Source organism: Pseudomonas sp. C6002 (assembly GCF_013385805.1).
GTDB lineage: Bacteria > Pseudomonadota > Gammaproteobacteria > Pseudomonadales > Pseudomonadaceae > Aquipseudomonas.
Genome location: NZ_JACAPH010000010.1, coordinates 1 through 43,623 on the forward strand (window position 1 = coordinate 1; position 43,623 = coordinate 43,623).

Sequence of the window (43,623 nt, forward strand, 5' to 3'; positions counted from 1 at the left end):
CACACCGAGCCTAGGCGAGGTGCCGAGTGGTGGGGCAAGAGCGTTTTGGTTACTTTTGCGCTTTTCAAAAGTGACCCGCTGTAAGAGCGGAACCCATAGTCGCCGTTACAAAAATAACGGATATGCCCCCGATTCATCGCGCCCACCCCGGCCTGCGCTTCTGCACAAACGCCTGAGTCCCCTCAACCCCTTCCTCACCACAAACCGCCTCGGCAAACCACTCGGCAGCCTGGTCCAACAACGGCCCCAAAACCTGCTCACCACTGGCCAGCAGCAACGCCTTGGTCCGCGCATTAGCCCCCGGAGCACATCGCAAAACCTGCCCCAACACCTCATCCAGCCGCTCCGCCAACGCCTGCGGATCGTGCTCCACAAAATGCACCAACCCCAACCGCAGCGCCTCAACCCCATCAAACCGCGCCGCCGTCAAAGCCAGCCGCCGCGCCTGGGTCAGCCCGATACGCTTCACCACGAACGGGGCAATCTGCGCCGGCAACAACCCAAGGCCGGTCTCCGGCAACCCAAACTGCGCCTGATGATCCGCAATCGCCACATCACTGACACACACCAACCCAAACCCGCCGCCCAACACGGCACCCTCAAGCACCACAATCACCACCTGCGGCAGCGCCTCCACTTCCTGCAACAGCGTGCCGAACGCCCGGTTCAACGCCTGCAAGCCTCCCGCGGCTCCCGCGCGAGCCATGTCCTTCACATCGCCACCGGCCGAAAAATGCCCACCCGCGCCGCTGATAACCAACGCCCGCACGCTCTTGTCCCCAGCCACATCGGCCAGTACCGCACGCAGTTCGTTGACCATTTCCAGGCTCATGGCATTGCGGCTGTCCGGCCGATTGAGGGTCACATGCAGCACCCCGTTATGCGGTTCCAGCAACAACGTGTTCACGACTTCTTCCCCGGCAGGGTGCCCATCAATTTGCAGATGATCCCCAGCATGATCTCGTCCGCCCCACCACCAATCGACACCAGCCGCACATCGCGATAAGCCCGGGCCACCGGGTTGTCCCACATGAACCCCATGCCGCCCCAATATTGCAGGCAACTGTCGCTGACTTCCCGGCCCAGGCGGCCGGCCTTGAGCTTGGCCATGGAGGCCAGGCGCGTCACGTCCTGGCCCTTGATGTACTGCTCGGTGGCCTGGTACACCAGCGCCCGCAGGCATTCGATTTCGGTGGACAGTTCGGCCAGGCGGAAGTGGATCACCTGGTTGTCGATCAGCGCCTTGCCGAAGGTCTTGCGTTCCTTGCAGTAATCGATGGTGCTGTCGATGCAGTACTCCAGGCCCTTGACCATATTGGCCGCGCCGAACAGCCGCTCTTCCTGGAACTGCAGCATCTGCATCATGAATCCCGCACCTTCATGGCCGATGCGGTTGCGCTGGGGGATGCGCACGTCGTCGAAAAACACCTGGGCGGTTTCCGAGCTGTGCATGCCGAGCTTTTCCAGGGGCGGGCTGACGCTGATGCCGGGGGTGTTCATCGGCACCATGATCAGCGACTTGTTGATGTGCGGCTTGTCGTCCGAGGTGTTGGCCAGCAGGCAGATGAAGTCGGCGCTCGGTGAGTTGGTGATCCACATCTTGCTGCCGTTGATCACGTAGTCAGTGCCGTCCTTGCGGGCATGGGTTTTCAGCCCGGCCACGTCGGAGCCGGCGCCGGTTTCCGAAACGCCGATGCAGCCCACCTGTTCGCCGCTGATGGCCGGGCGCAGGAATTCTTCGCGCAATTCATCGGAGCCGAAGCGGGCGAGGGCCGGGGTGCACATGTCGGTCTGCACGCCGATGGACATCGGGATGCCGCCGCAGCGAATGCTGCCGAACTCTTCGGCGGCGACGATCGAGTAGCTGTAGTCGAGGCCCATGCCACCGAATTTTTCCGGCTTGGAAATACCCAGCAAACCGAGGTCGCCAGCCTTGCGGAAGATCTCGTGGATCGGAAAGCGTCCGGCCTTTTCCCACTCATCCACATGCGGGTTGATCTCGCGCTCGACAAAGCCACGGACGGTGCGACGCAGTGCTTCGTGTTCCTGGGTGAAGATCATTTTTATTGTTCTCCCTATGGGGACGCGGGGCGTCCCGGGCTGCATTCCCACGCGGTGCGTGGGAACAATCATCAAAACCGCGCTGCACCAAAGCTGTTGGGCTGTAGTTGCCGCACCTCGGCCTCGTGGCAGATGTCCAGCAGAAACCCGAGCAAGGTCCGTGTATCCCGTGGGTCAATCAGCCCGTCGTCCCACAGGTTCGCGCTGCCATAAAGGGCGGTGGACTGGCTGTCGAGTTTCTGTGCGGTGACCTGTTCGAGCATGTCGAGCACCTTGGGGTCGGGCACCAGGCCGTCTTTCAGTTGCTTGGCTTCGGTGACGATCCGCAGCACCTTGCCCGCCTGGGCGCCGCCCATCACGGCGGTGCGACTGTTGGGCCAGGCGAAGATAAAACGCGGGTCGAGCCCACGGCCGCACATCGCATAGTTGCCGGCACCATAGGAGCCGCCGACGACGATGGTCAGTTTCGGCACCCGGGCATTGGCCACCGCCTGGATCATCTTCGCGCCGTGCTTGATCACGCCTTGCTGTTCCGACTCGGTGCCCACCATGAAGCCGGTGGTGTTGTGGAAGAACAGCAGCGGTGTCTGGCTCTGGTCGCACAGCTGGATAAATTGCGCGGCCTTGCTCGCACCCTTCGGGGTGATCGGCCCGTTGTTGCCGATAAAGCCACAGGCCCGGCCCTGGATATGCAAGTGGCCGCAGACGGTGTGCGGGTCGAACTCGCCCTTGAACTCCAGGAAGTTGGAAGCATCCGCCAACCGCGCGAGGATTTCGCGCACGTCGTAGGGCTTTTTCGGATCGTCGGGGATCAGCCCCAACAGCTCGTCAATCGGGTACAGCGGCTCGCTGTAAGCGCGCTTTGGCACAGGTGGCAAGCGGTCATCCCACGGCAACAGGCTGACAATCTCACGCACGATGCGCACACCGTCAGCGTCGTTTTCCGCCAGGTATTCAGCGGTGCCGGCGGTTTGCGCATGCATCTCGGCGCCGCCCAGTTCTTCATCGGTGGCGACTTCGCCGGTGGCGGCCTTGAGCAGCGGCGGGCCGGCCAGGAACAGCTTGGCCTTGCCACGCACCACCACCACGTAATCCGAAAGACCCGGCTGATAAGCGCCGCCCGCCGTGGCCGAGCCATGCACCACGGTGATCTGCGGCAGGCCCATGGCCGACATCCGCGCCTGGTTGGCGAAGCTGCGGGCGCCTTCGACGAAAATCTCGGCGGCGTAGTTGAGGTTGGCGCCGCCGCTTTCTGCCAGCGTCACCACCGGCAGTTTGTTTTCCATGGCGATCTGTTGCAGGCGCAGGGATTTTTTCAGGCCCGAGGGGGAAATGGTCCCGCCCTTGATCGCGCTGTTGTTGGCCACCACCAGCATGCGCACGCCGCTGACGTAGCCGATGCCGGCGATCAACCCGCCGCCAGCGGCGCTGCCGTCCTTGTCATCGTGCAGTTTGTAGCCGGCCAGGCTCGCCAGTTCGAGGAACGGCGCGCCGGGGTCGAGCAATAGATTCAGGCGTTCCCGTGGCAGCAGTTGCCCGCGCTTGTCGAACCTGGCCTTGGCTTCGGCGGCCTTGCCCAGCAGGTTTTGCTCCAGCTGGCGCAATTGATTGACGCCCGTGAGCATCGCTTCGCGGTTCTGCGCGAATTGCGGGCTGTGGGCGTCGAGTTGCGAGTCGATCACCGGCATGGCTTATTTCTCCTCCTTGAGCACGTCCGGCAAGTAAGCCCGGTGGAAACCATTAAAGGACACGCTCGGCGGTTGCGCCTTGTGCAGCGGCCAGGCGCGGCTGCCCAGGCTGGCGGCGCCGTCGATGCGCAAGGTGCTGCCGCTGACGAACGCGGCGGCGGGGCTGAGCAAGAACACAATCGCCGCGCTGACTTCCGATTCGGTGCCGATGCGCTTGAGCGGTACATGCTCGCGCAAGGTCGGGATCACCGCCTTGAATGCGCCTTCGTAGGTGTCCATGCCGCTGGAGGCAATCCAGCCCGGCGCCACGGCGTTGACCCGCACCCCCGCGTAACCCCATTCAAAGGCGGCGGTCTTGGTGAAGTTGTCCATGCCCGAACGTGCCGCACCGGAGTGCCCCATGCCGGGCATGCCGCCCCACATGTCGGCGAGCATGTTGACGATGGATCCGCCGTGCTTGCTCATGCTCTGGTTGAACACTTCCCGGGCCATCAGGAAACCGCCCACCAAGTTGGTGCGCAACACGGTTTCAAAGCCCTTCTGGTTGATCGACGCGAGCGGCGAGGGGTACTGGCCGCCGGCGTTGTTCACCAGGCCATGAATCGGGCCGTGCTCCTGCAGGACCTGGCCGACCAGCGCCTTGACCGCTTCTTCATCACGAATATCGCAGGCCTGCCAGCTGGCGCGACCGCCGTCCTCACTGACCTCCGCCGCCACCGTTTGCAGTTTTTCCGGCTTGCGCCCCACCAGGATCACATGGGCGCCGAGGGCTGCCAGCTCGTGGGCGGTGCAACGGCCAATGCCACTGCCGCCGCCGGTAACGATGATGGTCTGCCCCTGGAACAGGTCGGCTTTGAAGATCGAGTCGAAGGCCACGGCGCGGGTCCTTTAAGTGAATTGATCGGCAATGTGCTGCGGCACGGCAATCGGGATTTCCAGCAGTTGCTGGGCGAAGGCCTTGCCTTGGGGATCGATGCGCAGGCTGGCAATCCCGCCGCCACCCAGGGCGTTTTCCAGCAGGAAGTTCAGGCTGTGGCTGCCGGGCAAATACCAGCGCTCGACGCGGCCGTGGATCGGGTCGAGCACGTGGCTCATCCAGTCGACGATCACTTCGGGCGTCAGCGCCTCGGCGATCCACGGCAGGTACTCGGGCTCGCGGGCGATCACCCCGATGTTGCTGTGGTTGCCCTTGTCGCCGGAGCGGGCCACGGCCAGCTTGACCAGCGGCACGTTGGCGTCGGCGCGGCCTTGGGGTTTGGGCGGGTCGATCAATGCGATCGAGGTGTTCAGCGGTTTGGTGACGGGCAATTCGCAGGCATGCCGTTCGCCAAGGAAGTCGACCTGCAATTGGCAGGCGCTTTTATCGATCAGGAATGAAAACAACCGAATCAGCGGGTACACCGTGGGTCGCCCGCCGACGATCCCGGTGAGCCCCGGCGCCATGCCGGTGGCCGCCTGGGCAATCTCCCGGGCGAACAGCACCAGCGCCTGTTTGCTGGGGTGACGCACCGCCAGTTTCACCACCACTTCGCGGCAGTCCTGGCGTTGGGCATGGGGGCCGTAGGTGGTTTCGCTGCCCAGCAGTTCGATGTTGATGTCGGTGTAGGGCGCCCAGCCGCGCTGGCTGAACAGCTCTGAGGTCTTGTTGATGATCGCCTGGCTGACCCGTTCGGCCTTGGCCACCGCGTCGATCCCGGCGATCAGGCAACTGGCGGTGCAGCGAAAACCATCCGGGTAGGTGGCGCTGACCTTGTACTGGTCGGTGGGCGGCAGGCCTTTGGCGCCGTGCAGGTGCACGCGGTTTTTGCCTTGTTGCCGGAGCTTGACCTGGCTGAAGTCGCAGATCACGTCGGGCAACAGGTAGGCGCGCGGGTCGCCGATTTCATACAGCAGTTGCTCGGCGACGCTCAGTTCGCTGATCAGTCCGCCGGTGCCCTCGACCTTGCTGACGGTGAACTGGCCGTCGGCACTGACCTCCACAATCGGGAAACCGATGTGTTCGTAGTCCGGCACCTCCCGCCAATCGGTGAAGTTGCCGCCGGTGCACTGCGCGCCGCATTCGATGATATGCCCGGCCAATGCCGCCTGGGCCAGGCGGTCGTAGTCCTGCCAGGACCAGTCGAACTCATGCACCAGCGCCGCGCTGACCACCGCGCTGTCTACCACACGGCCGGTTATCACGATATCGGCACCCAGCTCCAGCGCCTGCACGATACCGGGCGCGCCGAGGTAGGCGTTGGTGGATACGCACATCGGCGGCAAGGGCGCGCCGCTGAACATGTCGGTGACGCCTTGCAGTTGCTTGAACTGCGGTTGCAGGTCATCCCCCAGCAGTACGGCGATCTTCAACGGGATTCGGGCCTGGTCGCAGGCCGCCTGCAACGCGGCGGCGCAGGCCTGGGGGTTGATCCCGCCGGCGTTGCTGATCACGCGGATGCCCTGGCGCTGGATATCCGCCAGCAGCGGCGTCAGCACCTCGACGAAATCCGTGGCATAGCCGGCCTGGGGATCTTTCATTCGCGCTCCGGCGAGGATCGACAGGGTGACTTCCGCCAGGTAGTCGAACACCAGGTAATCCAGCGTGCCGCCGTGCACCAACTGCGCAGCGGCGGTGCAGGTGTCGCCCCAGAAGGCGCTGGCGCAGCCGATGCGTACCGTCTTGTTCATGGGGCGTCCTTCCTCTGGTTTGCTGGCACCCACACTACCAAGCAAGCGCTTGGTTTGTAAACTCTGGTCATAACTTTGCCCCAAGCGCTTGCTTGGTTGGCTGCCACGGCCTAAATTGCCGCCCAAGACGTAACCAGAAGTTAAGGAGAGCAGCATGGATGAGCAAAAAGCCCTGCGGGTGATGCGCGCCATGGTCGACGCCGGCCAATTGACCGACCCCGACAGTGCCCGTGGCAAGCTGCTGCAAACCGCGGCCCACCTGTTTCGCAACAAGGGTTTTGAGCGCACCACCGTGCGTGACCTGGCCGGCGCGGTCGGGATCCAGTCCGGCAGCATCTTTCATCACTTCAAGAGCAAGGACGAAATCCTGCGGGCGGTGATGGAGGAAACCATCCACTACAACACCGCCCTGATGCGCGCTTCCCTGGCCGAGGCGAGCAACGTGCGCGAGCGGGTGCTAGCGCTGATTCGTTGCGAATTGCAGTCGATCATGGGCGGCAGTGGCGAGGCCATGGCGGTGCTGGTGTATGAATGGCGTTCCCTGTCGGCCGAGGGCCAGGCCCAGGTGCTGGCCTTGCGCGATATCTACGAAGAGATCTGGTTGCAGGTGCTGGGGGAGGCGAAAAACGCCGGTTACATCAAGGGCGATGTGTTTATCACGCGGCGTTTCCTGACGGGCGCCTTGTCCTGGACCACCACCTGGTTTCGCGCCCAGGGCAGCATGACCCTGGAGCAACTGGCCGACGAAGCCTTGCTGATGGTGTTGAAAGCTGACTAGCCCTTTCGCGCAAGCTATTAATTGTGTGGCAGAAAGTTGTCTCGATAGACAAAAACGCCTAGCTTAGCGGGATCAAAGTTTTCGACGGTGTGTGCCTTGATGTTTTCGCCTTGGCGATTGGCTGCAGGACTCTCAATATGGGCACTTGGCGCACTGTGGCTGATGCCTGCCTCGGCCGCCCAACTGGTGAGGGTCGGTGCTGCGCATTTCCCGCCATACACCGTGCGCCCGGAGCAGGGTGCCGACACCGGGTTGCTGCCGCAACTGGTGGAAGCCTTGAACGCCCTGCAAACCGACTACCAGTTTGTGCTGGTACCCACCTCGATTCCCCGGCGTTTTCGCGACTTCCAGCAAGGTCGGGTGGACATGGCGATCTTCGAAAACCCCAAGTGGGGCTGGCAGGATATTGCCCACACCGATGTCGACATGGGCCTGGAGGATGCGGAAATCTTCGTGGCCCAGCAGGAGCCCGGTCGCGACCAATCGTATTTCGCCGACCTGACCGGCAAGCGCCTGGCGGTGTTCAGCGGCTATCACTACGCGTTCGCCAATTTCAACCCCGACCCCAAGTACATGGCGGAGCACTTCAACGCCACCTTGACCTATTCCCACGACAGCAACCTGCTGATGGTCGCCCGGGGCCGGGCCGACATTGCCCTGGTGACGCGTTCCTACCTCAGCGATTTCCTGGTGCGCAATGCCGATACGGCGGGGCAGTTCCTGGTGTCCGAGCGGATCGACCAGGTGTACCACCACTATGCGTTGCTGCGGCCCAAGGCGCCGATCACGGGGCCGGCGTTCGCCGGGCTGCTCAAGCAGCTGAGGGACAACGGCCAGTTGCTGAAGATCTTCGAGCCTTACCGCATCGATGTAATGCCGGTACCGTGATCGTCTAAATTTTTGCCCTCGGCTCACGTCACTTGTTGAACTGTCGACGATTCGTGAGCCCATCCCATGTCCAATCTGAATGACCTGTCAGTGCTGCCCTTGCCGGCGGGACCCGCCCTGAATGCTGATGAAACTGATAGCCGCCTGAGCCTCACCCTTGAGGGCCAGCCGCTGATTCGCCTGCGCCTTGAGCGGGGTGATGAGGTGCAGGTGCATTTGCAGGAGCCCGCCAGTGTGCCGGCTGCCCGTGCCTTGTGGGCGGCGTGTTATTGGCTGTTTGCCAGGGAGCCCGGGCGTCAGCGACTGGTCTGGTGTCTTGAGCATGCGCCGGAAGATGCCTTGCGCAGTGGGTTGCTGGTGGCGACCGGGGTTGCCGGGCAGTTTCATTGCGAGCGCACGTTGTTCTGGCAGTTGCCGCAACCGTGGCTGGGGCAATCTCTCACGGGGACTTATCCGCAGCAGATGATCATCAGCGGTGGCAAGCGTCATCCTGCCCGTGCGCCGAAGCCGCGGGGCGAGGTGTATCGGCGGTTTGATGCGCGGCTGGGGGCGTGGATTTCACTGCGTACGGTGGAGATTGATGTTGATCTGGCGCGCTTCAATCGTTGGCAGAACAGTGCGCGGGTGGCGAATTTCTGGCAGGAAACCGGCAGCCTGGAACAGCATCGGGAGTATCTGGACAAGCTGGAAGCGGATCCCCATGCGTTGACGTTGATTGGCTGTTTCGATGATGAGCCGTTTGCTTATTTCGAGGCGTATTGGGCGAAGGAGGATCGGATTGCGCCGTTTTATGATGCGGCGGATTACGATCGCGGGATTCATATGCTGGTGGGCGAAGAGCACCACCGTGGTCCGCACAAGGTAGCGAGCTGGTTGTCGGCGCTGGTGCATTACTTGTTTCTCGATGATCCGCGTACGCAGCGTGTGGTGGCTGAGCCTCGGGCGGATAACGGGAAGATGATTGGGCATATGCAGAATCAGTGTTTCCACTGTGAGAAGGAGTTTGATTTTCCTCATAAGCGGGCGGCGTTGATGATTCTGGGGCGGGAGCGGTTTTTTGAGCGGTGTGGGTTGGTTTGACTGAGCAAAAAATCTGAGTGCACGAAGATCAAATGTGGGAGCGGGCTTGCTCGCGAAAGCGCAGTGTCAGTCAATGCATGTGTGACTGATCCACCGCTTTCGCGAGCAAGCCCGCTCCCACAGGGGATGTGTGGCGCGTCAGGCCCGCCGCGCAAACGTGTCGCTATGGGTCCCGGAAACCTTCCGGCAATGCACCAGCGCATCGCGAATCATAAAGTTCACCAACGTCGGTGAAACCCCCAGCTCCTTGGCAATATCCTTCTGCGGCACCCCGTGCAGCCGGTACATCTCAAACGCGTAACGCGTGCGCTGAGGCAACTCGGTCAAGGCGTCGGCAATGTTCTCCAGCGTCGAAAAGTTGATGTGCGAGGTCTCAGGTGAAGCGCCGTGAATAACCACATTCAAGCCTTCCTCTTCCGTGCCGGAATATTTCAGCTCCAGCGCCTGCTTGCGGTAGTGATCAATAGCCAGGTTGCGCACGATCTGGAACAGGTAACTGAGCTGCGCCTTGAACGATGACGTGATGGTGGGGGCCGATTGCAACCGGAAGTAGGCGTCTTGCACCACGTCTTCGGCGCGGGATCGGCAGCCGGTAATACGCGCTGCGATCTTGACCAGGATCAGTCGATTGTCGACGAAGGCCTGGAGTAGGGGTGAGTCGCACCTGCCTGTGGATACTTGTTCCGTCATGGAAATCACCTTGTTGCAAGAGAAGGTTGGGGGAGGGCGTCCTTGCTGAGGCCTCCTACACATCGGGCAACAAATTATGCTTAATGATAATGATTGTCAAATGAGAAGACGAACTAATCTTATGCCTTATCGAGAGGTGTGAACGGCGTCTCGTTGACTAATTATTTCCAGGTGCCATCCGTTCTCATGGGTGAAAGGCCAGTTAACAAACCGGCCAAGGATCAGCGCCTGGAGGAGGACAAAATGGGTTTTTATCGTGTGAGCGGGAGTGGTCTGAAATGAACACGCCGGCTCGATTACGCCTGTTTTGCCTGCCTTACTCCGGCGCCAGCGCCATGGTCTACAGCCGCTGGCGGCGTGCGCTGCCGGAGTGGTTGCAGGTGCGGCCGCTGGAGTTGCCGGGGCGCGGCATGCGCATGGACGAGCCGTTGCAGCGCGATATCAAAAACCTGGCCGGGCAACTGGCTGATGAGATCCGCGCCGAGCTGGACGGCCCCTACGCCTTGTTCGGCCACAGCCTCGGCGGCCTGCTGGCCTTCGAGCTGGCCCATGCCCTGCGCGAACGGGGTGCGCCGCCGCCATTGGCGCTGTTTGCCTCGGGTACCGCCGGCCCGGCCTGTCGCGATGTCAGCGAATACGCCATCGAGAAAAACGACGAACAACTGATCGCCCGCCTGCGGGAACTCAAGGGCACGGGCGAAGACGTGCTGGCCAACGCCGAATTGATGCAGTTGATGCTGCCGATCCTGCGGGCCGACTTCCTGCTGTGCGGCAGTTTCGAATACGGCGAGCGTGAGCCGCTGAGCCTGCCCATCCATGTATTCGGCGGCAAGCAGGACACGGTGCGCGCCGATCAACTGCTGGACTGGCAGCAAGACACCGCCAGCGGTTTCTCCCTCGACATGTTCGACGGTCACCACTTCTTCCTGGTGCAGCACGAGAGTTCCGTACTGCGCTGTGTGCGGCGTTACGCCGACGAACACCTGGCCCGCTGGCGCAATGACGCCGCGCGGCAGATGGCCCGGGCAACCGGCTGAACAAGCCCCCCCGGCCACACATTCCCCGATTTCCCAGTAAGCCGATTTCAGGCAGGAACCCCATGATGGACGCCTTCGAACTTCCCCGCACCCTGGTTCAGTCCCTTCAACGCCGCGCCGCGCAAACCCCGGATCGACTGGCGTTGCGCTTCCTTGCCGAGACGGCCGAACAGAGCGTTGTCCTCAGTTACCGCGACCTCGACCTGCGCGCCCGCACCATCGCCGCCGCCTTGCAGGCCGACGCCGGGCTGGGCGATCGTGCGGTGCTGCTGTTCCCCAGCGGGCCGGATTACGTCGCGGCGTTCTTTGGTTGCCTGTACGCCGGGGTCATCGCGGTGCCGGCCTATCCGCCGGAGTCCGCCCGCCGCCATCATCAGGAGCGGCTGCTGTCGATCATTGCAGACGCCGAGCCGCGGTTGCTGCTGACCACGTCCAGCCTCGGTGATTCGCTGGCGCAACTCGAAGGCGCGCCGCAGTTGCTGTGCGTTGACAGCCTCCATGCCGAAATCGCGGGCAATTGGGTCGCGCCCAACTTGCAGGACGATGACATCGCCTTCCTGCAATACACCTCCGGCTCCACTGCGTTGCCCAAGGGCGTGCAAGTGACCCACGGCAACCTGGTGGCCAACGAATTGCTGATCCGTCACGGCTTCGGCATCGACCTGAACCCCGACGATGTGATCGTCAGTTGGTTGCCGCTTTACCACGACATGGGCCTGATCGGCGGGCTGCTGCAGCCGATCTTCAGCGGTGTGCCGTGCGTATTGATGTCGCCGGCGTACTTCCTTGGCCGGCCATTGCGCTGGCTCGAAGCGATCAGCGAATACGGCGGCACCATCAGCGGCGGGCCGGACTTCGCCTATCGCTTGTGCAGCGAGCGAGTCAGCGAATCGGCATTGGATCGCCTGGACCTGAGCAAATGGCGCGTCGCGTATTCCGGCTCCGAGCCGATCCGCCTCGACACCCTCGAACGCTTCGCCGAGAAGTTCGCCGCCTGCGGTTTTACCCCGAACAATTTCTTCGCCTCCTACGGCTTGGCGGAGGCCACCTTGTTCGTTGCCGGCGGCACCCGTGGCCAGGGCATCCCGGCCGTGCGCCTAGACGAACAGGCTCTGGCCGCCAATCGCGCCGAGCCCGGTCAGGGCGCGGCGATCATGAGTTGCGGCACCAGCCAGCCCGAGCACGCGGTGCTGATTGCCGACCCCGCCACCCTGGCGACGCTCCCCGACAATGCCGTCGGTGAAATCTGGGCCACCGGCCCGAGCATCGCCCACGGCTACTGGCGCAACCCTGAAGCCACCGCCAAGACCTTCGTCCAGCACGAAGGCCGTACCTGGCTGCGGACCGGCGACCTCGGGTTTATCCGCGAAGGTGAAGTGTTCATCACCGGCCGGCTGAAAGACCTGCTGATCGTGCGGGGCCACAACCTGTATCCCCAAGATATCGAGCAAGCCATCGAGCGCGAAGTGGAAGTGGTGCGCAAGGGCCGGGTCGCCGCGTTCGCGGTGAATGACCAGGGCCTGGAAGGCATCGGTATTGCTGCCGAAATCAGCCGCAGCGTGCAGAAAATCCTGCCGCCGGAGGCACTGATCAAAGCGATTCGCCAGGCGGTGGCCGAAGCCTGCCAGGAAGCGCCGAGCGTGGTGGTGCTGCTCAACCCCGGTGGCTTGCCGAAAACGTCCAGCGGCAAGGTGCAGCGCTCGGCCTGCCGCACACGCCTGGCGGACGGCAGCCTCGACAGTTATGCGCAGTTCCCCGGCGTGCAGGCGCCGGTCGGCGATGCTGTCCTGCAATCCGAACTGCAAAACCAGATTGCCGCGATCTGGTGCGAGCAATTGCAGGTGACGCAGGTCGCCGCCGACGATCACTTCTTCCTGCTGGGGGGCAACTCCATCAGCGCCACCCAGGTCGTCGCCCGGCTGCGGGAAACCCTCGGCCTGGAACTGAACCTGCGCCTGTTGTTCGAAGCGCCCACCCTGGCTGCCTTCGCCACCAGCGTCGGGCAATTGCAGCAGGACGGCGGCGTGGCCCAAGGCGCAATCCATGGGTTGTCGCGCCAGGAAGACCTGCCGCAATCCCTCGCGCAAAACCGCTTGTGGATCACCTGGCAACTCGACCCGCACAGCAGCGCCTACACCATTCCCGGCGCCTTGCGGTTGCGCGGCGAGCTGGATGAAGACGCGGTGCGCGCAACCTTCCAGCAACTGATCCAGCGCCACGAAGCCCTGCGCACGCGCTTCTTCGAGCGCGATGGCCAGGCCTTCCAGCGGGTCGACGCCAAGGCTGATTTCGATCTGCAAGTCATCGACCTCAGCGATTTGCCTGCCGCCGAGCGGGAAGCCCGTGCCAAGCAGATTCGTGAAGACGAAGCCCGCACCCAGTTCGACCTGGAGAAAGGCCCGCTGCTGTGGGTAACGCTGGTACGCCTGGATGACGACGACCACCAACTGCTGGTGACCCTGCACCACATCATCGCGGACGGCTGGTCGCTGAACGTGTTGATCGACGAATTCTCGCGACTGTACGCCGCTGCGTCCCAGGGCCAACCCCTGGAGCTGCCAGCGCTGGCCCTGCAATACGCCGACTACGGAAGTTGGCAGCGCCAGTGGCTGGCCGAAGGCGAGGGCCAGCGACAACTGGCTTACTGGAAACAACAACTGGGCGACGAGCACCCAACCCTGAGCCTGGCCACCGATCACCCGCGTTCGGCGCAGCACCTGCGCAGTGCCTCGCGTCACAGTGTGCGTGTGAGCGCGAGCCTCGGCGAAGCCATTCGCAAGACTGCCCAAAGCCACGAATCCACGCCGTTCATGCTGTTGCTCGCGGCGTTCCAGAGCCTGCTCTATCGCTACAGCGGCCAGCGCGATATCCGCATCGGTGTGCCCAACGCCAACCGTCCGCGCCAGGAAACCCAAGGCCTGATCGGGTTCTTTATCAACACCCTCGTACTGCGCGCCGAACTGGATGCGCGCCTGCCCTTCGCCGAGTTGCTGACGGCAACCCGCACCGCAGCGCTGGGCGCCCAGGCCCATCAGGACCTGCCTTTCGAACAGCTGCTGGAAGCCTTCCCCCAAGCCCGGGAACAAGGCCTGTTCCAGGTGATGTTCAACCACCAGCAACGTGACCTCGGCGCCTTGCGCCGCTTGCCGGGCCTGCTTGCCGACGAGCTGGCATGGCACAGCCGCGAAGCCAAGTTCGACCTGCAACTGCACACTGAAGAAGACCGCAACGGGCGCCTGAGCCTGTCCTTCGACTACGCCGATGAGCTGTTCGACGCCGCCACCATCGAACGCCTGGCCGGGCACTTCATCAACCTGCTGCAAGCCATTTGCGAGCAACCACAACAGGCCATCGGCGACCTGAAGCTGTTGCACGCCGACGAGCAGCGCCAACAACAGCAGTGGAGCGCTGCACCGTGCACACCGGCGCAGCGCTGGCTGCCGGAACACCTCAACCAACACGTCTCGGAACGCACCGCACTGGTGTGGCAGGACGGCAGCCTGACCTTCGCGCAATTGCACACCCAGGCCAACCGCCTGGCCCATTACCTGCGGGACAAGGGCGTCGGCCCGGACGTGTGCGTGGCCATCGCCGCCGAGCGTTCGCCGCAACTGCTGATCGGCCTGCTGGCAATCATCAAGGCCGGCGGCGCCTATGTGCCGCTGGACCCGGATTATCCCGCCGAACGCCTGGGCTACATGCTCAAGGACAGCGGCGTGCAACTGCTGCTGACCCAGACTCCACTGCTGGAACAACTGCCCACGGCGCAAGGCGTGTGCGTCATCGCCATGGACAGCCTCAAGCTCGACAGTTGGCCGACCCACGCGCCGGGTTTGCACCTCAATGGCGACAACCTCGCCTACGTGATCTACACCTCCGGCTCCACCGGCCAGCCCAAGGGCGTGGGCAACACCCATGCCGCGCTGGCCGAGCGCTTGCAGTGGATGCAAGCCACCTACCAATTGGATGAAACCGATGTGCTGATGCAAAAGGCGCCCATCAGTTTCGACGTGTCGGTGTGGGAGTGTTTCTGGCCGCTGATCACCGGTTGCCGCCTGGTGCTGGCCGGCCCCGGCGAGCATCGCGATCCCCATCGCATCGCGCAGTTGGTGCAGGAGCACGGCGTGACCACCCTGCACTTTGTGCCGCCGCTGTTGCAGCTGTTTGTCGACGAACCGTTGGCTGCCGAATGCACCAGCCTGCGTCGCCTGTTCTCCGGCGGTGAAGCGCTGCCTGCCGAGTTGCGCAACCGGGTGCTGGCGCAGTTGCCGGCGGTGCAGTTGCACAATCGGTATGGCCCCACCGAAACCGCGATCAACGTGACGCACTGGCATTGCCAGGCCGAGGACGGCGAGCGTTCGCCGATTGGCCGGCCGCTGGGCAATGTGATTTGCCGGGTGCTGGATGATCAGTTCGAGCCGCTGCCGGCGGGTGTGCCGGGTGAGTTGTGCATCGGTGGCATCGGCCTGGCCCGGGGTTACCTCGGGCGTGCGGGGCTGACCGCCGAACGCTTTGTCGCCGACCCGCTGGGTGAGGCGGGCGCACGCCTGTATCGCACCGGTGACCGCGTGCGCTGGAGCACCGACGGTGTGCTGGAATATCTCGGGCGCCTGGATCAGCAGGTCAAACTGCGTGGCTTCCGTGTCGAGCCTGAAGAAATCGAAGCCCGCCTGCTGGCTCTCGACGGCATCGCCCAAGCGGTGGTGCTGGTGCGGGAAACCGCAGCCGGTGCGCAGTTGATCGGTTACTACACCGCCAGCGAACCGTTGGATGAACAGGACGTAAAAACCGCCCTGGCCGCCGAGCTGCCGGAGTACATGGTCCCGGCGCAGTTGATGCGCCTGGACGCGATGCCCCTGAGCCCAAGCGGCAAACTGGATCGCCGCGCCTTGCCGGAACCGGTGTGGCAGGTACGTGAGCACGTCGAACCTGAAACAGCGCTGGAACAGCAAATCGCCGCGATCTGGCGTGAAGTCCTGGCGCTGCCACACATCGGCCTGCGGGACGACTTCTTCGCCCTTGGCGGCCATTCGTTGCTGGCGACGCAAATCATCTCCCGCACCCGCCAGGCCTGTGACGTCGAACTGCCGTTACGCACGCTGTTCGACGCCAGCGAGCTGGGGGCTTTCGCCGAGCAGGTCCGCCTGATCCAGGCCGCCGGGCAACGTAACCAACAGCTGGCCATCGGCAAGGTCGACCGCAGCCAGCCGGTGCCACTGTCCTATTCCCAGCAGCGCATGTGGTTCCTCTGGCAGATGGAGCCCGACAGCCCGGCGTATAACGTCGGCGGCATGGCGCGCTTTCGCGGGGTGCTGGACGTGGGCCGTTTCGAGGCGGCGTTGCAGGCCTTGATCATGCGTCATGAAACCCTGCGCACGACTTTCCCGAGCATCAATGGCGTGGCGCAGCAGAAGGTTGCGGCGCAAACCGGCGTGCGCATGGATTGGCAGGATTTCTCGGCGTTCAGTGAGGCCGAGCGGCAACGGCGTGTGCAGCAACTGGCCGATCATGAAGCCCACACGCCGTTCAATCTGGAGACCGGTCCACTGCTGCGCGCCTGCCTGGTCAAGGCCGGTGAGCAGGAACATTACCTGGTGCTGACCCTGCACCATATCGTCACCGAAGGCTGGGCCATGGACATCTTTGCCCGTGAAATCAGCGCGCTGTACGAAGCGTTCATCGACGACCGCGAATCGCCACTGGCGCCACTGCCGGTGCAGTACCTCGACTACAGCGTGTGGCAGCGCCAGTGGCTGGAGTCCGGCGAACGCCAGCGCCAACTGGATTACTGGACCGCGCAACTGGGCACCGAACACCCGCTGCTGGAACTGCCGGCCGACCGTCCGCGGCCGCCGGTGCAAAGTCACCAGGGCGAGCTGTACCGTTTCGATTTGAGCGACGACCTCGCCGCCCGCGTGCGTGCCTTCAACGCCGAACGCGGCCTGACCCTGTTCATGACCATGACCGCCACCCTCGCGGTATTGCTCTACCGCTACAGCGGCCAGACTGACCTGCGCATCGGTGCGCCGGTGGCCAACCGGATTCGCCCGGAAAGCGAAGGGCTGATCGGCGCATTCCTCAACACCCAGGTGCTGCGTTGCCAGCTCAACGGGCAGATGAGTGTCGGCGAACTGTTTGACCAGGTTCGCCACACCGTGATCGAAGGCCAGTCCCATCAGGACCTGCCGTTCGACCATCTGGTGGAGGCCCTGCAACCAACCCGCAGCGCGGCGTACAACCCGCTGTTCCAGGTGATGTGCAACGTGCAGCGCTGGGAATTCCAGCAAAGCCGCACCCTGGCCGGGATGACCGTCGAATACCTGGCCAACGATGCCCGCGCCACCAAGTTCGACCTCAACCTGGAGGTCACCGACCTCGATCATCGCCTGGGTTGCTGCCTGACCTACAGCACCGACCTGTTCGACGAGCCGCGTATTGCGCGCATGGCGGCGCATTGGCAAAACCTGCTGGAAGCCTTGCTTGCCGATCCGCAACAGCGCCTGAGTGAGTTGCCGTTGCTGGAGGCTGGCGAACAGCGCGCCCTGCGAGACAGCCTTGGCATTGAGGCTGGCGAGCATCGCCTCGACCAGTGCATCCATCACCTGTTCAGCGAGCAGGCCCTGGCCCGTGCCGATGCACCGGCGTTGACCTTTGCCGGGCAGACCCTGAGCTACAGCGAACTCGACAGCCGTGCCAATCGCCTGGCCTGGATGCTCCGCGAGCGCGGCGTGGGCCCGCAGGTGCGGGTCGGCCTGGCGTTGCCGCGTTCGCTGGAAATGGTCGTCGGCCTGCTGGCAATCCTCAAGGCCGGCGGCGCCTATGTGCCGCTGGACCCGGAATACCCGCTGGACCGCCTGCACTACATGATCGAAGACAGTGGCATCGGCCTGTTGCTTAGCGATGCCGCGATGTTCGACGCATTGGGCGAACTGCCTGAGAGTGTCGGCCGCTGGTGCCTGGAAGATGACCTGCTGACCCTGGCGGACTACCCGGCAAGCGAGTTGCCTTTCATCAGCCTGCCGCAACATCAGGCCTACTTGATCTACACCTCCGGTTCCACCGGCAAGCCCAAGGGCGTGGTGGTGTCCCACGGTGAAATTGCCATGCATTGCCAGGCGGTGATCGAGCGCTTCGGCATGCGCCCGGATGACTGCGAGCTGCACTTCTATTCCATCAACTTTGACGCTGCCACCGAGCGTCTGCTGGTGCCGTTGCTCAGTGGTGCCCAGGTGGTGTTGCGGGCCCAGGGCCAGTGGGACGCGGAAGAAATCTGCGGGCTGATTCGTCGGCACCGCATCAATATCCTGGGCTTCACCCCAAGCTATGGCAGCCAGTTGGCGCAATGGCTGGCCACGCAAGACCAGACCCTGGCGGTGCGCATGTGCATCACCGGCGGTGAGGCCCTGACCGGCGAACACTTGCAGCGCATTCGCGCGGCATTCAAGCCGGCGCTGTTTTTCAACGCCTATGGCCCGACTGAAACCGTGGTGATGCCGTTGGCCAGCCTGGCCCCGGAAGCCCTGGAAGAGGGCGCCGGCAGCGTGCCGATCGGCAGCATCATCGGCGCGCGTGTGGCCTACATTCTGGATGCGGATCTGGCGCTGGTGCCGCAAGGCGCGACGGGTGAGTTGTACGTCGGCGGTGCCGGCCTGGCCCAGGGGTATCACCAGCGTCCGGGCATGACCGCGGAGCGGTTTGTCGCGGATCCGTTTGCCACGAACGGCGGTCGCCTGTATCGCACCGGCGACCTGGTGCGCCAGCGTGCCGATGGCCTGGTGGAATACCTCGGTCGTATCGACCATCAAGTTAAGATTCGCGGGTTCCGCATCGAGCTGGGGGAAATTGAAACCCGCCTGCTGGAACACCAGGCGGTGCGTGAAGCAGTGGTGTTGGCGCTGGATTCCCCGAGCGGCAAACAGTTGGTGGCCTACCTGATCAGCGACGAAGAACACGGTGCACTGCGTGAATCCCTCAAGGCGCATTTGAAAGCGCAGCTGCCGGACTACATGGTGCCCGCGCACCTGATCGTTCTCGACAGCATGCCGCTGACCGCCAACGGCAAACTCGACCGCCGCGCCTTGCCGCAGCCGGACCCCGAGGCGAATCGTCAACAGTACGTGGCGCCGCGCAACGAGCTGGAGCAAACCCTGGCGGCCATCTGGTGCGCGGTACTGAACGTGCAACAGGTAGGCCTTGACGACAACTTCTTCGAGTTGGGCGGCGACTCGATCCTGTCGATCCAGGTGGTCAGCCGGGCCCGGCAGGCGGGGATTCATTTCAGCCCGCGTGATCTGTTCCAGCACCAGACCGTGCAAACCCTGGCCGCCGTGGCGACCCGCAGCGAGCAGGTCAGCGCCGAACAAGGCGTGTTGACCGGCGCGTCCGGGCTGACGCCGATCCAGCACTGGTTCTTCGACACCGACATCCCGGAGCGCCAACACTGGAACCAGGCATTGCTGCTGGAGCCGGTTCAGGCCCTGGAACCTCATCGCCTGGAGCAAGCGTTGCTGGCGGTGCTGGAACATCACGACGCCCTGCGCCTGAGCTTCACCCAGCGCGACGCCCAATGGCACGCCGAACACTTGGCTGTGCCGGAAGGCGGCCTGCTGTTGCAAGCCCAGGTGGCGGACATGGAGCAGTGCGGCGCGCTGTTCACCGACACCCAGCGCAGCCTCAACCTCGCCCATGGCCCGTTGTTGCGCGCGTTACTGGTGGACGGCCCGCAAGGCCAGCGCCGGCTGCTGATCGCGATCCATCACCTGGTGGTGGACGGCGTTTCCTGGCGGGTATTGCTGGAAGATTTGCAGACCGTGTATCGCCAGTTGAGCGACGGCCAGCCGGTCAACCTGCCGGCCAAGACCAGCGCCTTGCGCGACTGGGCGGCGCGGTTGCAGGCGTATGCCGGCAGCGAATCCCTGCGTGAGGAGCTGCACGTGTGGCAGCAACAGTTGGCCGGCCCTGCCGTTGAGTTGCCGGTGGATCGCCCACAGGGTTCGCTGCGCAATCGCGACGCCGATACCGTCAGCGTGCGCCTGGATGCCGAGCGCACCCGCCAGTTGTTGCAGCAGGCACCAAGTGCCTACCGCACCCAGGTCAACGATTTGCTGCTGACGGCCCTGGCCCGTGTGCTGTGCCGCTGGAGTGGCCATGAATCCGCATTGATCCAGCTGGAAGGCCACGGCCGCGAACCGCTATTCGACGAGATCGACCTGACCCGCAGCGTCGGCTGGTTCACCAGCGCCTACCCGCTGCGCCTGACCCCGCTGCATATCGAAGAGGCCGCCGGGCAGGGCGCCTCGATCAAGGCGATCAAGGAGCAACTGCGCGGCGTGCCCCACAAAGGGTTGGGTTATGGCGTGCTGCGCTACCTGGCCGACGACCTGTGCCGCCAGACCATGGCCGCGTTGCCGACCGCCAGTATCACCTTCAACTACCTCGGCCAGTTCGACCAGAGCTTTGGCGCCGACGCACTGTTCCACCCGCTGGACGAGTCCGCCGGGATCGCCCACGACCCGGACGCGCCGTTGCCCAACGCGCTGAGTGTCGACAGCCAGGTGTACGGCGGTGAGCTGGTGCTGCGCTGGACCTTCAGCCGCGAGCGTCACCACAGCCAGACCATCGCTGAACTGGCGGACGCTTACCTGGCGGAACTGCAAAGCCTGATCGAACATTGCCTCAAGGCAGACGCGGGCGGCCTTACGCCGTCGGACTTCCCGCTGGCGCACCTGACCCAGGGGCAACTCGATGCGCTGCCGGTGCCGGCCAATGCCATCGAAGACGTGTACCCGCTGACCCCGATGCAGGAAGGCTTGCTGCTGCACACCCTGCTGGAACCGGGCACCGGCCTCTACTACATGCAGGACCGCTACCGCATCAACAGCGCCCTGGACCCCGAGCGTTTCGCCCAGGCCTGGCAGGCGGTGATCGCCCGTCATGAAGCCTTGCGCGCCTCGTTCTGCTGGAACGTCGGCGAAGACATGTTGCAGGTTATCCACAAGCCCGGCAGCACGCCGATCGAGTACCTCGACTGGAGCCAGGAGCCGGAAAGCGAGCAGGAACCGCGCCTGCAAGCGTTGCTGAAAAGCGAGCGTGAAGCCGGTTTCGATCTGCTTAACCAGGCGCCCTTCCACCTGCGGCTGATCCGCGTAGGCGAAGCCCGCTACTGGTTCATGATGAGCAACCACCACATCCTGATCGATGCGTGGTGCCGCTCGCTGCTGATGAACGATTTCTTCGACATCTACATGGCCCTCGGCGAAGGTCGCGAAGCGCAACTGGCGACGCCACCGCGTTACCGCGATTACATCGCCTGGCTGCAACGCCAGAACCTCGCCGAGGCGCGCCAGTGGTGGCAGCAGAACCTGCAAGGGTTCGAACGCACCACACCGATTCCGAGCGACCGGCCGTTCCTGCGCGAGCATGCCGGCCACAGCGGCGGCATGGTGGTAGGCGACTGCTACACCCGCCTGGATGTGCGCGACGGCGCGCAATTGCGCGAGCTGGCCCAGGCTCATCAATTGACGGTGAACACCTTCGCCCAGGCGGCATGGGCCCTGGTGCTGCGGCGCTTGAGTGGCGATCGCGACGTGCTGTTCGGCGTCACCGTGGCAGGGCGCCCGGTAGAGATGCCCGAGATGCAGCGCACTGTCGGGCTGTTTATCAACAGTATCGCCTTGCGGGTCAAGCTGCCGGAGGACGATCAGCAGTGCAGCGTGCGCCAATGGTTGAGCGGCCTGCTCGACAGCAATATGCAACTGCGCGAGTACGAGTACCTGCCGCTGGTGACCATCCAGGAGCACAGCGAACTGCCGAAAGGCCAGCCGCTGTTCGACAGCCTGTTCGTGTTCGAGAACGCCCCGGTGGAAGTCTCGGTACTGGACCGTGCGCAAAGCCTGAATGCCACCTCGGATTCCGGTCGCACCCACACCAACTTCCCGCTGACGGCCGTGTGCTACCCGGGCGATGACCTGGGCTTGCACCTGTCCTACGACCAGCGTTATTTCGATGAAACCACCGTGCAAGGCATGCTCGCTGAATTCAAGCGGCTGCTGCTGGCGCTGGTGCAGGGCTTCCATGGCGACATGGCCGACTTGCCGCTGATTGGCGAGCAGGAGCGTGAGTTCCTGGTGGACGGCTGCAACCAGAGCGAGCATGAATATCCGCTGGAGCGCAGTTACATCGAGCTGTTCGAAGCCCAGGTGGCACAGCATCCACAGCGGATTGCCGCCAGTTGCCTGGATCAGCAATGGACCTACTCTGAGCTGAACCGGCGCAGTAACCGCCTGGGTCATGCGCTGATTGCCGCGGGTGTCGGGCTGGACCAACCGGTGGCGTTGCTGGCTGAACGTAATCTGGATTTGCTGGGCATGATCATCGGCAGCTTCAAGGCCGGCGCGGGTTACTTGCCGCTGGATCCGGGGCTGCCGACCCAGCGCTTGAGCCGGATTATCGACTTGAGCCGCACGCCGCTGTTGGTGTGCACCGAAGCGTGCCGTGAGCAGGCGCAGGTGCTGCTGGAAGAGTTTGCCTGCTGCGGCCGGCCGAAGTTGCTGGTGTGGGAGGAGATGACTGGCTCGCAGGAAAACCCCGGTATCTACAGCGCGCCGGATAACCTGGCCTACGTGATCTACACCTCGGGCTCCACTGGCCTGCCCAAGGGCGTGATGGTCGAACAGCGCGGCATGCTCAATAACCAGTTGAGCAAGGTGCCGTATCTGCAACTGACTGAGCACGATGTGATCGCCCAGACCGCCTCGCAAAGTTTCGATATCTCGGTGTGGCAGTTCCTCGCGGCACCGCTGTTCGGGGCGCGGGTGGACATTGTGCCAAATACCATTGCCCATGATCCGCAAGGCTTGCTCGCTCACGTCCAGGCCCAGGGCATTACCGTGCTGGAAAGCGTGCCGTCACTGATCCAGGGCATGCTCGCCCAGGAGCGCATGAGCCTGGATGGCTTGCGCTGGATGCTGCCGACGGGTGAAGCGATGCCGCCGGAACTGGCGCACCAGTGGTTGCTGCGTTATCCGCAGATTGGCCTGGTCAACGCGTATGGTCCGGCGGAATGTTCGGACGACGTGGCGTTCTTCCGCGTCGACCTGGCGTCGACCCGTGGCACTTATCTGCCGATTGGTACGCCGACCGACAATAACCGGTTGTACCTGCTGGACGGTGCGCTGGAACTGGTGCCTCAAGGCGCCGTCGGCGAGTTGTGCGTGGCCGGGACCGGCGTGGGTCGTGGTTATGTCAGCGATCCGCTGCGCACGGCGCAAGCGTTTGTGCCGAATCCATTGGGTGCGGACCGGTTGTATCGAACAGGGGATTTGGCCCGCCGTCGCAGCGACGGTGTGTTGGAGTACGTCGGGCGCATCGACCATCAGGTGAAGATTCGCGGTTACCGGATCGAGCTGGGTGAAATCGAAGCGCGCCTGCATGAGCAGCCTGAAGTGCGGGATGCTGCGGTGGGCGTGCAGGAGGGCGTCAACGGCAAGCATCTGGTGGGCTACCTGGTGGCGGCGGATGCGCAGCTCAACCCGGGTGAGCGCCTCGATCGCATCAAGCAACGCCTGCGGGCCGAGCTACCGGAATACATGGTGCCGTTGCATTGGTTGTGGCTCGACCGTTTGCCGCTGAACGCCAATGGCAAGCTGGACCGCAAGGCCTTGCCGGCACTGGAGATCGGCCAGTTGCACAGCCAGGATTATCTGGCGCCGCGCAATGAGCTGGAGCAGACGCTGGCCGGGATCTGGGCCGAGGTGCTCAAGGTCGAGCGCGTCGGCGTGCAGGACAACTTCTTCGAACTGGGCGGGCATTCGTTGCTGGCCACGCAGATAGCTTCACGGGTGCAGAAGACGCTGCAGCGGGATGTGCCGTTGCGGGCGATGTTCGAGTGCAGCACGGTGGAGGCGTTGGCGGGGTATATCGACGGGCTGGCGGCGAATGAGATCAGCGCCGAGAAGGTGGATCGGTTGAGTGATTTGATGGCGGAGCTGGAGGGTTTTTAACTCGGATCGCAACGCGCCACTCGTCGGGTGGCGCGGTTGTTAAGGTTCGAACTGTGAATTCTGACAGTAGGCAAGGGGGGCTTTTCGGCGTGTGATGGGCAACACCATCACTCGTTGAAATGGAGTTCTATCATGCCCAAGTCATCACCGTTGACCCTTGACCTGCCCAAGCCACAGTTGGTCGAAGCCGAGGGAGAGCCCCGGGTTGACCCGCTCCAGTTGCTGGAGGGGGCTACTGTCCGGGTGTTCTACGAAGGGATGCTCAGCACCGACAGTATTGTGTTGCGCTGGCAGTCGACACCGGGGGAATACGCGCCGATTGCCTCCCAGGATGGCGTCGAAGCGGGCTCGGTCGAGTTCCACGTACCCCCGTATTACGTAGGGCTGCGCATTGATAACTTCGCGCTGTTTTCCTATGTCGTTACCCGCGATGGCGAGGAACATCCTTCCCCCGTTGCCGACGTGTTCATCAAGCTGCCGTCCAATTTGCCGCAACTGCAGATTCTGCAAGCCTCAGGCGGTGTTCTGGATCTGTCCTTGTTGTGCGGTGAAGACCCGGTTCTGCATGTCGACGCCTGGCCGTTCATCGACCCGGTTCAAGTGGCTCAGGTCTATATCGGGGGGATTTACCCTGATGGGTCCAAGGCCAGTCTCTACCCTTATGAAGATGCACCGGTAACAGAGGAGGACGTGCGCCACGGCTGGACCCGAAAGTTGTCCCGTGCCGAGCTGGCCACGCTCAAGCACGACAGTGAGCTTTATATTGCGTTCTACGTTGAGTTTTTGCCGCGTGCGGATTCCAGGCCGGTGTATCGGCTGATTTCTGGTTTGGTGTTGACGTTGCTCATCGAGCCTCATTTGGATCTCGTAGCGCCCACGGTGGTGGAAGCCACGCAAATCACACCTGAAAATCTCGTATTGAATCCGGTCAATACCCGGGACGGTGCGACCATCCGGGTCAGCTATGAGCATATGTGCCCTTGCGACTGGGTTTGCGCCTTCTGGGAAGGGACTGCCGGGGCAGGCACTCCGGTACTCGAGTGCAAGCAGGCCGACAATCGGGACGTTGTTGATTTTAATGTGCCGGCGTCAGCCATCAGCGCCAATTTCAATAAGCAGGTGTCGGTCCGCTACACCGTCCGACGGGAAGGGCAAACCTGGTCGGCGCTGCCGCGACCGGTAAAAATCCTGAATATCTCCGGCCTGCCCAAGCCGCAGGTGGAACAGGCCACGGGCAGTACGCTGGACCTCAATACGTTCCAGGGGGACGCGCAACTGACGGTGGCGGCCTATGCCTACGGCGCCTTGGGGCAGCCCTGCTGGATGTGGGTAACCGGTGAGCGGGAAGATGGCGCGCCTTATCGCTTCGATGTGCTGGATGGCGAGCCGCTCTCCGAGCAATGGCTGCAGGAGGGCGTCAGTACGCTGCTGTCCCGGCGCGACCTGCAAAAACTGGCCGATTGCAGCCGCTTTGACGTGCATTTTGCGGTGAACTTCGATGGCCGGTCCGACAGGGCCAGCGCCGAGCCGTTTCCTGTGCTGCACCTGGATATTCATCAGGAAGACCTGGTCCTGAAACCCTTGACCATTCGGGAGGCCGTGGGCTCGCAGTTGACGGTATGGAATGGCCGTGATGGCGTGACGGCACGGGTGGAATATGACCACATCAGTGCTCATGACGAGATCAGCGTGTGTTGGACACAATCGGACGGTAGTTGCCTGCCGTTGCCACCCAAGCCGGGTAACACTGATCCGAAGTACGTTGACTTCACCATTCCCCGCGAGGCTGTAATCGCTGGAAGCGGCAAAACAGTGCCCGTCAGTTACAGCGTCGCGAGCGCATGCAAGCACGTCACGTCAGCTGACCTGGAGCTACAGATCAGTGTCCCGCAGCGCTTGCCTGCGCCAGAGGTGCCGCAGGCCACTCAATTGCCCGGTGGCCAGGGGACACTGGACTTGCGCACCTTTACCGGGGATGCCGAGATTACGCTGCAAGCCTGGTGGTTCATCCTGGCGGGGCAAAAGGGCTGGCTGGAATGTACGGGAACCTTGCTCGACGGGTCGTCCCATACCCTCAAGCTGCTGGTCAATGAGCCGATCACGCAAGAGCAGGCAAACCATGGGTTGTCGCACGTTCTGCCTCGTGAGGAACTGGAAAAGTTTCGCCACAGGTCCGTATTGAACATCGTGTTCAAGGTTACGGCGGACGGCAGCTCCCATGTGAGCGAAGCAATTGTGTTCCCTGTGCTGATGTTGCTGTTGCGCAAGCAGTACAGAGACCTGACGGATTTCAACGATCAGACCTTGGGTTTATGGACCGTAGGGTCAGGCGCACCCGATGCCAGGGATATCAGCATTGAATATATGGGGACGGGACCTGACGGCAAGCCCGATTACGCAGTCAGGAATTTCACGTTTACCAATAACAGTTTCGGCCCGATCCTGCAGCGGCGCTTCTTGGATTTGGAGAGCGGTTTTACTTACCGGTTTTCCGTACGGGTTCGACGGTACAGCGTTGCGTTCGCGACGCCCAAGTTATCGTTGCGCAAAGACTCCATTCAACAAACACCGGTGGAAGAGTTGGTTGACCTGAACTGGCACACACTGAGCTTCACCTTTACGCCAACCATCGCTCCCGTGCTGCTGGAAATCTATAGCCATGAAGGCGCTACGAGCGGCAACGATTGGTACATGGATGATTTCCTGGTCGAGGGGATTTAATCCGCGCTGAAAAGACAATGCCCGCTTCGATGCGGGCATTGTCTTTACAGGCTAGGGCTGATTATTTCGGACCGAGAATCTTCACCAGCTTATCCGGCGACGGCGCTCCTTGCTGTTGCTGCAACCCACCCTTGTCATCCAGATAGAAAATTGCCGGCGTGGCCGACAACTCCAGTTCGTCCATCAGCTTCATATTCGAATCAAGCTTGGCCTGGATATCCGCCGGGATCTTCTCCAGCGCCTGCAACTTGCTGCCTTTACCGGCCGACTCATGGGCTTCCAAGGCCTGTTGCGGGTCCTTGGCGGCAAACAGCGCGGCCGACTTGCCCGGGCTGTCTTCACGGATAATCCCCACCATGATGTGCCGCAACTGTACCTTGCCCGACTTCACCCACGGCCGTGCCTGTTCCCAGAACATGTTGCAGTACGGGCAGTTCGGGTCGCTGAACAGGTACACGATGCGCGGCGCGTCCTTGTTGCCGTCCTGGATCCAGTTGCTGTGTTCAATCTTGGCCCAGACTTCCTTGGCCATCGGCGCATACACCAGTTTCTCCAGCGGCGCGGTGCTCAGGTCATTGCCGTCGGCGTCGTACAGGTTGCCGGCGATCACGCTTTTGCCGTCTGCGGTCAGGTACAGCGCCATGCCGCGGTTCTGGTATTGCGCCGCATAACCCGTGAGGCCGCTGGGCGCATCGAACTTGCCGATGATCTTGGCCCCCTTGGCCTCGATGTTCTTGATCGGCGCCGGCCAGTCTTCGGCGTGGACCAGGCTGGCGGCCAGGGTCAGGGGCAGGAGTGTCAGCAGGTGGCGGAGGCGGAGCATGGCGAATTCCTTGTGGTGGCCGGCAAGGCCGGTTTGGCGGGGGTCGGCTCGAAGCGCTCCATGGCGCGGGCCAGGCTGGCCTGTGAGAGTTCGCCCAGGTGGCTGTTGATCAGGCGACCATCAGGTTGGTAGAAGAGGGTGGTGGGCAAGGCCATGGAGCCGACGGCCTGGCCCAGGCGGCCGCTGGCGTCGAACAGCACGTTGTCCAGGTTCAGGCCCTGGGTCGCCAGATAGGTGGCGACGCTTTGCATGCTTTCGGCCTGGTTGACGAACAGGAAGGTCACGTCCGGGCGCTGGCGCTGGGCACTTTCCAGTACCGGCATTTCGCGCCGGCACGGCGGGCACCAGGTGGCCCACAGGTTGATCACCAGCGGGCCGCCCTTGTAGTCGGCCAGTTGCACGGTTTCGCCATTGGCGTTGCGCAGGGCAATGTCCGGCAGGTGCGTGCCTTTTTCGTAGAGGGTCAGGGACAGGCTGGTCAGGGCCCAGAACGCCAGGCCGGTGATCACGCCGGCGCTCAGCGGCTTGCGCAGCAGCGGGCGGCGCCAGCCGTAGATCAGCGCGCCGATGATCAGCACGATCACGCCGGGCCAGGCGAGAAAACCGCCGTCGCGCAGGTCGACGATTTGCAGCGGGTCATTCTGGTAGTACGACCAGTACATCAATACGAAGCTGACGCGTGCGGCGAGCATACCCAGCAGAAACAGGGTGAACAGCACCGACTCGGGGTTCTCGCCGCCGCGCTTGGCCACCCGCCAGCCCACCAGGGTGGCGAGGATCAACGCCGTGATCAGCAGCAAGTGATTCAGGGCGATGGCGAAGGTGCCGATGGTCAGTGTCAGCATCAGAGGGCTTCCCGGGCTTGGGTCCAGCGTTGCAGGAAGGCGGCGGCGTCGACTTCGCCGGTGATGCGCTGGGCGCGGCGCTCTTCACCGTCGGGGCCGATCCAGACGAAGCTCGGCGGGCCGGGGACCTTGTAGCGGCCCAGCAGCTCGCGGCTGGCGGCGTTGTCGGCGGTGACGTCGAGGCGCAGCAGGCGCACATCCTTGAGGGCGTCCAGTACCTCGGGTTTGCCGAACACCTGTTTTTCCATGATCTTGCACGACACGCACCAGTCGGCGTAGTAGTCCACCAGCACCCATTGGCCCTGGGCCTTGGCGCTGTCGAGCTGGCTTTGCAGCACGGCCGGGTCGTTGATGGTCATGAAGGCATCGTGGACGGTGGGAGCACCGGCTACCCGCGAGCCGCTGTAGACCTTCAGCGGTTGCCACAGGTCGTCGCTGCCGCCGGCCGCGCCGATCACCAATACGCTGCCCCAGAGGCCCAGCACCAGCGAACCGGCACCGAACAGCATGGCGGTACGCCCGAAATCGTGGGCCAGGCGCCAGCCGCAGTAGGCCATGACCAGCGCCAGCACACCCCACAGGCCGAGCCACAGGGTTTCATCGACCACCGGGCGAATCATCAGCACGGCGGTGGCGAGGAACAGGAAACCGAAGATGCCCTTGAGGATATTCATCCAGGTGCCAGGCTTGGGCAGGAAGCGGTTGCCCACGGTCACCAGCAGCAACAGTGGCACACCGATGCCGATGCCCATGGCAAACAGGATCAGGCCGCCGTGCAAGGCGTTGCCGCTTTGGGCGATGTACAGCAGCGCGCCGGCCAGGGGCGCAGTCATGCACGGGCCCACCAGCAAGCCGGACAGGGCGCCGAGCACGCCGGCGCCTACCAGGCTGCCGCCGCTTTGGTTGCGGCTGACGTTGTCCAGACGGTCGCGCAGGAAGGCCGGCAGTTGCAGTTCAAAGAAGCCGAACATCGGCAGGGCGAGAATCACAAACAACGCAGCGAAGCTGCCGAGGATCCACGGGGTTTGCAGCAGGGCGGCGAGGTTGCCGCCGAGCAGCGCAGCCAATACACCGAGCGCGGCATACACCAGCGCCATGCACACCACGTAGCTGGCGGCCAGGGCAAAGCCGCGCCGTGGGCTGGCGCCGCTGCCGACCACAAGGCCGGCGAGGATCGGCAACATCGGCAGGGAACACGGGGCGAAGGCCAGCAGCAGGCCCAGGCCGAAGAACACCAGCAGGCTCCAGCCCAGGCTGCGTTGTTGCAGGCCGCTGGCCAGGCTTTGGTCCTGGGCCTGGCCGGTGGCGGCGACGGCAGGGTTGCCGCCCAGGTCCACGGTGATCGATTGCGGCGGGTAGCACAGGCCGGCATCGGCGCAGCCTTGCCAGCCGAGCTTGACCTGGCCGGTGGCGCCAGCGGGAATCTTCACTTCCAGGCCCTGGCGATAGACTTGCTGCTCGCCGAAGAACTCGTCGCTGTGGGCTTCGCCCTGGGGCAACGTCGGCTTTTCGGCCAGGCCATCGAATTTCATGCGCTGCTGGTACAGGTAGTAACCGTCGGCAATCTGCCAATACAACTGGGTTTCGCCGGAGGCCAGACGCTCGGAGGTAAAGGTGAAGGCTTTGCCTACCGGGAGGAAGTCGGGTTTGGTCTCGAATGGATTGTTGCCAGGCGCGGCCTGGGCGAATCCAGCAAACACTACCAGCAGAAAGATAAACAGATGCCGCATGATCAAGCCTTAGTTCGAAGCAAGTGGGACACACAATGTGTGGCGTTGATTAACCGATGATTAACCGGGCTATCCTAGAAAGAAGCGATTATCCGGGATTCTTGGCGTTGGCGGCATAATGCACGCTTAATCCACTGCCTTTTTAATCACCCTCACATTTTGCAAAGGGTTCACCATGCACGTACTGGTCTGTGAAGACGACGAGCTGATCGCCAGCGGTATTGTTGCCGGGCTCAGCGCCCAGGGCCTGACGGTCGAGCGCGTCGGCACGGCTGCGGCTGCCCGGGCGATGCTCAAGGTGGCGGAATTCGACGTGATGGTACTCGACCTCGGCCTGCCGGATGAAGACGGCTTGAAGCTGTTGCTGCAACTGCGCAGCCAGGGCCTGGAGATTCCAGTGCTGATCCTGACCGCACGGGATTCGGTGACCAACCGCGTCGACGGCCTGCAGGCCGGTGCCGACGACTACCTGCTCAAACCCTTCGACCTGCGCGAACTCGCCGCACGCCTGCACACCCTGTTGCGCCGGGTGGCTGGGCGCAGCGTCAACCTGATCGAGCACGGGCGCCTGACCTACAACCCCAGCAGCCGCGAAACGTTGCTGGGCGGTGAGTCGGTGGACCTGTCCCGCCGCGAGCAGGCGCTGTTGCAAGCCCTGTTGCAAAACCGTGGTCGGGTGCTCTCCAGCGAGCAGCTCAAGGACAGCGTCTACGGCCTGAACGACGAACTGGAAAGCAACGCCCTCAACGTGCACATCCACCACCTGCGGCGCAAACTCGGCAACGGCATCGTCGAAACCGTGCGCGGCCTGGGCTATCGCCTGGGCCCGGCTGACGGTGGAGAGGACGCTTCGTGATGAGCCTGCGCCTGCGGCTGACCTTCAAGCTCGGCGCAGCCTTCGTGCTGATCTGGGTCCTGGCCGCCGCGTGGATGCTCAACGACCTGCGCAACCAGATGATGTTCTCCCTCGACCAGCGCCTGGTGGCGTCGGCGCGCATGGTGGCGGGGCTGATGGAGCAGATGCCCGGCCTCTCCAGCACGGGGGAGGGCGCGCACTTCAGCGCCGAACAATTGAACGTGCCAGGCGGTATGGCGTGCCAGGTCAGTTCCTTGCGCGGCGTGGTTTTGGCCCGCAGCCACACCACGCCGGACCAGGGCCTGGAGTCGCGCAAGAGCGGCTTTCGCGACCAGATGATTGATGGTGTGGGCTGGCGCAGCTTTACCCTGTCCCGTGGCGATTTGTTTATCACCACCGCCGACCGGCAGGTGGAGCGTGAAGCGTTGAACCTGTCGATCCTGCTGGCCGCCTCGGTGCCGGTGGGCGTGGCATTGTTGGGCTGCCTGTGCCTGTTGTGGCTGGGGATCGGCCAGAGCCTGTTGCCGCTCAACCGCATGCGTGACGCCTTGATGCGCCGCAGTGCCGACTCCCTCGAACCGTTGCAGATCAGCCCGCTGCCCAGCGAACTCAAGCCACTGCTCGACACCCAGAACCAGTTGCTGCAGCGCATCGCCAAGACCATCGAACGCGAACGCCGCTTGACCGGTGACGCGGCCCACGAACTGCGCAGCCCGTTGACCGCGATCAAGACCCACCTGCAAGTGGCGCGCATGACCGAAGGCGCCGCCCGTGACCAGTCCCTGGCCCATGCTGAAGAGGGCGCCGACCGCTTGCACCGCACCCTTGAGCAGTTGCTGCTGCTGGCGCGGGTCGAAGGCAGCCTGTCGTTTGATGACGGCCTGCAATCGAGTGCCGAGCAAGTTGCGCAACTGGCGATCCAGGATGCCAACGGCGGCGACAATCAGCGTATTGACCTGATCCTGGCAGACGGTTTGTCCGAAAAACCTTTGGAAATGCCGGTGGGCCTGGCCGTCGCGGCCCTTCGCAACCTGCTGGACAACGCGTTGCGCCACACCCCGGCCGATACTCGGGTGGAGCTGAGTGTGTCCAGCGCTGGCGACAATGTGGTGTTCCGGGTGCGTGACCATGGCGCGCCGATTTCCAGCGAAGACTTGCAACACTTGACCCAGCGCTTCTGGCGCAACGGCAACAGCCCGGGTTGCGGCCTGGGGTTGGCGATCGTCCAGGCCATCGTGCAGCGCTGCTCGTGCTCCCTGAAATTCGACAGCCAGGCCGATGGCATGCGCGTCGACCTGGGCATGCCGTTGCGGCGCTGAAACCTTCTTTTCACAGCACACATAGCTACCGCCATCCTCAAGCGCAACGCTTCAGGATGGCGGTCATTTTTTTGTGTTTGAACCGGCTGAATGACTCGGCCTGTGTTGAAAAGGACAGCCCCTATGTTGGTTATCGATTCCACGTATCCCGCAAACGACTTCAATGAGCGCAATGGCCAGGCCGTGCGCCAGGTGATTGTGCATTACACCGCCGCGCCCTTTGCCTCGTCATTGCGTGCACTGACCCGCGACGGTTTCAGTGCCCACTACCTGTTGGCCGACCCCCATGACGCCAGCTACCGCGCCGCCGGCTATGACGAGTTGCGGGTATTTCGCCTGGTGGACGAAGCGCAACGCGCCTGGCACGCCGGCACCAGCCACTGGGCCGGGCGCGATAACCTCAACAGCCGCTCCATCGGCATTGAGATCGTCAACCAGGCCCGGGATGACGCCGGTGTGTTGACCTTCCCGGCCTATGGCGCAGAGCAGATTGACGTGTTGATCGCCTTGATTCGTGACATTCAGGTGCGTTACCCGGCGATCGGTCCTACCGACATCCTCGGGCATTCCGACATTGCCTATTGGCGCAAGAGCGACCCCGGCCCCCGCTTGCCATGGCGCTGCCTGTTCGAGGCGGGCGTGGGGGCCTGGTATGAAGAGGTGGCCAAGATGGCCTATCAACGTCGGTTCGACATCGGCCTGCCGCCAGAGGTTGAGGTGGAGCGGGCGTTCCAGCGCTACGGTTATGCCCCGGCGAAAAATCGCCTGGGTTTCCAGCAACGTGTCCGTGCGTTCCAGATGCATTTTCGGCCCTCTGACTACAGTGGGCGGCTGGATGCGCAGACCTGCGCGATCCTGTATGCGTTGAATGAAAAATACACCGGGGTGGCCGGGTAAATCCGCTAAAGCTGTTTTTAACGACCACAGGTGTAAATCCTCCCTTCGCTGATGCGTTTCCAGAACAGGAAATCCGTGCGCGGCCCTTGGGCCTGGCGCCAACGGGTGGGCAGTTTGGTCACCATCATCAGCGTATTGAGGGATCGAGAGATGTCAGTCGCTACCAGCCGTATCGAAGAGACCCAGGCGGTCCCTGCGGAAACGCTTTACCAGTTCGATGAAACCCCGCTGCTGGCCCGCCAGCGTCAGCAGGAATCCAATGCCCGCAGCTACCCACGGCGCATTCCCCTGGCGCTCAAGCGCGCCCGAGGGATCTATGTCGAGGACGTCGAAGGCCGCAGCTTTATCGATTGCCTGGCCGGTGCCGGCACCCTGGCGCTGGGGCACAACCACCCGGTGGTGATCGATGCCATTCGCCAGGTGCTGAGCGATGAATTGCCGTTGCACACCCTGGACCTGACCACGCCGGTCAAGGACCAATTCGTGCAGGACCTGTTCGGCCTGCTGCCGCCGGCGCTGGCGCAGGAAGCCAAGATCCAGTTCTGCGGCCCCACCGGCACCGATGCGGTGGAGGCCGCGCTGAAACTGGTGCGCACCGCCACCGGGCGGAGCACGGTGTTGTCATTCCAGGGCGGTTATCACGGCATGAGCCAAGGCGCCCTGAGCCTGATGGGCAGCCTGGGGCCGAAGAAGCCACTGGGCGCGTTGCTCGGCAATGGCGTGCAATTCCTGCCATTCCCGTACGACTACCGTTGCCCGTTCGGGCTGGGCGGCGCGGAAGGGGTCAAGGTCAACCTGCATTATCTGGAAAACCTGCTCAACGATCCCGAGGCCGGTGTATTGCTGCCGGCGGCGGTGATCGTCGAGGTGGTGCAAGGCGAGGGCGGCGTGATCCCGGCTGATCTCGACTGGCTGCGCGGCCTGCGGCGCATTACCGAGCAGGCTGGCGTGGCGCTGATCGTTGACGAAATCCAGAGCGGCTTTGGTCGCACCGGCAAGATGTTTGCCTTCGAACATGCCGGCATTGTCCCGGACGTGGTCGTGCTGTCCAAAGCCATCGGCGGCAGCCTGCCACTGGCGGTGGTGGTGTATCGAGACTGGCTCGACACCTGGTTGCCGGGCGCCCATGCCGGGACCTTCCGTGGCAATCAGATGGCCATGGCGGCCGGCTCGGCGGTGATGCGTTACCTCAAGGACCACGACATTCCCGCCCACGCGGCCGCCATGGGCGAGCGCCTCGGCGAACACCTGCGCATCCTGCAGCGCGACTTCCCGCAGTTGGGAGACATTCGTGGCCGTGGGCTGATGCTCGGTGTGGAACTGGTGGACCCCGCCGGTGCGCCTGATGCCCAGGGCCACCCGCCGGTGCATCGCCAACTGGCGCCGCTGGTGCAGCGTGAATGCCTCAAGCGCGGGTTGATTCTCGAACTCGGCGGGCGACACGGCAGCGTCGTGCGTTTCCTGCCGCCGCTGGTGATTACTGCCGCAGAAATCGACCGTGTGGCCGAGATTTTTGGTCGCGCCCTGGCGGCGTCGGTCACCAGCCTCTAATTTTTTATCGGGCTGGCACGTTCCTTCTTACATCAGCTGTGCGTGGTGCGCAGCCAGCCTTACACCGACGGAGAACAGCAATGACCTCAGTATTCGACCGCGAAGACATCCTGTTTCAGGTAGTGGTCAACCATGAAGAACAATATTCCATCTGGCCCGACTACAAGGCCGTGCCGGAAGGCTGGCGCACCGTGGGCAAGAGCGGGATGAAGAAAGAGTGCCTGGCCTACATCGAAGAAGTGTGGACCGACATGCGCCCGCTGAGCTTGCGCCAGAAGATGGATAGCCAGGCACTTGCCGGCTGACCCGGACCTCGGGCATAACACCGACTCAAATGTGGGAGCGGGCTTGCTCGCGAAGGCGTTGTTTCAGTCACCGTATGTGTTGACTGTCACACCGCATTCGCGAGCAAGCCCGCTCCCACATTTACTGTGTTTCGCCGGTGAGAGGCGCGTTACAGCGCCTTGATCACCTGATCCACATTGCCTTCCAGTTCCGCCACCGGGTCGGCGCCATCGGTGCCCAGCACCAGCAACTTCGCCCCGCCCGCCGTGACCGCCGCCTGCACTGCATCGCTTGGCTTGCGGTGATGCAGCACCACGGCCACCTCATTCTCCTTCAAGCCTTCGCTCAGTTGCTGCAACGCCTCGGGTGTCCACTCGGTATCCGCCCTTGCATCGGTGCTGACCAGCTCCAGGTTCAAGCCACTGACGAGATAACCAAAGTGATCGCTCAAGCTGGCCACCGTCAGGTTATCGGCCTTGGCCAGTCGCGCTTCGCTGTCGGCGGTGAGCTTGAGCAAGCGTTGCTTGAGCGCGGCCAGGTTGGCTTCGATCTGCGGCTTGGCCTCGGGTGCCAGGCGGCTCAGGTCGGCGGCCATCACATCGGCCATGCGCCCCATGTTGTTGCTGGCTTGCCACGGCTGGCTGTTCAGGCCGTCGGTGGCGCCCGGCTGCACGGCAATCCCCGGCAAGCCGCCGTCCACCGGGCGCGCGGCGTCGACTTCGACGATGCGGATATTGCTGCGCCGGGCCACCGGGTACAGCGGGTCGTCGGGCCACAGCGAGCGCAGGCCGATGGCTGCATCGGCGTCCAGCGCCAGGGTGTTCAGCGCCTGCGCACCGCGCCCGGTGAAATAGGCGACTTGCCGCGAGCCGGGCAGGTTGGCCGGTGCCGCGCGCTCAAGCTGCACATCAGTGCCTTTGAGCAACACCTGCGCCAAGCCATAGGTGATCGGCAAGGCGGCGAGGACTTTCACCGGTTTTGTCGCCTTGGCCTGGTTCAAGGCAGCATGGCCAACGCCTTGGTTGGCGGTGATCTGTAGTGGCTTGACGCCGTCGGCGGCGAATGCCGGTGTGACAATGGCCAGGGCCAGAAGCAGTGGTCGAAACATCGGGCGCATTATCCAAGATTCCCTTTCAGGCTGGGGACCGTGCCGCGGGCGATGGCGGCGAGGGCGAAGGCGATACCGGCTACCAGGATGATCGCGGCACCGGACGGAATCGGCAGGTCGAAGATGATCGGCAGCAGGATCCCGCACAGGGTGCTGACGGTGGCGATCACCACCGAGATCCAGAAGAAGCCCTTGAGCGATTGGCTCAACAGGCGTGCGGCGGCCGCCGGAATCACCAGCAACGCACCCACCAGGATCGCACCGATGACCTTGACCGCCGCCACGGTGATCAGGGTCACCAGGATCACGAACAGGTAGTCCAGGGTCTTCACCGCCACCCCGCGCACCGCTGCCAACTGCGGGTTGAAGCTGGCGAGCATGATGCGGTTGTACAGCGGCAGGGCCAGGGCCATCACCAATGCGCCGACAATCGCCAGCACCAGCAGGTCATTGCCGTTGACGGTCAGCACCGAGCCGAACAGCACGTTTTCGAGAATGTGCACGTTGATCTTGCCCGCCAGAATCAGCAGCAGGCTCGCGCCCAGGGCCAGGGACACCGAGAGGAATACACCGATCAGCGTGTCCGGCGCCAGGCCGGTGCGGTTGCGCAGGTAGTTGAGCAGGATTCCGAACAGCAGGCAGTAGCCGAACAGGCTGCCGTAAGGCCCGGTGTAGGGTTCCCCCAGCAGAATGCCCACGGCCACGCCGGTCAGTGCGGCATGGCCCACGGCTTCGGAAAAGAACGCAAAGCGCTTGACCACCACCAGGGTGCCCAAACCGCCCAGCACCGGGCCGATCAGCAGGCCGGCGAGCAGGGCGTTGACTACAAATCCATAGGCCAGCGCTTCCGGCAGATACCCGGAAGACGCCCAGCCCTGGACCATCAGGCGAAAGGCTTCATAGCTCATAAGGCCGGGCTCCGTGGGTGGGTGGAGAACAGGGTCAGCAGGCGGTCCGGGGTCAGTGCCTCTTTCGGCGTGGCGTCGAACAGCACACGGCGGTTCAGGCCGGTGACGCGATCGGCCAGGCGGCCGACGGCTTCCAGGTCGTGTTCGATCCACAGCACGGTGATCCCGGCCCGGCGCCAGTCGTTCAGCAGCCGCTCGAACACCTGGATCCCGGCTTCGTCCAGCGCCGACATCGGTTCGTCCAGCACCAGCAATTGCGGTGCCGGGATCAAGCCCTGGGCCAACAGCACCCGCTGGCGTTCACCGCCAGACAGCGCACCCATGCGCCGCTTGCGCTTGTCCTGCATGCCGACCCGTTCCAGTGCGTCGCCAATCGCGGCGGCGTAATGTTTGGACAGCCCGAGAAACGCCGGACGCCGCTGGCACATCGCGGCCATGAAATCGTCGACGGTCATCGGCAAGCCCCGGTCGAACTCCAGCGCCTGGGGCACGTAGCCGATGGTGCCGGGTGCATCCGGCCAATGCAGGCTCAACTGGCCCTGGTGCGGCGTTTGCCCCAGCAGGGTCTTGATCAGCGAGCTTTTGCCGCCGCCGTTGGGGCCCACCAGCGCATGGATGCTGCCGGGCTGCACCTGGAAACTCACTGCATCGAGGATCACCGTACGGCCCAGGGTCAGCGCGACGTTATCGAAGTCGACGGTCGGGCCAACGCTGGCCACACTCAGGTGTTCAGCCGCCGTCATGCCCCGGACTCCTGAATCGCCCGCACCACGGTGTTGAGGTTGCCGGTCATTTCCACTTCGTATTTTTCCGCGCTGTAGTCGCCATAGGAAATATGCGACAGCGGGTACAGCTTCACCCCGGATTCACGCTGGATGGTGTCGACGTAGCTGGACGGGAAATCCATCTCCGAGAAGATCACTTTCACGTCCAGTTCCCGCAGTTGGTCGATGGTCTTCTTCAACTGGCTGGGGCTCGGCTCGATGCCGTGGGCCGGTTCCACCACGGCGGTGACTTCCAGGCCGAATTCCCGCAGCAGGTAGTCATATGCCGCGTGCACGGTGGCCACCCGCAGGTCGGGGTTGGGCGCGCTGGTGAGCTTGGCCAGGGCGTCGGCGCGCATCTGGCGCAGGCGCTTGCCGTAGGCGCGGGCGTTCTGGGTGTAGGTCTTGGCGTTGTCCGGGTCGAGCTTGCCCAGTTCCCGGGCAATGTTGTTCACCTGGGCAATCGAGGCGCTGATGGACAGGAAGGTGTGCGGGTTGACCACCTTGCCCGCACCGCGCGCAGCGTTGCCGGTGGCGGCCAGCAGCGGCACGTTGGCGTTGGCCTCGATCACCGGGATGTCCGGGCGCTCGCTGGTGGCGATCATGCGGTCGGCGAAATCGTCATGGCCGACGCCGTTGAGCACGATCACATCAAGGGTGCCGATGCGTTTGATGTCTTCGGCGCGGGGTTCGTAGGCATGGGGATTGAAACCGGCCGGAATCAGCGGGACAACTTCAGCCTTGTCGCCGACGATATTGGCGACGTAGCTGTAATACGGGTGCAGGGTGATGCCGATGCGCAGGCGCTTTGCCGGGTCGGCACTGGCGAACGGGGCCAGCAGCACGGTGATCAGGCCGACCAGCACCAGACGTAATAATGGAGATGAAATAGACATGGTCTTCTCTCGGCTGCAACGTGAATTCAGTGACGATGCTGGCGGGTGACACCGGCATCGAATTGCGCGACTACCTGCTGCCAGCCCGCGCTGATCAGCGCCTGGTCAGTGAGGTCGGTGGGGGCGGTGAGGTGGGCGCTGCGGTTGAGCCAGATATCCGGCTCGGCGCCGCGGATGCGCATCAACAGCGAACCGCTGAGGTCCGGCGTCTGGCTCAGGCCCAGATAGGCCGCGTCCAGCAACTGCCAGCGGTGGTCGCCACGGCTCACCGAACTGGCGTCCTGGGCGAAGGGCGCGAAGCCCTCTTCGGCCAGCTGTTCAGGCGTCGGCAGGGCGCTGTGTTCCTCCTGCAGCAAGTGGATTTCATCCAGGGTCACCCGCAGGTCGGCGTAGATGCCTTGCTCGGCGGCGCTGAGGTCGCGGCGGGCGTCCAGTTGGTGGCTGGGCACGGCGGCGATCTCCTGGCTTTCACCGCGCAAGGCCACCACCGTGCCGGCAACGGCGAGGATGATCAGGCACAACAGCAGGACATACAGGGTTTCGTGCCCGGCACCGGCCGGGCGCACGACTTGGGTTGTACGGCTCATTGGGGCTGGATATCCGCTTGGTCGATTTCCACCACGTGGCCGGGGCCGGCATCAAACAACACGTAGAACTCGGCGGAGGGTTTCTTGAAGGTCAGCTTCGAGTCTTCTCCCAGCTTGCCTGGCACCAGGATGGTCTCGTCGTAGCCGATCACATCCAGGGTCACGCCGGGGGCACCGCTGCCATCGGAGAAACCACCGGTGCACTGGATCTGCTCGCCGGCGATTTCCTTGCATTCGCACATCGGGTTGTGGGCGAGGGCGACGGTACTGAAACCGGCACTGAGGATCAGCGCGCCAACGGTGCGGGCCAGTTGCGGCAAAGTCATGGTTTAACTCCTCGTTTTTTCAGCCAGTCGATGGTGGCCGGCGATGCCTGGCTCAAGGGAATGGAGGCCTGGTGCATGGCGCCGTCCCAGCCTTCCATGGTGATCCACACTTCGGCGTCCAGCGGGGTGCGCTCAGGGATCGGCAACGCGGCGCCCATGCGGTATGGGGTGCCAAAGAAAATCACCCCGGCCGCCCGCAGGCTGCGGGGCTTGCCGATACGCAGGTAGGTCGCCTTGACCTGGTCGATGCACGTGGCACACAGGGCAGCGTTGAAGGATTTCATCGGGCCTGCCGGGTCCGGGCGCGGCGGCTCGTTGCGTAGTTCGGCGAGCTTCAGGCTCCAGGGGCCGACCTGTACTTCGCCGATCTCCCGTTCGCCCAGGCCGCTGTCGCCGCGAAACAGTGCCGCGTCGGCAAAGTACTTGGGCATGAAGCCCAGGGGCACCAGCAACAGCAGGATATTGATGTGGAAGCGCCATTTGAGCCAGAAGGCCCGCAGGGGCGAGGGGGGTTGAACCGTCATGGCCTTGTTCATGGGGTGGCCTCCGTGGTCTCAGCCTGCAAGGCCTGGGTTTTCGCCGGTTGACGGGCTGCCTTGGCTTCGCGTTTCAGCGCATTGAGGGTGGCTAGGGCCGTGCGTTTGGTCCAGATCAGCAAGCCGCTCAAGACCATCATGCTCAGCACCAGGCCGAAGAAGGCCCAGATCAGCTTGATCCAGATCCCGCCAAAGTCCCCGGTGTGCAACGGGCGCATGGATTCGGTGACGAACTCCAGGGCCGAACGGTCGGACAGCAGGTGCGAGGCGGCGATTTCGCCATTGTACGGGTTGATTTCCGCGGTCTGGAACATCAGCGGGTACCAGCCACGCCCGCCGATGCGCAGGTGGCTGTAGGCGTTGCTGGGCAGGCTCACGAAGCTGGCCTCAAGCCCGGGAATGCGCTGGGTGGCGATGTTGATCGCCTCGTCCAGGGGAATCATGGGCGCCGGTACGCCCGGGGCGGACATCGGCACTTTGTCGCGGGCAATCGCCGGGACGATTGGCTCGCTGGAAATGGTGATCTGGTTATCGCCCAGGATCGCCTGGATCAGGAACCAGGTGCCGGTGATCGAGATCACCGCGATAAACCAGATCGACCAGATGCCGCTCAACCGGTGGAAGTCGCCCCAGAAAATCCGCGCTCCGTGACGAATGCGCAGGGTCGGCCTGAAAAAACCTTTCCAGAAACGCTTGTAGACCACGAGGCCGGTGACCAGCGAGGCCAGCAGCGGCAAGCCCAGCAGCGAGACCAGGTACCAGCCCCAGCTGTAGCCATTGGTGAAAGGCACCAGCCACCAGCCATGCAGGGCACGGGTAAATTGCTGGAAGTTGAACGATGGGCTGATGCCCTGGATCACCCCGGTGTATGGGTTGACGTAGACCTCCAGCGAGCGCCCGTCGGGGTAGCTGAGGTCGGCGCTGAGGGCGAAGTGCGATTCGTCCGGGCGGCTCAGGGATTCGACGATCACCTGGGGTTCGGCGCGCTTGATGGCGCCGATCACCTGGTCGTAGGTGAGCGGTTCGGCATCGTCCGACGGCTTGCTGGCGCGGATGTCCGGGTTGGCCAGCCAGACGATCTCCTGGCTGACCACCGCCAGGGTGCCGGTGACGCAGACGATCAGCACAAAGAACCAGATGGGCAATGCCAGCCAGCTGTGCACGAGAAACCAGAGTTTTGAGCGTGACTTCTTCGACATGTGAATGAGGGTCTTGATCGGAGGGAGGCGGTAAAGGCCCGGAAAACGCCACCCGTAGCTTTTGCTGACGCGAGCGGCTGTATCTAAGTTAAGACGGATGAGAAACACAAAACCCTAAGGCGGATATGAAAGTAAATGTTTCAGATACGCATTCATGCACCACGAAACATGTTCCGAGCCATCACCAAGGCGGGATTGATGGGGCGGGGGCGCTGCCTATGATGGGGTCATACCGTTGAGCGAGCCCCATAATGACTTCTGCCAGAACCCTCTACGACAAACACATCGATTCCCACACGGTGTGCCGCCTGGATGACCAGGGCCATGTGCTGCTGTACATCGACCGCCAGGTGATCAATGAATACACCAGCCCGCAAGCTTTCAGCGGCTTGCGCGAGGCGGGCCGTGGTGTGTGGCGGCCCGGTACGGCGCTGGCGGTGGTCGACCATGTGAACCCCACCACGCCCAAGCGCATCGCGACCATGCCGGATGCGGGCGGTGCGCGCCAGGTGTCGTACCTGGCGGAAAACTGCCGGGATTTCGGGATCGAGCTGTTGGATATCCTCGACAAGCGCCAGGGCATCGAACACGTGATCGCCCCGGAACAGGGTTTTATCCTGCCGGGCATGGTAATCGCCGCCGGCGACAGCCACACCACCACCTACGGTGCCTTGGGCGCGTTCGGCTTTGGCATTGGCACCTCGGAAATCGAGCATTTGCTGGCCTCGCAAACCCTGGTCTACAAGCGTCTGAAAAGCCTGCGTGTGACCGTGGACGGCGAACTGGCCCGTGGGCTGACCTCCAAGGACGTGATCATGGCGCTGATCGGCAAGATCGGTGCCTCGGGTGCCACCGGCTACGCCATTGAGTTTTGTGGGTCGACCATCGATGCCCTGAGCGTCGAGGCGCGCATGACCATCTGCAACATGGCGGTGGAAGCCGGTGCACGTGGAGCCTTCATGGCGCCGGACGAAAAGGTCTTCGCCTACCTCAAGGGCAAGCCACGCGCGCCGAAGGGCGAGTTGTGGGAACGCGCCCTGGTGGGCTGGCGCCAACTGCACTCGGATGCCGACGCGGTGTTCGACCTCGAAGTGCAGCTGGATGCCGGCGCCCTTGAGCCGATGGTCACCTGGGGTACCAGCCCCGACCAGGCCGCGCCCATCGGTGCCCGCGTGCCGGACCCGCAAGACATCAGCGACCTGATCCTGCGCCAGGACATGCGCCGTGCCTTGAACTACATGGGCCTGGAAGCGGGCATGCCGTTGAGCGACATTGTGATCAGCCACGCGTTTATCGGCTCCTGCACCAACGCCCGCATCGAAGACCTGCGCGACGCCGCCAGCGTGGTGCGCGGCAAGCACGTGGCCGACCATGTGCGGGCGATGATCGTGCCGGGCTCCACCGAAGTGCGTGACCAGGCCGAAGCCGAAGGCCTTGCCGCGATCTTTATCGACGCCGGGTTTGAATGGCGCCAGTCGGGCTGCTCGATGTGCCTGGCGATGAACGACGACGTGCTGGAGCCGGGCGACCGCTGCGCTTCCAGCACCAACCGCAATTTCGAAGGCCGCCAGGGCGCGGGTGCCCGCACGCACCTGATGAGCCCCGCCATGGTCGCCGCTGCGGCCATCACTGGCCGGCTGACGGATATTCGCCACTTTGGAGACCGCACATGAGCTTGCAACCCTTCACTCGGATCACCGGCAAGGCGGCGCCGATGCTGGCGGCCAATATCGACACCGACGTGATCATGCCCAAGCAGTTTCTCAAGGGCATCGACCGCAACGGGCTGGATCGCGGGTTGTTCTTTGATTTGCGCTTTTTGCCCTCGGGTGAGCCTGACCCGCAATTTGTGCTGAACCAGCCGGCCTGGCAGGGCGCGAGTTTTATGGTAGTGGGGCCGAACTTCGGCTGTGGTTCCAGCCGGGAGCATGCGGTGTGGGGCCTGAAGCAGATGGGCATTCGCGCGTTGATCGGCAGCAGCTTTGCGGGGATTTTCTATGACAACTGCCAGCGTAACGGGGTGTTGTTGATCACGCTGGAGGAGGCGGTGTTGCAGCGGTTGGGGCAGATGGTGAGTCAGCCTGAGCAGGCGCAGATCAGTGTGGACCTGGAGGCGCAGGAGATCCTTTTGGCGGACGGGCAGGTGATTGCGTTCCAGATCGATACGTTGCGCAAGACTGCGTTGTTGTTGGGGTTGGATGCTATTGGCACGACGTTGCAGCGCAGTGAGCAGATCAAGGCGTTTGAGCGGGAGCATTTGGCGGCCAATCCCTGGCTCGGGTGATGGGGCTGTAGTTGCAGGTTGGCTGCTCCGCACTGCCTGCGTTCGGCCTCGGGCTGGATGGGGCAGTCAGATCAAAATCAAGAGCACAGCGGCCTCCC

The 43,623-nt window shown here is 63.4% G+C and carries 30 protein-coding genes; 13 read left to right on the forward strand and 17 right to left on the reverse strand.

Annotated elements, in window-relative coordinates:
* Window positions 1-133: 133 nt before the first annotated feature.
* The 5 genes from HX817_RS06335 to HX817_RS06355 all read right to left on the reverse strand — a co-directional run bounded on the left by HX817_RS06335 (window position 134) and on the right by HX817_RS06355 (window position 6,416).
* Entirely contained in the window at window positions 134-907 is a 774-nt protein-coding gene (locus tag HX817_RS06335; RefSeq protein ID WP_008431696.1) for an enoyl-CoA hydratase/isomerase family protein, read from the reverse strand.
* Window positions 904-2,061, reverse strand: a complete 1,158-nt coding sequence (atuD, locus tag HX817_RS06340) for a citronellyl-CoA dehydrogenase (RefSeq protein WP_003209038.1) — start codon at window positions 2,059-2,061, stop codon at window positions 904-906. The genes HX817_RS06335 and atuD overlap by 4 nt, the downstream gene beginning before the upstream one ends.
* Before the next feature lie 71 nt (window positions 2,062-2,132).
* Window positions 2,133-3,749, reverse strand: coding sequence for a geranyl-CoA carboxylase subunit beta (gene atuC / locus HX817_RS06345; protein ID WP_008431693.1), 1,617 nt, complete (start codon window positions 3,747-3,749; stop codon window positions 2,133-2,135).
* A 3-nt stretch (window positions 3,750-3,752) separates the two neighbouring features.
* Window positions 3,753-4,625 carry an SDR family oxidoreductase gene (locus tag HX817_RS06350; protein ID WP_102369612.1) on the reverse strand — a complete coding sequence of 291 codons (873 nt, stop codon included), beginning with the start codon at window positions 4,623-4,625 and terminating at the stop codon, window positions 3,753-3,755.
* 12 nt (window positions 4,626-4,637) lie between these two features.
* The gene (locus tag HX817_RS06355) at window positions 4,638-6,416 is read right to left on the reverse strand and encodes an acyclic terpene utilization AtuA family protein (RefSeq protein ID WP_177023350.1); all 1,779 of its coding nucleotides are present in this window, start codon (window positions 6,414-6,416) and stop codon (window positions 4,638-4,640) included.
* A 154-nt stretch (window positions 6,417-6,570) separates the two neighbouring features.
* Here HX817_RS06355 and HX817_RS06360 point away from each other — a divergent pair, with 154 nt between their 5' ends.
* The 3 genes from HX817_RS06360 (at window position 6,571) to HX817_RS06370 (ending at window position 9,162) form a co-directional block, all read left to right on the forward strand.
* Window positions 6,571-7,194: a TetR/AcrR family transcriptional regulator gene (locus tag HX817_RS06360; RefSeq protein WP_177036859.1), complete on the forward strand. Its 624-nt coding sequence runs from the start codon at window positions 6,571-6,573 to the stop codon at window positions 7,192-7,194.
* A 99-nt stretch (window positions 7,195-7,293) separates the two neighbouring features.
* Window positions 7,294-8,082 (forward strand): ABC transporter substrate-binding protein, encoded by a 789-nt coding sequence (locus tag HX817_RS06365; protein WP_083853176.1) that lies wholly within the window; start codon window positions 7,294-7,296, stop codon window positions 8,080-8,082.
* Window positions 8,083-8,148: 66 nt separating this feature from the next.
* Entirely contained in the window at window positions 8,149-9,162 is a 1,014-nt protein-coding gene (locus HX817_RS06370; RefSeq protein WP_003209026.1) for a GNAT family N-acetyltransferase, read from the forward strand.
* Between the two features lie 138 nt (window positions 9,163-9,300).
* On the opposite strand, the gene HX817_RS06375 is transcribed toward HX817_RS06370, so the two are convergent.
* Entirely contained in the window at window positions 9,301-9,852 is a 552-nt protein-coding gene (locus HX817_RS06375) for an RNA polymerase factor sigma-70 (protein WP_003209024.1), read from the reverse strand.
* 278 nt (window positions 9,853-10,130) lie between these two features.
* Between HX817_RS06375 and HX817_RS06380 the strand changes: the two genes are divergently transcribed.
* From HX817_RS06380 to HX817_RS06390, 3 genes are all read left to right on the forward strand, one after another.
* Entirely contained in the window at window positions 10,131-10,889 is a 759-nt protein-coding gene (locus HX817_RS06380; RefSeq protein ID WP_003209023.1) for a thioesterase II family protein, read from the forward strand.
* Between the two features lie 62 nt (window positions 10,890-10,951).
* Window positions 10,952-23,890 carry a non-ribosomal peptide synthetase gene (locus HX817_RS06385; RefSeq protein ID WP_177039990.1) on the forward strand — a complete coding sequence of 4,313 codons (12,939 nt, stop codon included), beginning with the start codon at window positions 10,952-10,954 and terminating at the stop codon, window positions 23,888-23,890.
* A gap of 132 nt (window positions 23,891-24,022) precedes the next feature.
* On the forward strand, window positions 24,023-26,611 hold the full coding sequence (locus HX817_RS06390) for a hypothetical protein (RefSeq protein ID WP_177039991.1): 2,589 nt from the start codon (window positions 24,023-24,025) through the stop codon (window positions 26,609-26,611).
* Window positions 26,612-26,672: 61 nt separating this feature from the next.
* Here the strand turns inward: HX817_RS06390 and dsbG are convergent, their stop codons facing one another.
* Genes dsbG through dsbD form a run of 3 tightly spaced genes read right to left on the reverse strand, consistent with a single transcriptional unit; the run spans window position 26,673 to window position 30,009 of the window.
* Window positions 26,673-27,434 (reverse strand): thiol:disulfide interchange protein DsbG, encoded by a 762-nt coding sequence (gene dsbG / locus HX817_RS06395; RefSeq protein ID WP_177039992.1) that lies wholly within the window; start codon window positions 27,432-27,434, stop codon window positions 26,673-26,675.
* Window positions 27,410-28,279 (reverse strand): TlpA disulfide reductase family protein, encoded by an 870-nt coding sequence (locus HX817_RS06400; protein WP_087695093.1) that lies wholly within the window; start codon window positions 28,277-28,279, stop codon window positions 27,410-27,412. Before HX817_RS06400 ends, dsbG begins: the two co-directional genes overlap by 25 nt.
* Complete coding sequence (dsbD, locus tag HX817_RS06405) at window positions 28,279-30,009, reverse strand: protein-disulfide reductase DsbD (RefSeq protein ID WP_177039993.1); 1,731 nt, start codon at window positions 30,007-30,009, stop codon at window positions 28,279-28,281. The genes HX817_RS06400 and dsbD overlap by 1 nt, the downstream gene beginning before the upstream one ends.
* A 175-nt stretch (window positions 30,010-30,184) precedes the next feature.
* Between dsbD and HX817_RS06410 the strand changes: the two genes are divergently transcribed.
* The 5 genes from HX817_RS06410 (at window position 30,185) to HX817_RS06430 (ending at window position 34,937) form a co-directional block, all read left to right on the forward strand.
* On the forward strand, window positions 30,185-30,865 hold the full coding sequence (locus tag HX817_RS06410) for a response regulator (RefSeq protein WP_177039994.1): 681 nt from the start codon (window positions 30,185-30,187) through the stop codon (window positions 30,863-30,865).
* The gene (locus HX817_RS06415; protein ID WP_008431673.1) at window positions 30,865-32,184 is read left to right on the forward strand and encodes an ATP-binding protein; all 1,320 of its coding nucleotides are present in this window, start codon (window positions 30,865-30,867) and stop codon (window positions 32,182-32,184) included. The genes HX817_RS06410 and HX817_RS06415 overlap by 1 nt, the downstream gene beginning before the upstream one ends.
* Before the next feature lie 123 nt (window positions 32,185-32,307).
* Window positions 32,308-33,081, forward strand: coding sequence for an N-acetylmuramoyl-L-alanine amidase (locus HX817_RS06420; RefSeq protein WP_003209007.1), 774 nt, complete (start codon window positions 32,308-32,310; stop codon window positions 33,079-33,081).
* A gap of 150 nt (window positions 33,082-33,231) precedes the next feature.
* Window positions 33,232-34,632 (forward strand): aspartate aminotransferase family protein, encoded by a 1,401-nt coding sequence (locus HX817_RS06425; protein WP_087695097.1) that lies wholly within the window; start codon window positions 33,232-33,234, stop codon window positions 34,630-34,632.
* 80 nt (window positions 34,633-34,712) lie between these two features.
* Window positions 34,713-34,937: an MbtH family protein gene (locus HX817_RS06430; protein ID WP_003209001.1), complete on the forward strand. Its 225-nt coding sequence runs from the start codon at window positions 34,713-34,715 to the stop codon at window positions 34,935-34,937.
* Window positions 34,938-35,086: 149 nt separating this feature from the next.
* On the opposite strand, the gene HX817_RS06435 is transcribed toward HX817_RS06430, so the two are convergent.
* From HX817_RS06435 to HX817_RS06470, 8 genes are read right to left on the reverse strand one after another with little or no spacing between them, the layout of a single operon-like run.
* Window positions 35,087-36,034 (reverse strand): metal ABC transporter solute-binding protein, Zn/Mn family, encoded by a 948-nt coding sequence (locus HX817_RS06435; protein ID WP_177039995.1) that lies wholly within the window; start codon window positions 36,032-36,034, stop codon window positions 35,087-35,089.
* Window positions 36,034-36,933, reverse strand: a complete 900-nt coding sequence (locus HX817_RS06440; protein ID WP_003208998.1) for a metal ABC transporter permease — start codon at window positions 36,931-36,933, stop codon at window positions 36,034-36,036. Before HX817_RS06440 ends, HX817_RS06435 begins: the two co-directional genes overlap by 1 nt.
* Entirely contained in the window at window positions 36,930-37,676 is a 747-nt protein-coding gene (locus HX817_RS06445; protein ID WP_177036847.1) for a metal ABC transporter ATP-binding protein, read from the reverse strand. The genes HX817_RS06440 and HX817_RS06445 overlap by 4 nt, the downstream gene beginning before the upstream one ends.
* Window positions 37,673-38,593 (reverse strand): metal ABC transporter substrate-binding protein, encoded by a 921-nt coding sequence (locus HX817_RS06450; protein WP_023659272.1) that lies wholly within the window; start codon window positions 38,591-38,593, stop codon window positions 37,673-37,675. Before HX817_RS06450 ends, HX817_RS06445 begins: the two co-directional genes overlap by 4 nt.
* Before the next feature lie 26 nt (window positions 38,594-38,619).
* Window positions 38,620-39,180: a DUF6162 family protein gene (locus tag HX817_RS06455; RefSeq protein WP_102605703.1), complete on the reverse strand. Its 561-nt coding sequence runs from the start codon at window positions 39,178-39,180 to the stop codon at window positions 38,620-38,622.
* Window positions 39,177-39,506, reverse strand: coding sequence for a hypothetical protein (locus HX817_RS06460; RefSeq protein WP_003208992.1), 330 nt, complete (start codon window positions 39,504-39,506; stop codon window positions 39,177-39,179). The genes HX817_RS06455 and HX817_RS06460 overlap by 4 nt, the downstream gene beginning before the upstream one ends.
* On the reverse strand, window positions 39,503-40,042 hold the full coding sequence (locus tag HX817_RS06465; RefSeq protein WP_008431660.1) for a hypothetical protein: 540 nt from the start codon (window positions 40,040-40,042) through the stop codon (window positions 39,503-39,505). Before HX817_RS06465 ends, HX817_RS06460 begins: the two co-directional genes overlap by 4 nt.
* Window positions 40,039-41,241, reverse strand: coding sequence for a PepSY domain-containing protein (locus HX817_RS06470; RefSeq protein WP_008431658.1), 1,203 nt, complete (start codon window positions 41,239-41,241; stop codon window positions 40,039-40,041). The genes HX817_RS06465 and HX817_RS06470 overlap by 4 nt, the downstream gene beginning before the upstream one ends.
* Before the next feature lie 251 nt (window positions 41,242-41,492).
* Here HX817_RS06470 and leuC point away from each other — a divergent pair, with 251 nt between their 5' ends.
* Window positions 41,493-42,914 (forward strand): 3-isopropylmalate dehydratase large subunit, encoded by a 1,422-nt coding sequence (gene leuC / locus HX817_RS06475; protein WP_177039996.1) that lies wholly within the window; start codon window positions 41,493-41,495, stop codon window positions 42,912-42,914.
* The gene (gene leuD / locus HX817_RS06480; protein WP_003208984.1) at window positions 42,911-43,525 is read left to right on the forward strand and encodes a 3-isopropylmalate dehydratase small subunit; all 615 of its coding nucleotides are present in this window, start codon (window positions 42,911-42,913) and stop codon (window positions 43,523-43,525) included. Before leuC ends, leuD begins: the two co-directional genes overlap by 4 nt.
* The last annotated feature ends 98 nt before the right edge of the window (window positions 43,526-43,623 follow it).

What these genes read in the sequence shown, in the direction of transcription:
- atuD (WP_003209038.1), bottom strand. Translation starts at nt 2,061, where the DNA reads ATGATCTTCACCCAGGAACACGAAGCACTGCGTCGCACCGTCCGTGGC.
- atuC (WP_008431693.1), bottom strand. Translation starts at nt 3,749, where the DNA reads ATGCCGGTGATCGACTCGCAACTCGACGCCCACAGCCCGCAATTCGCG.
- HX817_RS06355 (WP_177023350.1), bottom strand. Translation starts at nt 6,416, where the DNA reads ATGAACAAGACGGTACGCATCGGCTGCGCCAGCGCCTTCTGGGGCGAC.
- HX817_RS06360 (WP_177036859.1), top strand. Translation starts at nt 6,571, where the DNA reads ATGGATGAGCAAAAAGCCCTGCGGGTGATGCGCGCCATGGTCGACGCC.
- HX817_RS06365 (WP_083853176.1), top strand. Translation starts at nt 7,294, where the DNA reads ATGTTTTCGCCTTGGCGATTGGCTGCAGGACTCTCAATATGGGCACTT.
- HX817_RS06370 (WP_003209026.1), top strand. Translation starts at nt 8,149, where the DNA reads ATGTCCAATCTGAATGACCTGTCAGTGCTGCCCTTGCCGGCGGGACCC.
- HX817_RS06375 (WP_003209024.1), bottom strand. Translation starts at nt 9,852, where the DNA reads ATGACGGAACAAGTATCCACAGGCAGGTGCGACTCACCCCTACTCCAG.
- HX817_RS06380 (WP_003209023.1), top strand. Translation starts at nt 10,131, where the DNA reads ATGAACACGCCGGCTCGATTACGCCTGTTTTGCCTGCCTTACTCCGGC.
- HX817_RS06385 (WP_177039990.1), top strand. Translation starts at nt 10,952, where the DNA reads ATGATGGACGCCTTCGAACTTCCCCGCACCCTGGTTCAGTCCCTTCAA.
- HX817_RS06390 (WP_177039991.1), top strand. Translation starts at nt 24,023, where the DNA reads ATGCCCAAGTCATCACCGTTGACCCTTGACCTGCCCAAGCCACAGTTG.
- dsbG (WP_177039992.1), bottom strand. Translation starts at nt 27,434, where the DNA reads ATGCTCCGCCTCCGCCACCTGCTGACACTCCTGCCCCTGACCCTGGCC.
- HX817_RS06400 (WP_087695093.1), bottom strand. Translation starts at nt 28,279, where the DNA reads ATGCTGACACTGACCATCGGCACCTTCGCCATCGCCCTGAATCACTTG.
- dsbD (WP_177039993.1), bottom strand. Translation starts at nt 30,009, where the DNA reads ATGCGGCATCTGTTTATCTTTCTGCTGGTAGTGTTTGCTGGATTCGCC.
- HX817_RS06410 (WP_177039994.1), top strand. Translation starts at nt 30,185, where the DNA reads ATGCACGTACTGGTCTGTGAAGACGACGAGCTGATCGCCAGCGGTATT.
- HX817_RS06415 (WP_008431673.1), top strand. Translation starts at nt 30,865, where the DNA reads ATGAGCCTGCGCCTGCGGCTGACCTTCAAGCTCGGCGCAGCCTTCGTG.
- HX817_RS06420 (WP_003209007.1), top strand. Translation starts at nt 32,308, where the DNA reads ATGTTGGTTATCGATTCCACGTATCCCGCAAACGACTTCAATGAGCGC.
- HX817_RS06425 (WP_087695097.1), top strand. Translation starts at nt 33,232, where the DNA reads ATGTCAGTCGCTACCAGCCGTATCGAAGAGACCCAGGCGGTCCCTGCG.
- HX817_RS06430 (WP_003209001.1), top strand. Translation starts at nt 34,713, where the DNA reads ATGACCTCAGTATTCGACCGCGAAGACATCCTGTTTCAGGTAGTGGTC.
- HX817_RS06435 (WP_177039995.1), bottom strand. Translation starts at nt 36,034, where the DNA reads ATGCGCCCGATGTTTCGACCACTGCTTCTGGCCCTGGCCATTGTCACA.
- HX817_RS06440 (WP_003208998.1), bottom strand. Translation starts at nt 36,933, where the DNA reads ATGAGCTATGAAGCCTTTCGCCTGATGGTCCAGGGCTGGGCGTCTTCC.
- HX817_RS06445 (WP_177036847.1), bottom strand. Translation starts at nt 37,676, where the DNA reads ATGACGGCGGCTGAACACCTGAGTGTGGCCAGCGTTGGCCCGACCGTC.
- HX817_RS06450 (WP_023659272.1), bottom strand. Translation starts at nt 38,593, where the DNA reads ATGTCTATTTCATCTCCATTATTACGTCTGGTGCTGGTCGGCCTGATC.
- HX817_RS06455 (WP_102605703.1), bottom strand. Translation starts at nt 39,180, where the DNA reads ATGAGCCGTACAACCCAAGTCGTGCGCCCGGCCGGTGCCGGGCACGAA.
- HX817_RS06460 (WP_003208992.1), bottom strand. Translation starts at nt 39,506, where the DNA reads ATGACTTTGCCGCAACTGGCCCGCACCGTTGGCGCGCTGATCCTCAGT.
- HX817_RS06465 (WP_008431660.1), bottom strand. Translation starts at nt 40,042, where the DNA reads ATGAACAAGGCCATGACGGTTCAACCCCCCTCGCCCCTGCGGGCCTTC.
- HX817_RS06470 (WP_008431658.1), bottom strand. Translation starts at nt 41,241, where the DNA reads ATGTCGAAGAAGTCACGCTCAAAACTCTGGTTTCTCGTGCACAGCTGG.
- leuC (WP_177039996.1), top strand. Translation starts at nt 41,493, where the DNA reads ATGACTTCTGCCAGAACCCTCTACGACAAACACATCGATTCCCACACG.
- leuD (WP_003208984.1), top strand. Translation starts at nt 42,911, where the DNA reads ATGAGCTTGCAACCCTTCACTCGGATCACCGGCAAGGCGGCGCCGATG.